Source organism: Streptomyces sp. NPDC002602, from assembly GCF_042889445.1.
Lineage (GTDB): Bacteria > Actinomycetota > Actinomycetes > Streptomycetales > Streptomycetaceae > Streptomyces.
The window spans coordinates 73096-127480 of sequence record NZ_JBIAQX010000019.1 but is presented as its reverse complement, the minus strand read 5'-3'; the positions used below and the strand labels follow the sequence as shown (position 1 = coordinate 127480).

General features: G+C 71.6%; 57 protein-coding genes (1 of these 57 cut by a window edge). 25 read left to right on the top strand and 32 right to left on the bottom strand.

The window, feature by feature from the left end:
• Together ACFYW3_RS33890 and ACFYW3_RS33885 are read right to left on the bottom strand one after the other, a co-directional pair.
• On the bottom strand, window positions 1-919 hold the start of the coding sequence (locus tag ACFYW3_RS33890; RefSeq protein WP_389388339.1) for a HEAT repeat domain-containing protein. It extends 3875 nt beyond the left edge of the window; the window shows 919 of its 4794 coding nt (coding positions 1-919); it begins with the start codon at window positions 917-919; the stop codon falls past the left edge of the window.
• Between the two features lie 152 nt (window positions 920-1071).
• Entirely contained in the window at window positions 1072-2067 is a 996-nt protein-coding gene (locus tag ACFYW3_RS33885) for a magnesium and cobalt transport protein CorA (protein ID WP_351755802.1), read from the bottom strand.
• 576 nt (window positions 2068-2643) lie between these two features.
• Between ACFYW3_RS33885 and ACFYW3_RS33880 the strand changes: the two genes are divergently transcribed.
• Both ACFYW3_RS33880 and ACFYW3_RS33875 read left to right on the top strand, forming a co-directional pair.
• Window positions 2644-3225 (top strand): TMEM165/GDT1 family protein, encoded by a 582-nt coding sequence (locus ACFYW3_RS33880; RefSeq protein ID WP_351755804.1) that lies wholly within the window; start codon window positions 2644-2646, stop codon window positions 3223-3225.
• Window positions 3226-3456: 231 nt separating this feature from the next.
• Window positions 3457-3918, top strand: a complete 462-nt coding sequence (locus ACFYW3_RS33875) for a hypothetical protein (RefSeq protein WP_351755807.1) — start codon at window positions 3457-3459, stop codon at window positions 3916-3918.
• Window positions 3919-3976: 58 nt separating this feature from the next.
• Here ACFYW3_RS33875 and ACFYW3_RS33870 read toward each other — a convergent pair whose 3' ends face one another.
• Window positions 3977-4561 carry a hypothetical protein gene (locus ACFYW3_RS33870; protein WP_389388338.1) on the bottom strand — a complete coding sequence of 195 codons (585 nt, stop codon included), beginning with the start codon at window positions 4559-4561 and terminating at the stop codon, window positions 3977-3979.
• Window positions 4562-4800: 239 nt separating this feature from the next.
• Here ACFYW3_RS33870 and ACFYW3_RS33865 point away from each other — a divergent pair, with 239 nt between their 5' ends.
• From ACFYW3_RS33865 to ACFYW3_RS33850, 4 genes are all read left to right on the top strand, one after another.
• Window positions 4801-5604 (top strand): class I SAM-dependent methyltransferase, encoded by an 804-nt coding sequence (locus ACFYW3_RS33865; protein ID WP_389388337.1) that lies wholly within the window; start codon window positions 4801-4803, stop codon window positions 5602-5604.
• Between the two features lie 326 nt (window positions 5605-5930).
• Complete coding sequence (locus tag ACFYW3_RS33860; protein WP_389388336.1) at window positions 5931-6608, top strand: response regulator transcription factor; 678 nt, start codon at window positions 5931-5933, stop codon at window positions 6606-6608.
• Window positions 6605-8083: a sensor histidine kinase gene (locus ACFYW3_RS33855; protein WP_389388335.1), complete on the top strand. Its 1479-nt coding sequence runs from the start codon at window positions 6605-6607 to the stop codon at window positions 8081-8083. Before ACFYW3_RS33860 ends, ACFYW3_RS33855 begins: the two co-directional genes overlap by 4 nt.
• Before the next feature lie 61 nt (window positions 8084-8144).
• A complete protein-coding gene (locus tag ACFYW3_RS33850; protein ID WP_389388334.1) occupies window positions 8145-8990 on the top strand; it encodes an endo alpha-1,4 polygalactosaminidase in 846 nt (281 codons plus the stop codon).
• Between the two features lie 412 nt (window positions 8991-9402).
• On the opposite strand, the gene ACFYW3_RS33845 is transcribed toward ACFYW3_RS33850, so the two are convergent.
• Genes ACFYW3_RS33845 through ACFYW3_RS33835 form a run of 3 tightly spaced genes read right to left on the bottom strand, consistent with a single transcriptional unit; the run spans window position 9403 to window position 10793 of the window.
• Window positions 9403-10008, bottom strand: a complete 606-nt coding sequence (locus tag ACFYW3_RS33845; RefSeq protein WP_351755823.1) for a hypothetical protein — start codon at window positions 10006-10008, stop codon at window positions 9403-9405.
• Window positions 10005-10283 (bottom strand): hypothetical protein, encoded by a 279-nt coding sequence (locus ACFYW3_RS33840; RefSeq protein WP_389388333.1) that lies wholly within the window; start codon window positions 10281-10283, stop codon window positions 10005-10007. Before ACFYW3_RS33840 ends, ACFYW3_RS33845 begins: the two co-directional genes overlap by 4 nt.
• A gap of 48 nt (window positions 10284-10331) precedes the next feature.
• Complete coding sequence (locus tag ACFYW3_RS33835) at window positions 10332-10793, bottom strand: MarR family winged helix-turn-helix transcriptional regulator (protein WP_389388332.1); 462 nt, start codon at window positions 10791-10793, stop codon at window positions 10332-10334.
• Window positions 10794-10896: 103 nt separating this feature from the next.
• On the opposite strand from ACFYW3_RS33835, the gene ACFYW3_RS33830 reads away from it, so the two are divergent.
• Window positions 10897-11289, top strand: coding sequence for a nuclear transport factor 2 family protein (locus ACFYW3_RS33830; RefSeq protein ID WP_389388331.1), 393 nt, complete (start codon window positions 10897-10899; stop codon window positions 11287-11289).
• 91 nt (window positions 11290-11380) lie between these two features.
• On the opposite strand, the gene ACFYW3_RS33825 is transcribed toward ACFYW3_RS33830, so the two are convergent.
• Complete coding sequence (locus ACFYW3_RS33825; protein ID WP_389388330.1) at window positions 11381-11557, bottom strand: hypothetical protein; 177 nt, start codon at window positions 11555-11557, stop codon at window positions 11381-11383.
• Between the two features lie 36 nt (window positions 11558-11593).
• Here ACFYW3_RS33825 and ACFYW3_RS33820 point away from each other — a divergent pair, with 36 nt between their 5' ends.
• Window positions 11594-11923 (top strand): SCO4225 family membrane protein, encoded by a 330-nt coding sequence (locus ACFYW3_RS33820; protein WP_351755833.1) that lies wholly within the window; start codon window positions 11594-11596, stop codon window positions 11921-11923.
• Window positions 11924-11981: 58 nt separating this feature from the next.
• Here ACFYW3_RS33820 and ACFYW3_RS33815 read toward each other — a convergent pair whose 3' ends face one another.
• Window positions 11982-13559: a helix-turn-helix domain-containing protein gene (locus tag ACFYW3_RS33815; RefSeq protein ID WP_389388329.1), complete on the bottom strand. Its 1578-nt coding sequence runs from the start codon at window positions 13557-13559 to the stop codon at window positions 11982-11984.
• Window positions 13560-13879: 320 nt separating this feature from the next.
• On the opposite strand from ACFYW3_RS33815, the gene ACFYW3_RS33810 reads away from it, so the two are divergent.
• Complete coding sequence (locus ACFYW3_RS33810; RefSeq protein ID WP_351763179.1) at window positions 13880-14587, top strand: DUF4232 domain-containing protein; 708 nt, start codon at window positions 13880-13882, stop codon at window positions 14585-14587.
• Between the two features lie 112 nt (window positions 14588-14699).
• On the opposite strand, the gene ACFYW3_RS33805 is transcribed toward ACFYW3_RS33810, so the two are convergent.
• Window positions 14700-14954, bottom strand: a complete 255-nt coding sequence (locus ACFYW3_RS33805; RefSeq protein ID WP_351763177.1) for a DUF4404 family protein — start codon at window positions 14952-14954, stop codon at window positions 14700-14702.
• Window positions 14955-15176: 222 nt separating this feature from the next.
• Here ACFYW3_RS33805 and ACFYW3_RS33800 point away from each other — a divergent pair, with 222 nt between their 5' ends.
• Complete coding sequence (locus tag ACFYW3_RS33800; RefSeq protein ID WP_389388328.1) at window positions 15177-16205, top strand: hypothetical protein; 1029 nt, start codon at window positions 15177-15179, stop codon at window positions 16203-16205.
• A gap of 134 nt (window positions 16206-16339) precedes the next feature.
• Here the strand turns inward: ACFYW3_RS33800 and ACFYW3_RS33795 are convergent, their stop codons facing one another.
• The 3 genes from ACFYW3_RS33795 to ACFYW3_RS33785 form a co-directional block, all read right to left on the bottom strand.
• Window positions 16340-16891, bottom strand: a complete 552-nt coding sequence (locus ACFYW3_RS33795) for a DUF1990 family protein (protein ID WP_389388327.1) — start codon at window positions 16889-16891, stop codon at window positions 16340-16342.
• Complete coding sequence (locus tag ACFYW3_RS33790; protein ID WP_389388326.1) at window positions 16888-17727, bottom strand: YndJ family protein; 840 nt, start codon at window positions 17725-17727, stop codon at window positions 16888-16890. Before ACFYW3_RS33790 ends, ACFYW3_RS33795 begins: the two co-directional genes overlap by 4 nt.
• 122 nt (window positions 17728-17849) lie before the next feature.
• Window positions 17850-18734, bottom strand: coding sequence for an aminoglycoside phosphotransferase family protein (locus ACFYW3_RS33785; protein WP_389388344.1), 885 nt, complete (start codon window positions 18732-18734; stop codon window positions 17850-17852).
• 462 nt (window positions 18735-19196) lie between these two features.
• Here ACFYW3_RS33785 and ACFYW3_RS33780 point away from each other — a divergent pair, with 462 nt between their 5' ends.
• On the top strand, window positions 19197-21887 hold the full coding sequence (locus ACFYW3_RS33780; RefSeq protein WP_351763169.1) for an ABC transporter substrate-binding protein: 2691 nt from the start codon (window positions 19197-19199) through the stop codon (window positions 21885-21887).
• Between the two features lie 146 nt (window positions 21888-22033).
• Window positions 22034-22384, top strand: coding sequence for a hypothetical protein (locus tag ACFYW3_RS33775; RefSeq protein ID WP_351763167.1), 351 nt, complete (start codon window positions 22034-22036; stop codon window positions 22382-22384).
• Between the two features lie 101 nt (window positions 22385-22485).
• Here the strand turns inward: ACFYW3_RS33775 and ACFYW3_RS33770 are convergent, their stop codons facing one another.
• Entirely contained in the window at window positions 22486-22959 is a 474-nt protein-coding gene (locus tag ACFYW3_RS33770; protein WP_389388325.1) for an ATP-binding protein, read from the bottom strand.
• Between the two features lie 412 nt (window positions 22960-23371).
• Here ACFYW3_RS33770 and ACFYW3_RS33765 point away from each other — a divergent pair, with 412 nt between their 5' ends.
• From ACFYW3_RS33765 to ACFYW3_RS33755, 3 genes are all read left to right on the top strand, one after another.
• Window positions 23372-24091 (top strand): intradiol ring-cleavage dioxygenase, encoded by a 720-nt coding sequence (locus ACFYW3_RS33765; RefSeq protein WP_389388324.1) that lies wholly within the window; start codon window positions 23372-23374, stop codon window positions 24089-24091.
• 169 nt (window positions 24092-24260) lie between these two features.
• Window positions 24261-24635 (top strand): hypothetical protein, encoded by a 375-nt coding sequence (locus ACFYW3_RS33760; protein ID WP_053683000.1) that lies wholly within the window; start codon window positions 24261-24263, stop codon window positions 24633-24635.
• Window positions 24636-24810: 175 nt separating this feature from the next.
• Window positions 24811-25185: a helix-turn-helix transcriptional regulator gene (locus tag ACFYW3_RS33755; RefSeq protein ID WP_267797750.1), complete on the top strand. Its 375-nt coding sequence runs from the start codon at window positions 24811-24813 to the stop codon at window positions 25183-25185.
• Window positions 25186-25303: 118 nt separating this feature from the next.
• On the opposite strand, the gene ACFYW3_RS33750 is transcribed toward ACFYW3_RS33755, so the two are convergent.
• The 5 genes from ACFYW3_RS33750 to ACFYW3_RS33730 all read right to left on the bottom strand — a co-directional run bounded on the left by ACFYW3_RS33750 (window position 25304) and on the right by ACFYW3_RS33730 (window position 29815).
• Window positions 25304-27190 (bottom strand): ATP-binding cassette domain-containing protein, encoded by a 1887-nt coding sequence (locus tag ACFYW3_RS33750; RefSeq protein WP_389388323.1) that lies wholly within the window; start codon window positions 27188-27190, stop codon window positions 25304-25306.
• 454 nt (window positions 27191-27644) lie between these two features.
• On the bottom strand, window positions 27645-27875 hold the full coding sequence (locus tag ACFYW3_RS33745) for a hypothetical protein (RefSeq protein WP_351763159.1): 231 nt from the start codon (window positions 27873-27875) through the stop codon (window positions 27645-27647).
• A gap of 325 nt (window positions 27876-28200) precedes the next feature.
• Entirely contained in the window at window positions 28201-28458 is a 258-nt protein-coding gene (locus ACFYW3_RS33740) for a hypothetical protein (protein ID WP_389388322.1), read from the bottom strand.
• Window positions 28459-28711: 253 nt separating this feature from the next.
• On the bottom strand, window positions 28712-29131 hold the full coding sequence (locus ACFYW3_RS33735; RefSeq protein ID WP_351752688.1) for an SRPBCC family protein: 420 nt from the start codon (window positions 29129-29131) through the stop codon (window positions 28712-28714).
• Between the two features lie 114 nt (window positions 29132-29245).
• Complete coding sequence (locus tag ACFYW3_RS33730; protein ID WP_389388321.1) at window positions 29246-29815, bottom strand: DM13 domain-containing protein; 570 nt, start codon at window positions 29813-29815, stop codon at window positions 29246-29248.
• Between the two features lie 192 nt (window positions 29816-30007).
• On the opposite strand from ACFYW3_RS33730, the gene ACFYW3_RS33725 reads away from it, so the two are divergent.
• Both ACFYW3_RS33725 and ACFYW3_RS33720 read left to right on the top strand, forming a co-directional pair.
• Window positions 30008-30703 (top strand): GNAT family N-acetyltransferase, encoded by a 696-nt coding sequence (locus ACFYW3_RS33725; protein ID WP_389388320.1) that lies wholly within the window; start codon window positions 30008-30010, stop codon window positions 30701-30703.
• A gap of 140 nt (window positions 30704-30843) precedes the next feature.
• Entirely contained in the window at window positions 30844-31212 is a 369-nt protein-coding gene (locus ACFYW3_RS33720) for a PRC-barrel domain-containing protein (RefSeq protein ID WP_351752696.1), read from the top strand.
• Window positions 31213-31296: 84 nt separating this feature from the next.
• Here the strand turns inward: ACFYW3_RS33720 and ACFYW3_RS33715 are convergent, their stop codons facing one another.
• The 8 genes from ACFYW3_RS33715 to ACFYW3_RS33680 form a co-directional block, all read right to left on the bottom strand.
• Window positions 31297-33396: a xanthine dehydrogenase family protein molybdopterin-binding subunit gene (locus ACFYW3_RS33715; protein WP_351752699.1), complete on the bottom strand. Its 2100-nt coding sequence runs from the start codon at window positions 33394-33396 to the stop codon at window positions 31297-31299.
• Window positions 33397-33428: 32 nt separating this feature from the next.
• Window positions 33429-34448, bottom strand: a complete 1020-nt coding sequence (locus tag ACFYW3_RS33710) for an FAD binding domain-containing protein (protein WP_389388319.1) — start codon at window positions 34446-34448, stop codon at window positions 33429-33431.
• Window positions 34445-35086: a 2Fe-2S iron-sulfur cluster-binding protein gene (locus tag ACFYW3_RS33705; RefSeq protein ID WP_389388343.1), complete on the bottom strand. Its 642-nt coding sequence runs from the start codon at window positions 35084-35086 to the stop codon at window positions 34445-34447. Before ACFYW3_RS33705 ends, ACFYW3_RS33710 begins: the two co-directional genes overlap by 4 nt.
• Before the next feature lie 183 nt (window positions 35087-35269).
• Window positions 35270-35734 (bottom strand): hypothetical protein, encoded by a 465-nt coding sequence (locus tag ACFYW3_RS33700; RefSeq protein ID WP_351752704.1) that lies wholly within the window; start codon window positions 35732-35734, stop codon window positions 35270-35272.
• Between the two features lie 167 nt (window positions 35735-35901).
• Window positions 35902-36870 (bottom strand): polyphosphate kinase 2, encoded by a 969-nt coding sequence (gene ppk2, locus ACFYW3_RS33695; RefSeq protein WP_351752707.1) that lies wholly within the window; start codon window positions 36868-36870, stop codon window positions 35902-35904.
• 211 nt (window positions 36871-37081) lie between these two features.
• Window positions 37082-37963: a geranyl diphosphate 2-C-methyltransferase gene (locus ACFYW3_RS33690; protein ID WP_351752710.1), complete on the bottom strand. Its 882-nt coding sequence runs from the start codon at window positions 37961-37963 to the stop codon at window positions 37082-37084.
• A gap of 14 nt (window positions 37964-37977) precedes the next feature.
• On the bottom strand, window positions 37978-39342 hold the full coding sequence (locus ACFYW3_RS33685) for a family 2 encapsulin nanocompartment cargo protein terpene cyclase (protein ID WP_389388318.1): 1365 nt from the start codon (window positions 39340-39342) through the stop codon (window positions 37978-37980).
• 63 nt (window positions 39343-39405) lie between these two features.
• Window positions 39406-40815, bottom strand: a complete 1410-nt coding sequence (locus ACFYW3_RS33680; RefSeq protein WP_389388317.1) for a family 2B encapsulin nanocompartment shell protein — start codon at window positions 40813-40815, stop codon at window positions 39406-39408.
• 586 nt (window positions 40816-41401) lie between these two features.
• Between ACFYW3_RS33680 and ACFYW3_RS33675 the strand changes: the two genes are divergently transcribed.
• The 3 genes from ACFYW3_RS33675 to ACFYW3_RS33665 are packed head-to-tail and all read left to right on the top strand — an operon-like array spanning window position 41402 to window position 44948.
• The gene (locus ACFYW3_RS33675; RefSeq protein WP_351752718.1) at window positions 41402-43078 is read left to right on the top strand and encodes an FAD-dependent oxidoreductase; all 1677 of its coding nucleotides are present in this window, start codon (window positions 41402-41404) and stop codon (window positions 43076-43078) included.
• Window positions 43075-44589, top strand: coding sequence for an ATP-binding protein (locus ACFYW3_RS33670; RefSeq protein WP_389388316.1), 1515 nt, complete (start codon window positions 43075-43077; stop codon window positions 44587-44589). Before ACFYW3_RS33675 ends, ACFYW3_RS33670 begins: the two co-directional genes overlap by 4 nt.
• Window positions 44586-44948: a UBP-type zinc finger domain-containing protein gene (locus ACFYW3_RS33665; protein ID WP_351752724.1), complete on the top strand. Its 363-nt coding sequence runs from the start codon at window positions 44586-44588 to the stop codon at window positions 44946-44948. Before ACFYW3_RS33670 ends, ACFYW3_RS33665 begins: the two co-directional genes overlap by 4 nt.
• A 127-nt stretch (window positions 44949-45075) precedes the next feature.
• Here the strand turns inward: ACFYW3_RS33665 and ACFYW3_RS33660 are convergent, their stop codons facing one another.
• From ACFYW3_RS33660 to ACFYW3_RS33650, 3 genes are all read right to left on the bottom strand, one after another.
• Window positions 45076-45348, bottom strand: a complete 273-nt coding sequence (locus tag ACFYW3_RS33660) for a hypothetical protein (protein WP_351752727.1) — start codon at window positions 45346-45348, stop codon at window positions 45076-45078.
• A gap of 220 nt (window positions 45349-45568) precedes the next feature.
• Window positions 45569-46189: a TOPRIM nucleotidyl transferase/hydrolase domain-containing protein gene (locus tag ACFYW3_RS33655; RefSeq protein WP_351752729.1), complete on the bottom strand. Its 621-nt coding sequence runs from the start codon at window positions 46187-46189 to the stop codon at window positions 45569-45571.
• 60 nt (window positions 46190-46249) lie between these two features.
• Window positions 46250-47059, bottom strand: a complete 810-nt coding sequence (locus ACFYW3_RS33650) for a GNAT family N-acetyltransferase (RefSeq protein WP_389388315.1) — start codon at window positions 47057-47059, stop codon at window positions 46250-46252.
• A gap of 454 nt (window positions 47060-47513) precedes the next feature.
• Here ACFYW3_RS33650 and ACFYW3_RS33645 point away from each other — a divergent pair, with 454 nt between their 5' ends.
• Window positions 47514-48641: a glutamate--cysteine ligase gene (locus ACFYW3_RS33645; protein WP_389388314.1), complete on the top strand. Its 1128-nt coding sequence runs from the start codon at window positions 47514-47516 to the stop codon at window positions 48639-48641.
• 237 nt (window positions 48642-48878) lie between these two features.
• Window positions 48879-49097, top strand: a complete 219-nt coding sequence (locus ACFYW3_RS33640; protein WP_389388313.1) for a hypothetical protein — start codon at window positions 48879-48881, stop codon at window positions 49095-49097.
• 233 nt (window positions 49098-49330) lie between these two features.
• Here ACFYW3_RS33640 and ACFYW3_RS33635 read toward each other — a convergent pair whose 3' ends face one another.
• The 3 genes from ACFYW3_RS33635 to ACFYW3_RS33625 all read right to left on the bottom strand — a co-directional run bounded on the left by ACFYW3_RS33635 (window position 49331) and on the right by ACFYW3_RS33625 (window position 51222).
• Window positions 49331-49570, bottom strand: coding sequence for a hypothetical protein (locus ACFYW3_RS33635; RefSeq protein WP_329447589.1), 240 nt, complete (start codon window positions 49568-49570; stop codon window positions 49331-49333).
• A 364-nt stretch (window positions 49571-49934) separates the two neighbouring features.
• Complete coding sequence (locus ACFYW3_RS33630) at window positions 49935-50570, bottom strand: hypothetical protein (RefSeq protein ID WP_389388312.1); 636 nt, start codon at window positions 50568-50570, stop codon at window positions 49935-49937.
• A gap of 115 nt (window positions 50571-50685) precedes the next feature.
• Window positions 50686-51222, bottom strand: coding sequence for an NUDIX hydrolase family protein (locus ACFYW3_RS33625; RefSeq protein ID WP_351752739.1), 537 nt, complete (start codon window positions 51220-51222; stop codon window positions 50686-50688).
• Window positions 51223-51675: 453 nt separating this feature from the next.
• Between ACFYW3_RS33625 and ACFYW3_RS33620 the strand changes: the two genes are divergently transcribed.
• The 3 genes from ACFYW3_RS33620 (at window position 51676) to ACFYW3_RS33610 (ending at window position 54253) form a co-directional block, all read left to right on the top strand.
• Window positions 51676-52251, top strand: coding sequence for a ribosome-inactivating family protein (locus ACFYW3_RS33620; RefSeq protein ID WP_351752741.1), 576 nt, complete (start codon window positions 51676-51678; stop codon window positions 52249-52251).
• A gap of 422 nt (window positions 52252-52673) precedes the next feature.
• Window positions 52674-53498, top strand: a complete 825-nt coding sequence (locus tag ACFYW3_RS33615) for a hypothetical protein (protein WP_351374478.1) — start codon at window positions 52674-52676, stop codon at window positions 53496-53498.
• Window positions 53495-54253, top strand: coding sequence for a class F sortase (locus ACFYW3_RS33610; protein WP_389388311.1), 759 nt, complete (start codon window positions 53495-53497; stop codon window positions 54251-54253). The genes ACFYW3_RS33615 and ACFYW3_RS33610 overlap by 4 nt, the downstream gene beginning before the upstream one ends.
• Window positions 54254-54385: the final 132 nt, after the last annotated feature.

Genomic DNA, 54385 nt, shown 5'->3' with positions numbered 1-54385 from the left:
GGCGGCGAAGCGCGGCCGGCCGGCCGGGATCGGCGGCGACGCGCCGCACCAGGTCCCGGTGGCCGTGGCGAGCGGCAGCCGTGAGCGCGGCATCGGCGATCTCGACCGGGGTGGTTCCCGGATCGGTGGTGAGGAAGACGGACAGTCGGCCTTCCGGCAGCGGCTCCAGGGCCGCCCACGGCTCGGCGAGCTCGCGCAGCGCGGCGACCACGACAGCGCCGCGCAAGCCGTCCGCCGAACCTGCACCCGCCGAGCCGGAGCCCTGCGCTCCGATGTCCTGCGCACCGACGCCCCGCACCCCGGTGTCCAGCACGGCGAGTACGTGTTCCCGCACGCGTGCGGGAGCCAGCAGCCCCGCATGCAGGCCCTCGCGGGCGAGCCGCAAGGCCTCGGCGCGCAACACCTGATCCCCGCTGCCCGCGAGCTCGGACACCAGCCGCTCCGGCCGGTGCGCGGCGGTCACACTCGTCTCCCGGAGCGCCTGGTAGAGGAGTTCACCCCGCGCTTCGTGTCGAAGCACGGTCGGGTCGTCGAGAAGTTCGGCGCGCAGCCACGCGATCCGTACCCGTACCGGCAGGTCGGCCGTACGCCACGAAGGCCGGGGCCGATCCCGGAGATACGGTCCCAGGTGTGCGTGGAGGTTCGCCTGGAGCAGTGCCGCCTCGGGCGGCTCCACCACGAAGTCGGGCAGCAGCGACGCCAGTTCGGCCGTCTCCCGCACGTCCGCCGCCGATCGGGTCGCGGTGACCCGTCCGCTCAGCAGCAGCAGGCCCAGATGGCGCAGGCGCGGGTCCGCGTGCCGAACGAGACGTGCCAGGACGGCCGGCGGGCAGGACCGGGCGTCGAGGTGCTCGGACAGCCAACCCACATCGGACCGGTGCAGCGCGTCGTCGATCAGGTGGTCCGTCGAGATCGTCATCGTCGGATGGTAGGTCGGCCGCCGGCCGGCCCACCAGCGGGTTTGGCCGCTCGACCGGGTCGCCCGCGGGCGAGGGCATCGCGTGGGACGGCGCTGTACGCGTAGCAACCCGCGCCGGGCGACCGCGCCCGACGCGGGATCGGTGAGGTGGCCTACAGCCAGCCGTTGCGACGGAAAGCCCGGTACAGCGCCCCCGACGCCAGTGCCATCAGCCCCACGGCGAGGGGATAGCCGTAGGTCCAACCGAGTTCCGGCATGTGCTCGAAGTTCATTCCGTAGACGCCCGCGACCATGGTGGGGATGGCGAAGATCGCCGCCCACGCCGAGATGCGCCGCATGTCGTCGTTCTGCCAGGTGCCCACCCGGGCCTGTTGGGCGTCGAGCACCGAGTTCAGCAGCTCGTCGAGGGTGCGCACCTCGGTGTCGGTGCGGTGCAGGTGGTCGGCCACGTCACGGAAGTAGGGTTCGGCCTTCGGCGCGTGCCGCTCCTCGCCCGGCCCGCTCAGGAGACCGTTCAGGACCGGCACCAGTGGCTGCACGGCGTCACGGAACTCGCGCACCTCCCGCTTGAGCGAGTAGATGCCCTCGGTGTGATCGATCCGAGCGGAGGAGAACACCTGGTCCTCCAACCGGTTGAGCGCGCTGCGAACCTTGACGGCGGCGTCACTGTACGCGTCGACGACGACGTCCAACACCGCGTGCAGGACCGACAGCGGACCGAAGCGGAGCATGGTCGCGTCGGCGTCGAGGCGGCGGGCCGCCTCGGCCGTCGGATCGACCGCGCCGTGGCGGACGGTGAGGACGTAGCGGGGGCCCACGAACATCATCATCTCGCCGGTCTCCACCGCGGTCTCGTCCTCGACGTACCACAGCGTCTTGATCGCCACCGCCAGCACGTCGTCGAACCGCTCGCGCTTCGGACGCTGGTGCGCCTGCACCGCGTCCTCGACGGCGAGCGGGTGCAGGCCCAGCTCCTCGGCCAACTGCACCAGCTCGGACTCGTCGGGATCGACGAGCCGGATCCACCCGAACTCGCCGTCGTCCAAACCGTGCAGCCGCTTCAGGGCGGTGCGGCACGCCTCGTCGTCAAGACCGCACTCGACCGTCTCCGACCTGCCCGACCGCTCCTCGTACACCACGCATTCCATCCCCCGCGCATGCTTCGGACAGCCGATTTCATGCGCCGCCGAACAGTCGACTCCGCCGCTCCGCCCGCTCGAACCATGTCGAGGGACGAGTATCGCCGCCCCCTCGGCGTCCCGGCCGGAAGGCCGGTGCTGTGACCGGAAAGGTTCACCGTGTCACGGCGCCCGGCACGGCACCTCGCCGGCTCAGCCCCATCCGCCGGGCGATCATCCGGTACGTGTCACCCCGCGCGAGGCGGGCGAGGACCTTGCGCTCCCGGGAGTCGGGCCGGGAACGTCCCGTGCGGGGGCGGCGAGCGCGGGCCGGCGCGGGGCGCGCCCCTGGAGTCGCCTGTTAGGCTCTGTGTCAGCGAAGGGGAGTAGTCCTGAAAACCGCTGGTCGACATACTGGACGTCTACGGACGCCCCGGCCATCGGACCGCCGCACATCGTGCGGGGTGGACGAGACCTTCGGCCAAGGCATGACGCGACCCGCGCTCTCTGTGCGGGTCGCCCCGTCGTGCCGGGCCGAGTGGTTCTTCCCGTCGCCTTCTGGGTGTCGTACGAGCTGACGGCCCGGCCCCAGCAGAAAGCAAGGGAATGACCTTCGACCCCCTGGCGATCATCACCGCCTTCGGGCTGATCTTCCTCGCGGAACTCCCCGACAAGACCATGTTCGCCTCGCTGGCCATGGGTACTCGGATGCGGCCGCTCTACGTGTGGTTCGGCACCTCCACCGCCTTCATCGTGCACGTGGCCATCGCGGTCGGCGCCGGAAGCCTGCTCGGGCTGCTGCCGGACATCGCCGTCAAGCTCGTCTCCGCCGCCCTGTTCGCGTTCGGCGCCTTCGTCCTGCTGCGCAGCGGCGACGATGACGACGAGGACGGAGCCGCCAAGACCGTCACGGGGTTCTGGCCCGTCTACACCACCGCGTTCATGGCCGTCTTCATCAGCGAATGGGGCGACCTCACCCAGATCACCACGGCGAATCTGGCCGCCACCAACGGCTGGCTGTCCACCGCCATCGGCTCCGCCCTCGCGCTGATGTCGGTCTCCGCCCTCGCCCTGCTGGTGGGTCGGTTCATCGCCCAACGTGTTCCCCTCAAGACCGTCCAGCGCATCGGCGCGGCGTGCATGGGCGCACTCGCCGTCTGGACCCTCGTCGAGGCCTTCACCGGCTGAGGTCTTCGCGACGGCACGGCGGGCGCCGCGAGGCTCGGGGCGCGGGGTGCGCCCCGGATCCGTCCCCGGTCGCGGTCGTCGTCGCCCGCGAGGGCGGCTTCGGCGACCGGGGAGCGGCCCTGAGGTCTTCCGGGGCGCGGGAGTCGAGAGCCAATCAGGTCGGCAGGCTCCGTCGGGGAACCGTCGGGCTCCGCTCGCCCTCTGACAGGGCGTACCCCGAAGGAGGCTGTGATGACGACCGGTACGACAGGCGCCCGCTCCGGGCGACCGAGTCAGATCGAGGCCGCGTGGAGACTCACTCTGGCGGCGGTCGCCGCGGAAGTGCTCGTCTGGTTCCTCGGTGCGTTCGTGGCGCCGCCCACCAGCCTGGACGAGCTGACCGAGTACGCCGGCCGGGAAGCGGCGATCGTCCGGATCGCCGCGGGGGCGGGCGCACTCGCCGTTCTCCTCGTCGCCTGGCTGGTCGTGGCGGGACGGATGCGCGCCGGCCGGGGTTGGGCCCGGGCGGTACTGACGGTCGTCGGAGTGGGGTTCCTGATGTTCCGCGTCGGCGGGCTCGGCACGGTGGAGGGACCCGTGTGGTGGTCCGCCCTCAACGCCCTGCCCGACCTGCTGGCCGCGGCGGCGGTGGTGCCGATGTACCTTCCCGAGGCCCGCACCCACTTCCTCGCCCGGCCGAGCCCGACCGTCTGATCCGCGCCCGGCCGGCGCGACAGACGCAGATGCGCCCGGACCTCCGGGGCGCGGCCGGTCAGGGTTTGCCGGGCGCCGTGGGGGGACCGACGTTCGGTGAGGTGCGAACGAGGCGGTAGGCGTAGGGCTTCGAGCGGCGTGGGGCCGGTTTGCGGGCGATGCTCTGCGCGGCGGTGACGAGGGCGGCCACCCGGGGGCGGGCGCGCAGTTTCTGCAGACGATGGCGGGGGATCCCGATCTGCTCCGCGGCGGCGAGGATGCCCGTCCCGCCCTGTATGGCCCTCAGCAGGAGACGAAGGGCGAACGGGCTGGTCGGGGCGGCCGAGCCGGTCAGCTCGTGAGCGTGGGCGAGGGCCTGTGCGCTTGCCATGGCGGCGTTGAAGTGCGGGTCGGTGTTCTGCCAGACGGTGAGCATGCGCTCGGAGATCCCGGCGGCGAGGGCGCAGGCGGCGGGCGGTAGGCCCATGGCCGCGGCGCGAACCGCCTCCGCGCGACGCTGGGCGTTCTCCGCGCGGAGGTCGCCGGTGGTGTCGAGTGCTTCGCCCAGTGATCTGTGCGCCTCGTGGCCCGCGTTGAGGTCGTCGACAGCGCGCTTGGCCCACGCCAGATGGTGGCTCGTGACATCTCCGTGCTGGGTGTTCACTCGTATGACTTTCGATTCGAGGCTGCGCGGCGGCCGGACGAGGACCGTATGCGCTGATGGTGCCCGGAATGGTTGCATCCGGCAACAGTCAGTGTGCCTGGTCGGGGGCGTTCGCGGGGCGGCGAGCCATGGGCGATCCGGGGTCTGTCGAGATCACCCCGCGGCCGGGGAGCCATCGCGAGTGCGCTCTGTGATATTCGAATGACAGTGGGTTGCGCACGGCCATACCGTCATGGGGCATGACACTCATCGATCCACTCATCGCGTCGTACTACACGGAGTACGACGAGGCCTCCCGACTCCACTCGACGGCCGTGGGGCGTCTGGAGTTCGAACGGACCCGCGAGCTGCTGCGCCGGTCCCTGCCCCCGCCCCCCGCGCGTGTGCTGGACGTGGGCGGAGGCCCGGGAACCCACGCGCGGTGGCTCGTCGAGGACGGGTACGAGGTGCTGTTGGTGGACCCCGTACCCAAACACGTGGAACAGGCGCGGGAGTACGCGCCCGGTTGTTCGGCGGAGCCGGGTGACGCGCGGGAGTTGGCCTTCCCCGCGGACGGCTTCGACGCGGTGCTGCTCCTGGGACCCCTGTACCACCTGTCCGAACGAGGGGAGCGGCTCGCGGCGCTGCGGGAAGCGCGCAGGGTCGCGGTACCGGGCGGCCTCGTGGCGGTGGCGGGGATCTCGCGCCACTCCCTGCTCCAGGACTACACCGTCAGTGCGGGACTGACCCCCGAACTCCTGGCCGGCGAGGTCTCCCAGGTGGTGCGCACCGGGTCCTACGACGGAAGCCGGGGCTTCACGGTCGCGCACTTCCACACCGCCGAGGAACTCGCCGGGGAGGCGCGGCAGGCGGGGCTCGCCGACGTGCGCGCGCACGGGGTCGAGGGCCCGGGGTGGGCATACGTGGTGGCGGCGGGCCGTTGCGCCGGCCAGGAGACGGCGGGAGCGCTGGTGGCCGACGCCGTGGCGACGGCCCGCCTGGCGGACGAGCACGGTGTGCTCACCGACGCCTCGGCCCACATCCTCGTACTCGGCACGGCGTGACCCGCCGCTCCCGGCCGGGGTGGCGCGTCGTGCGTCGGCCACCCGGGGGGTGGGCGTAGGCCCCGCCGTCCGTCGTGACCTGCTCCACGCGCCCCGCCGAGAAGTTCGTGCGCGAGGGGCGGGAGCGGGTTCCGCCACGGGCCGCGACGGTCACCGGGGGAGAGGGAAGCGGAACACCATCCTCCACTCCCTCTGGGGGAGGAGAAACGTTTCTGTTCCGGACTGCTTAGTATGTGTTTCCGGCCGCGCCCCCCACCGCGTGGCGGCGCGGCGCGACCCCTCCCGGCTGCCCCGCGGCCGACGCGAATGCCAAGGGCGAACAGCACATGCGCGTACTTCTGGTCGAGGACGAACCGGATCTCAGGGAGCTCGTGGTGGCGGGCCTCAAGTCCGCCGGGTACGCCGTGGACGCCGCCGGCGACTGGCCGGACGCCGATGTCCTGCTCGACCTCGCCGACTACGACTGCGTCGTCCTCGACCGGATGCTGCCCTCCGGGGACTCCCTGCACCGCCTGGAGCGGCGCCGCCGCACGGGGTGGTCCGCGCCCGTGCTGTGTCTCACCGCGCTCCACGCCCTTCCCGACCGGGTGGACGGCTTCCGCTCCGGCGCCGACGACTACCTCGCGAAGCCCTTCGCCATGGAGGAACTCGTGGTGCGGGTCGGCAGCCTCGCCCGCCGGGCGGTCCATCGGCTCCCCGTCCACCTGGCCCACGCGGACATCGAGATGGACGCGGCCCGCCGCGAGGTCCGCCGCGACGGCATCCTGCTCACGCTCACCCACAAGGAATACGCCGTCCTGCGCCACCTGCTGGTCCACCGCGAAACCGTGGTCACCCGCACCGCACTCGTCGAGCACTGCTGGGACGAGATGGCCGACCCGGTCTCCAATGTCGTCGACGCGGTCATGGCGGGGCTGCGCCGCAAACTCGGGCCGCCCTCGCCGATCCGGACCGTACGCGGCCACGGGTTCATCCTCGGATCCGCGGACCCGGACCTGCCGTGACGGCCGCCGATCCGAACCGGCCCGCACGAAGCCGGCGCGCTCCCGAACGAGGTCGCGAGGGCCGTCGCGAGGGAGCCGGCAAGGCGGCGGGCGCGCGTCGCGGCACGGTCACCACCGAGGCCAAGGCCACGGCCCGGGGCGCCGGCGAGCGCGCCCGCCGCTCGCCCGCCCGGCTGAGGCTGCGCCGCCTCCAGTTCCGGCTGACCCTCGCCTACACCCTCGTCACCCTGGCCGGTGTGAGCGTGCTGTCCTGGATGGTGATCCGTACCGACGAGCGTTCCTGGCGCGCCGCGGAGTACGACGAGATGGGTCGACGGGCCGCGGTCAGCACCTCGCTGATCTACTACACGGACGCCGGAATCCAGTTGGACGGCCTCTACGACGACGAGGCCACGGAGGGCGGCCCTCAGGTGACCGTGTTGCGCCGAGCGCCGGGCGGCACGCTGAAACGTATCTTCACCTCTCGGGGCGAGGCCGAGCCCGTCGCCGAGGCCCGGCTCACCGCACTCGCCCGATCGGCCATGGAGCGGGACGACACGGTGCGGGCGGAGGTGTCCGACGCGCACGGAGATCCCGCGTACCTGCTCGGCCGTCCCTTCCACCACGACGAGTCGGGAGCCGTGGAGGGCGCGGTCGTGGTCGTCGGCGACCCGGCCCACCGCGTCGCCGAGCACGGCCGGCTGATCGTCTCCGTGCTGACCGGAGCGGGGCTGCTCACCGGCCTGGCCGCCGTCACCGGACACCTGCTCTCCGGCAGGAGCCTGCGCCCGGCCTGGCAGGCACTGGAGGCGCAGGAGCGGATGCTCGCGGACACGGCGCACGAACTCCGCACCCCGGTCGCCGTCATGCGCAGCTCCGTGGACGTGGCCGGGATGGACCCGCGCGGTCTGGACCCGCACCTGCCACGCATCCGGCGCGCCACCGAACGGCTCACCGACGTGGTCGACAACGTCCTCACCCGGGGACGCCTCCAAGGCGCGACCGACACCCTGCGCCCGGTCCCGCTGCGCCTGGACCAACTGGTCGAGCAGGTCTGCGAGGAGCTGACGGCCGGCCCGCACACCCTGACCGCCTCGCTGGAACCCTCGGTGGTCACCGCCGACCCGGCCCTCGTACGGATCGCCGTACGCAACCTGCTCGACAACGCCCTGCGGCACGGCCGCACCCCGGGTGACCCCGCGGGGCGCGCGCAGGTACACGTCACCGTCCGCGGCCCCGTCGTGGCCGTCTCCGATCGGGGTCCCGGAGTCGCGGCGGCGGACCTGCCGGCCCTGGCGTCACGGTTCCGTTCCCCCGGCGGCGGCTCGGGGATCGGGCTGTCCCTGGTGGCGGAGGTGGCCACCGCCCACGGCGGCGCCCTCACCGCGGACACCCGTCCGGGCGGCGGAGCGGTGTTCCGCCTCCTTCTCGGACCGCGCGAGGCACGGCGCGCCCGAGGACGGAGCACGGTGCCCGGGAACAGCCCCGCCTCATGAAATCCTCATGACCCCCCGCACAGGATACGAACACCAGACCGCACCTCGTACTGGAGAACGTGTGCCGAAACACTCCGCAACCCCCTTCCTGCGCCGCAAGCGCACCCTCGCCGCCGGCGCGGTCGGCGTCACGGCCGCCCTCGGCGCGGGCCTGATGCTCTTCCAGGCGTCCGCGGGCCAGACGGCCGCCCCCCGGCTCCCCACGGCGAACATGGCCTTCGACTACCAGATCGGACAGGCCTACACGCCGCCCAAGGGCGTGAAGGCGGTCTCCCGCGACCGCTCCGCGAAGCCCGCCGCCGGCCTGTACAACGTCTGCTACGTCAACGCCTTCCAGACCCAGCCCGACGCCTTCGACTGGTGGCAGAAGAACCACCCGGACCTGGTGCTGCGCGACGGCAACAAGAAGCCCGTCATGGACGAGAACTGGGGCGAGGCGCTCCTGGACACCTCGACGGCCGACAAGCGCACCCGCCTCGCGAAGATCGTCGGAGACTGGATCGGCGGCTGCGCCCGCAGCGGCTACCAGGCCGTCGAACCGGACAACCTCGACTCCTTCAGCCGCTCCAAGGGACGCCTGACGAAGGCCCACAACGTGGCCTTCGCCAAGCTCCTGGCCGACCGCGCGCACGCCGACGGTCTCGCCGTCGGCCAGAAGAACACCGCCGAGATGCTTCCCGACCGCGCGAAGGTCGGCTTCGACTTCGCCGTGGCCGAGGAGTGCGGCCAGTACGACGAATGCGGTGACTTCGCGAAGGCGTACGCGAACCGCGTGTTCGTCATCGAGTACGAGTCCTCCGGCTACAACCGGGCCTGCTCCGCCTGGGGCGCGAAGCTCTCCATCGTCCAGCGCGACCTGGACGTCTCCGCCCCCGGATCGGGCGACTACCGCTACCGGTCCTGCTGACCGACGGGCCCCGCCACCCCTCCACGTGCGGGGCCCGTCACCCGCGTCCGGCCCCGCGCCGGTGCCCGCCGCCCGACCCGCCCAGGCGATGTCGGGGGGCCGCACCGGCGCGGGGCCGTCCCGCGTGGGGCACGGCCCGGCGCGACGCTCCCGTGGGGGGCGCGACACGCGCCAGGGCCGTTTCGCTCCGTGGGGCGGCGGTTCGGCCACGACACCTACCGAGCCGGGCCAGGGGGGCGACTTCCTCGCACTGGAGGAGCCGGAGGCTTTTGTGAACGATGTCCGCGCCTTCTTCGGCACACTCGATGCCTGATGCCTGACGCATGACGTGGGGGTTGGCGCTGCGGGCGTGCTCCGTCCGCAGCCGAGCGGATCGACCCGTGATCGGCCGTCAGCGTTGGCCGTTGGCCGTTCAGCGTTTGTCGTTGGTCCCGGCGGGAGGCAGCGGGCGCTTGTAGTAGCGCCAGGGGAACCAGCCCTCGCCGACCGCGATCCATCCCTCGGCTTCCAGCCGTCGGTGGCGTCCGCCGGACACCACCGGCACCCGGCAGTGCTCCCAGGCGTGGTCGGAGGCCTCGACCTCGTGGAAGAAGGCGCCGTAGCCGACCAGGTGCCACCCCTCGCGCCCGGCGTCGGCGAGTGCGGCCATCTCGTTGAACGCGGTCAGGGGGGTGAGGATCCGCCGCTCCGGAGCGTCGGGGTCGCCGGACGCGCCGGAAGGGGTGGCGTTCTTGTCCTTGTTCGCGAACCGCTGTTGCGCGGCTTGGCGGCTCACCCCCAGGACCCGGCCCACGGTGTCCCAGCTGTGGCCTGCCGCCCTGGCGCCCTGGACGGCCTCGCGCAGCAGCCGGCCGGCCTCCTCGGCGCCGACGCGCGAGGCGTCGACCAGTCGCAGGTAGCCCGCGGCATCGTGTTCGAGGGAATCGGCCAGGTCGTCGGAGACGCCCAGCACGGCCGCCGCGATGCCCTCACGGATCCTGGCGGCCTCCTGCGGGCCGAGCAACTGCTCGCCGCTCAAGGCCGGTTCCCGGGACGGTGGTCGAGCGCGTCCAGCACGTCCTCGTCGCGGCGTGCGCGCTCGGCCGCGGCTCGGGCCGCCGCCGAGCGGGCGAAGAATCCGGCCGTGACGGCGACCAGGGCCAGGTCCAGCACGATCAGGACCACGGTCGCCGGGGTGCTGAGGCGATCGGCGAACATCGCGGTGAGCGCGGGTACGACCGTGACGAGCGGCAAGAGGACGGTCAGCGCCGAAGTGGCGCGGTCGGGTGCGGTGTTCGTCTTCACGTTCGGCATGCGTCAAGGAAACCTTGACACGAATTTCTTGTCAAGGATTCATTGACGTCATCGTTGGTCGGCGGGGTCCTTGAAGGGGCCTTCGTCGACGAACCGGCACAGGTTGACGGCGAACGAGCGAGCTTCCTCCGGTGGCCAGGAGCTCAAGGACGCCTCGATGCGCGAGGCCAGGCGCTGCCGCATGATCTCCACCGTGCGTGCGCCCCGGGTGGTGAGCGTCAGCAGGACGGCCCGCCGGTCGGTCGGGTCCTGTTCGCGTCCCACGAGCCCCGCGGCCTCCAGTCGCGAGGCTCGTCGGCTCACGCCGGAACGGTCCAGGCCCACATCCGCGGCCAGGTCCGCGGCGCTCCGGGGGCCCGTTCTGGCCAGCCCGCTGAGTACCGGATAGGTGACCTCGTCGACGGCCTCTCCCAGGCCCTCGGTGAGGGTCCGGTGCAGGTCGGCCCGGAGGGTGCGCTTGAGCAGGTCGCCCAGGGCGTCGGCGACCTCGTGTCCCGTCTCGTTGTTCACGGTCCAAGAATAGCGTGCGCCGCGCACGCAGTCCGTGTATGCTCAAAAGCGTGCGCAGCGCACGCATTATCTGGTCGTAGTCACCCCGTATCGAAGGACAACCATGAGCCACACCAACATCGTCGCCGCCCTCAACGACCTCCTGTTCACCCCGGAGCTCGACTTGGGGGAAGCCGTCGACCGGCACTTCGCCCCCGACTACCGTCAGCGCACGAACGGCACGTGGGACGAGCGCGACGGGTTCATCGCCCACATCGCCCACCTGCGCACGGTGGTCGCGGCGGGCAGTGTCGAGGTCCATGAGGAACTGACCGACGGAAAGCTGTACGCCGATCGTCACACCGTCGACGTCGTCAAGAAGGACGGCTCCGGCGTCCGCACCGAGGTCTACCTCTTCGGCGAGTTCGCCGCCGACGGCCGATTCCGCCGCATAGAGGAGACCACGCTCATGCTGTCCGGCAGCGAGGCGGACCGGAACCTCGGAAGCGCACGCTGAGTACGCGGGGCCAACCGTCCGCGCGGTCCGCGTCCGCGTCCGGTTCCGCGCCGCCCGCCGACGCACGCGCGTCGGCGGGCCGCGGGTGCGGTCAGCCGTCAGCCGTCGCGAGCAGCTCACCCATGTCGATCGGGCCGTCCCCGTTGGTGTCCCCGACCTCCAGCAGCGCCGCCCACCACCCCATCAGCAGGGTTTCCACCCGCGCGCGGATCTCGGCCCGACCTGGGTACGCGTACTCACGACAGACCCCCGGTCCCTCCCGAAACATGAGGGGAAAGAGAAACCACCTCCCAGGGGGCACACCGTGAACGCCCGAACCTTCATGCGCCTGACCGTCGCCAATCGCGCGTCGGCGATCTACCTCGGTCTGATCGCCTGCCTGGCCGCGATGGCCACGATCGTGACCCTGTTCGCCGACGACCCCGGATTCGTCTGGGTGTGGCCGGTCTTCCTCGCCCTGCCCACGTTCTTCCTCGTGGGCACGCTCGGCGAAGCCGTGTGGGGCGGGACGCCGATGCCCGACTGGTTCTTCTTCGGAGGCATCCTCCTCTCCGTCCTGATCCAGTCCTTCGCCCTGGGAGCGCTCCTGGAGGGCCTGCGCCGCCGTACCCGCACCGGCCCGCGCCGTAGCTGAAGCCCGCCCCGGCACCTCCGCGCCCGTACACGCGAGGACTCCGACTCGGCGCGGGGGATCACAGGACAACCCACTCGCCGCGGTCCGGCCACCAGCCGTACCTCGGTCGGCCCTCCAGCGCGCTCGTGCGGAAGGGCCGACCTCCGTCGTCCACGCGCACCGTTCCGCGCCGGTCACCGCTGCTCCAACCGACCTCCAGGTACCAGCTCGCCAGATGTCCCTCGGTGTGGACGTCGAGGTTGAACACCTGCGGGTCATGCGACGAGACCTTGAACGGGAAGCCCTTGGCGGGGACGGTGGATCCGCCGTCCTGACCGTCCTTCGCCCTGGTCACGGGCCGGGCGTCGTCCAGGTCGATGTCGAAGGTCTGCGGGGTGATGCCGCTGCCGCAGCCGTCGCCCATGGAGAAGGCCCGCCACGCGAGTGGCGCGCCGCGCTCGACCACGCGCACGTCGATCCCGGTGATGACCACCGCCTCCTCCGCGCGGCCCTTCGCGGTCAGTTGGAGCTGCATCGCTCCGGCATTGACGGCCCCGAGCGCCCTGGCCCAACCCCGGGTGTCCTGCGGGGCACTGGGCGGCGGAACCTGCCCCTCCGGCTGATTGAGCAGGTAGTTCTCCCCGCAGGGCGAGTCCCAGTTGTACGAGCTGACCCCGACGCTCGGTGGCTGTACGGCCGCGCCGGCGCCGGAAGGCGATGTCTCCCCAGCCGTGTCCGACCCTTGCCGGCCGGGCGCGGGCGCGGGCGAGCTCGCGCCGGTGCCGGGGGAGGCGCTGCCGCTCGCTGCGGCGGAGCCGCTCGCCGTGGGAGTGGTCGAGGCGGAGGCGCTCGTACCTGGCCGGGGGGCGGACGGCGCGGTCCGGCTCGACGGCGGTGTCACGGGAGCCGAGGGCGCCGAGGGGGTCGGCTCGTCCGCGGCATAGCGGGTCACGGCGTACGCGGCCGGCACGGCGAGCACGGCGACGGTTCCGGCCGCCAGGGCGATCCGTACGCCACGGCGCCGCGCCGGGAAGCCCGTGGAGGCGGACCGCGAGGCGTCGCGGCCGCGACGGAGCCGGCGCGTGGTGGGCGCGACGGCTCCGGCCTCCGGTGCCGCGCCGGCCTCCGGATCCGGGCCGTCATCGGATTCCGTTTGCGGGATCGGCGTCGGCGTCGGCGTTGGCTGTGGCGGCTCGGCGCCCTTCGGGGCGTTCTGGGCTGCGGACGCCGAGGACGGCGAGGACGGCGAGGACGCCGAGGACGGCGAGGACGCCGGGGAGTGCGGACCGCCCGCGCCGGCCGCTTCGCCCGGCGCCGCGTCCGCGGTGGCCGCCGCCTTCGCGAGGGTCGCCGAACCGGTCCCCCCGGCCGCCGCTTCCGTCACGGCGGTCGTCGTCGCCGGCCGCGGACGCCGCCGCGCGTCGTCGGCGATGATCCAGCGGCGGTGTGCCTCCACCAACTCGTCCCGGGTGGCCCCGCACTGCTTTGCGAACCGTTCGACCGTCCCGAACTCGGTGGGAACGGCGTCTCCGTTGCAGTACCGGTGCACCGTCGACGTGCTCACGTGCAGCCGCCCGGCGAGCGCTCCATAGCTCAGCCCCGAACGCTTCTTGAGCCCGCTCAACAGTCCGGCCAGGCCATCCGATCCCGTGGTCACTCGGGTCCCCCGCTCCATCCGTCTTTCCAGCCAGGCGTTCCAGGGACAGGTCATCGGACCAGCTCACAGGCTGTTCCACGTCCCAGCGTCCCCCATTGTCCCGTGTATCTGGCACATGATCGGCACAGCCCCGCAACCTTGGGACAGCGCCACCGAAACCGGAGCCGCCATGCCAAGACGTTTCGGCGCGACCGATGTGGTCGCCGTCGCCGTACTGATCGCCTGCATCTCGGTCCTGACCGCCCTCCTGGGCCGTCACTGAATCCGCGTCACATCCCACATCAGCGCGTCACATCCCACACCAGAAGGACGACCGCATCATGCGCACCACCCGTACCCGTCGCACCGCCCTGACCGCCTGCACCGCCGCGCTGCTCGCAGCCACGACCCTGACCGCGTGTCAAGGCAACGACGCGCTGACCAAGGATCCGTCGCCCGCCGGCGCGGCCTCCGCCGTGCAGCCCTCCGGCGGCACCAACGACAGCGGCGACGCGCAGCCCGTCGGCCACACCCCCCACGGGGGCACCGCCGCCCCGACCGCCAAGGGCGGCGCCGGGGACGGCAACAGCAAGGCGAGCGGGGGCAAGGGCGGCGCCGAGGCCGGTTTCGTGGCCTGCGCGGCCGGTTCCACGAGGGTCGTGGCCACCAAGGTGGAACGCCCCGTCAACCACATGCTGCTCACCGTCACCAACACCGGCAAGCGTGCCTGCGACGTCTACTTCGCGCCCCTGCTGCGCTTCGACGACGAACAGGCCGCGACGCAGATCGTGGAGGACAGCAAGCCGCAGGCCGTCGCGACGCTCGCCCCGGGCGAGTCCGCGTACGCCGGGGTGAACCTCAGCAGCGCGACCGGTGAGGCGGCCCACGGCTACAAGCCCAAGAAGCTTGGGCTCCACTTCGCTGCCCGCAGCGGTTCCGGTTCGGTCGGCGCCCCGGCCAAGGTGACCCTCCCGGCGAACACCTACAAGGACGACAGCGCGGCCGTCACGTACTGGCTCACCTCGATGCAGGACGCGCTGACGTACTGAACGCCCGTCCCCTCACGCCTCGTCGTCCCGGCCGGCCTCGCCCGCCCGCCTCGCCCCGCTCCGGCAGCGCGAACACCGCCCCGGGGCCCGGGGCGGTGCGGGGTGCGGTGACTCAGATGCCGATGTTGGCCAGGTTGACGCCGATGTTGCGCAGGGTCGCGGCCAGAGAGGGGTGCTTCACCTCGAACCGTTCCGCTGCCAGGTGCAAGGAGTCGGACACGCCCGGATCCTCGTCCGCCTCGTCCGCCTCCAGCCGGTCGAGCAACGCCTCCAGGTGCTCGCGCTCGTGTGTCGGGAGACCGGCTCCCGTCGTCCGGAGCTCCGCACGCAGTGCCTCCAGGTGTTCCCTCGTCGCGTGGTTCGGCACCGTGTCTCCTCCGTCGCTCGCCGCCTGGTCCGGGGTCCGTCCCCCGACAGCGGATACCGACCGTCTGCCCGCCCCCGCGCCCCGCACGCTTCCACGAGCCGGCAAGGCGCGTGGCCGGCGCTCCGGAACTACCATGGACGAATACCGCTGAAACAGCCCGGTTGGCCCGGATATCGTCTCTCGGCCGCGTGCGCCCACGCACGCACACCCAGGGTGATGACGATGAAGCGAACCGCTCCATGGCGCGTCGGCGACAGGATCCCGGCACTCGCCGCCGCTGCCGCCGTCGCCGCGTGCCTGTTGCCCGGAGGTGTGGCCGCCGCCGGCGAGGCCGACAAGGCGGGCTCTTCCGCGGCCGATCCGGTGGCCGCCGCGGCCGAGACCTGCGCCACCTCCCTGCCGGACAGTTTCTGGCGGGCCCGCGTGGACAAGCTCCCCGTGCACCCGAACTCCGCCCGGTACGTCTCCTCGATCGGCTCCTCCGTAGCGCTGCACCCGGACTTCGGGTCGGGCCTCAGCGACGGCGAACCCTTCGGCATCCCCGTCACGGTCTCGGACGAGAAGCTGCCGGAAACGAAGGTCACCCTGGACTACGCCGACGAGAGCGACAAGGTCGGGTACCGCATCCCGCGGAACGCCAGGATCGAGAACGGTCCGGCAAGCGAGGGGGACCGCCATGTCGTCGTGTGGGACCGCGACTCGTGCAAGTCCTACGAGCTCTGGAACGCCGAACGGGAGGGCGGGAACGCCTGGCACGCCGGAGGTGGCGCCGTCTTCGACCTGACGACCAACACGCTCCGGCCCGACGGGTGGACGTCCGCCGACGCCGCCGGCCTCGCCATCCTCCCCGGGCTGGCACGCTACGAGGAGGCGGAGTCCGGGCACATCGACCACGCGATCCGTGTCACCGTGCCGCGCTCGGACCAGAGTTACGTCTGGCCCGCGAGGCACCAGGCGGGCTCGGCCGCGGACCCGTCGCTGCCTCCCATGGGGTTGCGACTGCGGCTGAAGGACTCGGTGGACACCTCGACGATGGGCCCGCAGGCCAAGGCCGTCGCCGAGGCGCTCAAGAAGTACGGCGCCATCGTCGCGGACAACGGCTCGGCCTGGTTCATCACCGGTGAGGAGAACCCCGGTTGGGACAACGCCCAGCTCGACGCGCTCAAGGCCGTCAAGGGATCGGACTTCGAGGCGGTCGACGCATCGGGACTCCGGCAGTCGCCGGACTCGGGAGCCGTGGAGACCAAGTGATCCACCGGCCGAGGCGAGCCGGACCCGGCCTTCATCCGGTAGCCGTGGCGTCCGAGGGCGACGGTGAAGGACCGTCGCATCAGGTCGTCGTCCTCCACCGGCGACACGCGGGCGAGGCGCACGTCTGGGACGGTTCACCGCTCCGGCGTCGGCCGGGCCCGTACCAACCTGCGCAGGGTGTGACCCAGCAGCCGGGCGTAGGCACGTTGAAGGACCGGTACCGCCGGGCCCGCGAGGCGGGTGTACCAGCAGCCGGGCCGGCTGAAGGCGGTCACCGTGAACCACACGCCGCCGTCGGCGTCCATGTCCACGACGAAGGACTCCTCGCCGCACTCGGGGTGGCCCTTCAGCGTCCCGTACGCGAAACCGACGCGGTCGGGCTCGTACGCCGTCCAGATCACCTGGCACGGAGCGGTGACACGAAGCGGTCCGACGCCGATGGCGACCTCCACCCGCCGGCCGGGAAGGAGGGGACCCTCCCGGTCCGTGGCCACACGCATCCCCGAGGCGCGGTGCGCCCGGAGGGTGGTGACCGCGGCGCCGGCCGTTTCCAGGTCGGGCCTGCCGTGCCCGATCCGGACGCGGTACTCCAGGTGGTTGTATCCGGCCGGCAGCGGGCGCCGGGCCGTGGCTCCCGACTCGGGGTAGTTGACGGTGTCGCGATCGGCGCTGAAGAGTCGGGTCATGGGGTCTTCTCCGTCAGGTCGGGGCCCAGCCGGTGCCAGGCGAGCATCGAGCAGAGGGCGAATCCGAGGGCGTTCCCGAGGCCGTGGGTGGCGGCCATCCAGGTCAGGGTGGGGTGGGCGATGCCGGTGGCCTCGCCGAGGGCCCACCACAGGGCGAGCAGCATGGTGGCCACCAGGACCGCGGCCGACGTCGACAGCAGCGCGCCCGTGACGCGTCCGCGGGCCCGCGGTCGGATCTCCCGCCAGGTCAGCAGGGCCACCGCCCACATCCCCCCGGTGAGGACCACAGCCCCCACCAGCTCGGCCCAGTCGTCGAGGAAGTAGCCGAGGAGCACGAGGAGCGTGCCGGCCGGGACGCTGTACGCCGCCGCGCGCGAGAGGCCGCCGGCCGTGGACGGGGCGGCCCGGCACACCAGCCCGGCGACCAGGGCGGCGACGAAGCCGGCGAAGTGGAAGTGCGGGACGGTCAGCGCCAGGATGTCGAGGTCGAAGCCGAGGAGCCGGTGTCCGCCGCGTTCGGCGACCAGGGCCGTCGCGGCCACCGATGGCGCGACGAGCGCGGTCAGCACGGCGATCTCGGCCGGGGCGAGCGAGCGCGTCCGCAGCAGCCGGGCCGGTGCCCTTGCCGCGAGGGCCAGGGTGGCGGCCGCGTAGAGTCCGGCGAGCACGGTGGCGACGGCGCCGCGCGGAAGCCACAGGCACAGCGCCCCGGGAACGGCGAGGAGCGGCCACAGTCGGGCGATCCGGTGCAGCCCGACCGGGTCGATCAGACGCAGGCCTGCGGGAACGATCCCCAGCATGCCCAGCATGACGATCAGATTCACCAGCACCGTCATCGCGGACCCCCTCCGGCTGCGCCGAACGCGCGGAGCACTGAACGCTTGAACGCGTTCAACTCATGAGCGTGACCCTACGGGGTTCGTTGAACATGTTCAAGACGGGTGGTGTCGCTCGGCTCTCACCCGCGGCTCGCGAGGACCTCTCGGATGACGTGTCGGGCGTTGGCCGAGATGATCGGGTTGCTCTTCCGGTAGTACGGCAGCTGGATGACCGCCATGGACAGCGCCCAGCCCCGGCCGCGGGCCCAGGTCGCGTCGTCCACCTCCACCGCGTCGCGGTACACCCCTCGAGCCGAGGCGGGCAGCAGGTTCCAGGCGGGGATGAGGTCGGTGGCCGGCTCTCCCATGCCCACGGTGCCGAAGTCGATGACGGCCGAGACGCGGTCACCGTCCAGCAGCAGATTGCTCGGCATGAGGTCGGAGTGCGTCCAGCGGGCCGGCCCCGTCCACAACGGTGCCGCGAGGGCCTCCTCCCAGGCCGCGGAGATCTCCTCGACGTCGAAGGGTTCGTCGGTACGGCGCAGCGCCTCGATCGCTTCCCGCACGTCCCGGTCCTCGCTGACCAGCGGCGCGCCGCGGTGCGCGGGCGGGCCGTCGGGGAGGTCGACCCCGCGGAACGCGACCGCGAACCGGGCGAGTTCCCGGGCCACGGACTCGGGCTCCACCAGGTCACCCTCGACAGGGCTGCGGCCCTCGATCCACCGGTACACCGCCCAGTTCAGGGGGTAGCCCTCACCCGGGGCGCCGGTCGCGACCACCTCCGGGATCGGCAACGGCAGCAGCGGCGCCAGCCGGGGGAGCAACCATGCCTCCGTCGCGATGGCCTCGGCGCCGCCGGGCCGCAGCGGCAGCCGGACGGTCAGGTCATCACCCAGCCGGTAGATCGCGTTGACCGTGCCTCCCGACGCGAGCCGGGTGATCGGCAGGTCCGCCCACCGGGGGAACCGGGCGCGCAGCAGACCCCGTACCAGATCGGCGTCGATCTCCAGTTCGTCCGCGTGCATCCTGCCCATGTCCCCGTCCTGTTCTCTTGATTCCCACCCGGATCGTCGCACGGCCCGGCCGTGCCACACAGCCGATGCCGCAAGCCTCCGACCAGGCCGAAGCGACGCACCCGGTCGAGTCGGCGGCGGGGTGGTCGGCGGCGTTGCCCGTCCCACATCACGCACCATGTCCACGCACCATGTCCACGGACCCGGACCCGGACCCGGCTCACGTACATTTCGGCCATCACCGTGTCAGAAGGTGCCCAACACCGGCCCTACAGGCCTCCGGGCAACCCGCGCGTTTCCCGGCGGGGGAGCGCTTCGCGCCGCTAACGTGGCGTAACTCACTGCCGTCGGGGGGCAGACGGTCGATCGCGATCGTCAGGGCGTGTTCTCTCCCGGCCGAGCTCTGTCTCGCGGCGGTGTGTCCGCAGGATGGCGGGCGATGCCGCCCGTCGCCTCGACGCGCAGAGGAGCAGTGTGCAACGGCCGCTTCCGCAGGGGATCGAGTACCTGATCGAGCAGTTCGACACGTTCGCGGCCGACCGGGGAGAAAGCCGCCGCTTACCCGTGGTGCTGTTGAAACGGGACCCCGGCGCTCCCGGCCCCGTACAGGAATCCACGGCGCGCACGGTGATCATGGGATACCGGGACCGGCTGTACGAACGGGACCTCGACCGCACCGTCGACCTCGTCCCCCACGCACTCCTCGAGGACGCCGACGCCACCGCTCCCGAGACACCGCCCGGCGAGATCCCCGGCGCCGAGATCGACCCACACGTGGCCCTGCTGGACGCCTTCGTGGACCAGTTGGAGAACTCCATGCCCCACGACGCGGGGGAACTGCGGCTCCCGCGCTTCCACACCTGCCGCGCCGTCCTGGAGGTCTCCGTCGGCGCCGGTTCGGCGGCCGGCAAACGGCGCCGACTGCGCGACGAGCTCTACACCGAACTCCTGTCCCGCAGACCGCTCCTGGGGACACTGGCCAGGGTCGCCGGCGCCACCGGCGGCAGCTTCCTGGTGAACATCTGGCTCTCCCTGTTCCAACTCCTCGTCGTCGGACTGCCCCGACGCCTCTACGGCCTGTGGCTCAGCAGACGCCGCTCCCTGCGCTGGGTCGGCTCCCGCAGACCCAAGGGCGCCAACTTCCTGCGCATGGCGTTGACCATCACCCGGGCCGGCACCTCACGGCACAACCACGCACTGATCCAGCGCATGCTCCTCATGGCCCTGCTCAACGACCTGTCCCGGGCCGCCAAGCCCTCTCGGCTCTGGATCTACCGCGGCCGCCGACGCTGGCCCTTCGTCCTGCTCCTCCCGGAGGTCGGCGAGGAAGGCACACCCGTACGCGAACTGCTCGACACCTACGCGGACATCGTCCGTACCGAACCGCCCGCGCCGCTCATGGTGCTGGGAGCCCTGGCCGGCGGAGCGCCCTCGTACGCGCAAACCGTCCCCGCCGACCCCCGCAGCGTCACCGGTCTCGCCGACCGCGTCCACGCCCTGTACACCCGGCGCTCCGCGTCGGCGGTCTACCTGGTCCCGCTGTCCGCGAGAGACGACGACGGACCGGCCGACCGCTGGCTGGAGACCAATCCGAAGGTGGAGGTACGGGCGAACGGCCGGGGCGACTATGTACGCGCCGTGGCCGCCCCCGTCCTGGTGCTCGCCCTCGTGGCCGGGGGCCTGATCGTCCTCACGCACCGGACCGGGGCCGAGCCCTCCTGCCACCAGGTGAGTTCGGGGGAGATCGTCGGTGTCACCGACGGAAGCGAGTGCCACCTGGGCATCGCCGGACGAGACGACGAACTCCTGTCCCTGGAAGCCGTCGCCGCGCGGCAGAACGACGACGCGGTGCGCAGCGGACGCCCGTACCGGACCGTGGTGTTCTTCGCTCCGCTCACGGCGGAGCCCGGGGACTCGACCCCGGTGAGCATCCAGAGCCTGCGGGGCGCCCTCACCGCCCAGAACCAAGTGAACAGCCGCGAGGGCGACGTGGTCCAGATCCGTCTGCTCATCGCGAACTCCGGAAAGTACTTCGCCTACGGATCACAGAACGCCCAGGGCCCGGACATCGCGCAGGAGATCGTCCGGAGGAAGGACCGGGACAAGATCGCGGCCGTGGTCGGCATCACGCAGAGCAGGCCCGCCTCGTTCGCGGCGGTCGCGGAGCTCTCCGCCGCCAGCATCCCCGTCATAGGCAACTCGGTCACCGGCAGCAAGATGGTGGACGAGCGGGCCTCCGCCTACTACTTCCAGGTGTCGCCCTCGGACGACCGCATCGCCGAGGTGATGGCCGAGTTCGCGTCGTACTCCGAGCAGATCGGCGAGCTGACGACGGCCAAGGACGGCAACCGGACGGCGGTGGTGGTCTACGACCCGGAGGACGAGTTCTTCAGCTCCGACCTCCAGACGAGGTTCACCCGGTACTACACCGGCGGCAAGGTGGTCACCGTCCCCTACTACGAGCACCGCAACGGGCAGATCGTGTCGGAAGTGGCGCGCGACATCTGCGCGGAGGTGCGGGCCACGGGCGGATTCATCGTCTACGCCGGCCGCTCGGGCGAGATGCCGGGACTCTTCGACGCCATCCAGGGCACCGCCGACTGCCGCAAGGCGGACGGCAAGCAGGTCGCCGTCCTCTCCGAGAGCACGGCCGCCAAGTACCTCCAGGACCCGGAGGACATGCTCAGGAAGCACTCGGTCCTGAGGCCCTACTACGTGATGTTCAACAACTCCAACGGCAACGAAAGCGCCGACAGCCCCTACTCGGAGTTCACCTCCCGCTTCCGGAACGTCTTCAAGGACGGATCGGTGCCGGAGGGAAACGCGGCCGGTGCCTACGACGCCCTCCGCGTCGCCTCGGAGGTCATCAACTCGGTCTACGCCCAGTACAAGACGGCCGAGAACAGCAACGCGCCGTTCCAACCGACGGACGTGTACGCCCGCCTCTCCAACCCGGGGGTACAGAACTTCTCGGGTGCCTCCGGTCTCCTCTCCCTGGACAGCCGCCACAAGTACCCGCCGAACAAGGCCGTCTACGTGCTCGAATCGCACCTCGACAAGAGCGTGACCACCTGGATGGCGTGCGGCCTGCTGCCCGACCAGCCGCCGGGACTGAACAACCCCGCGACCTGGGGGAGGCCCGGGAAGACACGCCCCTGCCCGTGACCCTCTCGCCGTCCGGCGGACACCGGGCAGACCCCCAGGTCGGAAGGGCGGTCCGGGCTGCGGGATAGTGATCGCCGGGGCGGGCCCACCCGCTCGCCCCGCACCGGCGACACGACACCCCAGGACGACCCGAGATGGAGCCCACGATGGACGTACGTTACTTCGAGCGGATCACCGCATTCATCGAGGCGCGGCTCACCCCGCTCTTCGCCGAGGAGACGGGCAGCGAGAACGGCTTCGCCATGGACGACACCTCCCGCGCCCTGCGCGCGCTGCGCAACGCGGCACTGGAGGCGTCCGTGGCCAAGACGCTCATCGGGCAGCGGGACGCGGCGGACCCGGCGGTCCGCCGGGTCATCGACCAGGCGGTCGAGCACCACTGGGACGTGCTGCGCGGCATCGCCCGACAGTGGGAGGACCACGCCGACTTCGCGCGCGAGTTCAAGCGCCACGCCTGGGAACTGGACGAAGCCCCCGCGGTGGCCGTCGCCCCGTAGCCGTCCACCGACCGCCGGCCGCCCGGTCGCGGTCCGCACGGGCACTCGCCCCGGTCACGACGAGGGCGACCGTCGCCGTGGGAGGGGCTCGGCGGGCGGCCTCAGAGGAGGCGCAGCACCGCGGTGATGGTCTTGCCGTGCACGTGGGTGTGGACGTCGACCCGCTCGGACAGGCGTTGAACGAGCGGCCATCCGTACCCGCCCGTCTGACCCGGCTCGCCGGTCCTGGGCCGGGTGGCGGGCGGGTGGGGACTCGTGTCCGCGACGGAGAGCCGCAGTCCGTGATCGGTGAGCTCGCCGTGGAAGGCGGTGAGGCCGCCGCCGTGGCGGATCGCGTTGGTGACGAGCTCGGAGGCCACCAGGAGTGCGTCCGCGGCCGTGACGCTGTCCAGGTTGATTCCCGCGTACCCGAGCAGGTCGCGGACGACGGCGCGGGCCGCCGCAGCGGTGGCGGGGACCGGGGGCGCGGTGCCGGACGCGGAGAGGAGGGGCGCGAGGCCGGTGGTGGCCACGTGACCGTCTTCCCCGCAGGGCGTGGAGCCGTGGGGTCCTTCGGCTGTCGTGGGCGGGTTCATGCCGTCATCATCTGCCCGTCGGCTCGCGTCTCATGTCCCGATACGCGTGTTCGGACAATCGGCGCGGACGTGGTGTTCACCACGTGATCGCCGCCTCCGGGCTGTCGGCCATGCGCAACGACGGCCCCGTTCCGGTGACTTCGACAGGTGGCGGGGCCGGCACGTGCAGAGGGCCGACCAGGACGACTGTCGGAGCACCACTCACCGCGGCAGGCCGAGCAGACGCACCCCGGTGCGAGCACCGCACCCGCCGGTCCCCGGCACCGGGGTCGGCCGTAGGGATGTCACCCGCACGGTGGAGTGCCGCCCAGGCCGGCGGAGCGTACGGGTGGCTCTTCGAGTGCGGCGGGCGGCATCGAGTCCCGGGGTGGGGCAGGGTGAAGCCGTCCACGAGCCTTCCCGGGGGTGTCCCATGGCCGATCCCGATCCTTCCTCCACGAGCCGTCGCGCGGTCCTGCGAGCCGCCGGTTCGGCCGGCGTCGCGGCCCTCGCTTCGGGCTGCGCGGGCAGTACGTCGAAGGCCGGGTCGCCCGATCGGGTCGCGACCGTACCGGTCACCGCTTCGGCGGGCACGGCGACCGGGCCCGCGACCGTTCCCACCTGCGTCCTGTCACCGGAGTCCGGCGAAGGCCCCTACTACGTGGCCGACGCGCAGGTCCGCTCGGACATCGTGGAGGACCGCGGTGGGGTGCCGTTGCACCTGGACCTGACGGTGGTGCGGGCCGCGCGGGGATGCCGGCCCCTGGCCGGCATCGCCGTGGACGTCTGGCAGGCGGACGCCCTCGGGAAGTACTCGGCCGACGGGGCGACGTTCCTGCGCGGCACCCAACGCACGGACGGCTCCGGGAAGGTGTCCTTCCGGACGATCGTGCCCGGCTGGTACGCGCACATCGCCCCGCACGTCCACGTCAAGGTGCACCCCGACCAGCGCACCGAAGCCGCCACCCAACTCTTCCTGCCCGAGGGCCTGTTGCGGCAGGTGTACCGCCACGACCCGTACTCCCGCCGCAAGGCCCCGGCCCACCCCAACACCCGCGACGACCGCTTCGCGGCGAAGGGGAAGCTCCTGACGCTCGGCCCGGTCGCCGACGGCGCCGGCTACCGGGCCTCGTTCACCATCGGCCTGCGCTGAACCGCAGACCCGAGGGAAGGGGGAAATCGAGCCAAACGCTCCGTTCCGCTCCCGTCGCCACGAACGATCACTAGCGTGGTGAGCGCAAACAGCCCGGATCGTCGGTGAACAACCGCGCGACCTCCGGGCGTCGACGCATCGGCGAAGAGCAGTGAGGGAGTGGGCGACGATGGCGAATGTGGAAGTCTCCTTGAAGGAGACGATGACCTCGATCGAGGGCGCGCTGGGTGTCGCGCTGGTCGACTACACCAGCGGCATGGCCCTGGGAACCCTGGGCGGCGGCAAGGACCTTGACCTGTTGGTCGCCGCCGCCGGCAACACGGACGTCATCCGTGCGAAGAACCGCACCATGGAGATGCTGGGTTTACAGGACGACATCGAGGACCTGCTCATCACCCTCGGCAGCCAGTACCACCTGATCCGGCTGCTCAAGGGCCGCGGGACCAACGGGCTGTTCCTGTACGTGGTCCTCGACAAGCGCAACTCCAACCTCGCCATGGCCCGCCACCAGCTCAAGCGCATCGAGGAAGCACTGGAGCTCTAAACAGCGGTGTTCAAGGGCCCACGCATGCCCACGAGTTGAAGAAATCTTCAACTCGGCACATCCGAAACCGTTCATAGGTGGCGCGCGTGGGCCCGACGGGCGGAAGGCTGGAGACCGGCGGGGCCGCACCGCCTGCCGCCCCCATGTCCCCTCGACAGCAGGAGCATTCGTGGGAATGCAGGTCCCTCTGTACCAGGCGAAGGCCGAGTTCTTCCGGATGCTCGGGCACCCCGTCCGTATCCGCGTCCTCGAACTCCTGCAGAGCGGACCGATGCCCGTACGCGAACTCCTGGCCGAGATCGACATAGAGGCCTCCAACCTCTCCCAACAACTCGGCGTCCTGCGCCGCTCGGGCATCGTCGTCTCCATTCGCGACGGCTCGACCGTCAGCTACGCCCTGGCCGGCGGCGACGTCGCCGAGCTCCTTCGCGCGGCCCGCCGCATCCTGACCGAACTGCTGGTGGGCCAGAGCGAACTCCTCGCCGAACTGCGGCAGTCGACCCCCGAACCCAGCCGAGCGGGAGCGGTCGCGGACACCGGTCGCCCCTGACCGGCACGGCGGCGCGGTGGAGGGGCGCCGCCCGTGCTCCGTCCGCCGTCGTGGCGGCTCGGAACACGGGCGGCGTCAGGCTCCCGCTCCGCGGAACCCGGAGCGACACCGCAAGGTGTCAGCGGTCCAGGGAGAGTGCGTACAACTCGTGGAACCGGCCCCCGTCCAGGTGCGCGAGCTCTTCGAAGGAACCCTGCTCCACGATCCGGCCGCCGTCCAGGACGACGATGCGGTCGGCCAGACGGCAGTTCTCCAACCGGTGCGTGACGATCACCGTGATCCGGTCCTGCTTCATGTCCCGCAGGCCCGAGAACACCATGTGCTCCCCGCGCGGATCCATCGCGCTCGTCGGCTCGTCCATGACCAGCAGGCCCGGCTTCCTGTGGAACGCGCGCCCACACGCCAGGCGTTGCCACTGACCGCCGGAGGGCTCGTGCCCGCCCCAGAACGAGCGCGCCAGGAGGGTGTCCAGGCCGTTCGGGAACTCCTCGACGGCCGTCCGCATGCCCACGGCGTCCAGGGCCTCCCACACGGCTTCCTCACCGCGCGGATCGGGCCGGCCGAGCGTGATGTTCTCCCGCGCGGAGAACGGCCAGTACCCGTACGACTGGGTGACGAGGCCGACGTGTCGCCAGGCGCTGCGCTGGTCGGCATCGGAGGTCGGGACACCGTCCCAGGCGACGGTGCCGCAGGTCGGGGCCGTCAGCGAGGTCAGCAGACGGATCAGGGTGGACTTGCCCGCACCGTTCTCCCCGATGACGGCGACGACCTCGCCCCGCGAGAGGGTGAGGGAGATGGGTCCGAGCGCCGGGGTGTCCTTGCCGGGGTAGGTGTAGCCGGCCTCCTCCAGCCGGATCTTCTCCGGAGCGGCCTCCATCACCTGGGGGCCGCGCGGGCCGGACTTCTCGGCGGCCTCCTCGACGAAGGCGGTGTAGTCACCGAGGTAGAGCGCGTGCTGGAACATGGCCGCCCCGTAGACGACGAGCTGTGAGAGGGCCGCGGTGGACGTCCGCATCGCCACGATCGCCGTGCCGGCCGCCGCGAGGGCCATGTACCCGCCGGCGGCGAGCCCGGCCAGCGCACCGTAGGTCGCCACGACGAAGACACCGGAGGCGGTGGCTGCGATCAGGTGAACCAGGAGGTAGCGGGGCGCGGAGGCGACCATCCTGGAGTCGATCCGCTCACAGACGGCCGCGTACCAGTGGTGGGCGTACGGCCGCATGCCGTTGCCGCGCAGCTCGTCGGCGAGCTTCGGGGTGGTCAGGTGCCAGCGCATCATGTGCTTGATGTTGCGCGAGGCGATCGTCTGGTTGTGGATACGGTGGTCGAGCCGTGCGGCGTACACCGATCCGAGCCCGCGGGGCACCACCGACAGCAGGAGCAGCGGCAGCAGGACGGGGTGGACCAAGGCGAGCACCGAAGCCACGGCGATCATGTCGATGAGGCCACCGGTGAACCCGAGGGCGTCCTGCAGGAGCATGGCGGAGCGGGCGGATCCGGTCTCGGCGGCCTCCGACCGCTCGGTGAAGTCGGGCGCGTCGTACGCGGCGAGCTCGACGTCCATGTGGGCGTCGACCATGGCGAGGTCGGCGAGGGTCGCCATGCCGGGATTGAGGCGCCGCGCCGCGCTGCCGCAGGCGAGGGAGGCCAGCGCGCCGAGCGCGGTCATCGCCGCGGCGATGACCAGCGGCCAGGCCGCGTCCGCGATCCGTTCCCGGACTCCGTCGCCGGCCAGGAGCGGCACCATCGCGCGGGAGACCGCCGCGAGGGCGGCCGCCGTGCAGATCCCGCCCAGGATCTGGGCGCCGATCAACACGTGGAAGGCGGTGCGGTTCACGGCGAGGGCGAGCCGAGCGGTCTGCCGGAGGGCGGAGGGGACGCGGCGGGCCATCTGCCCGAGCGACAGCGCCTCCATGGTCTCGTTGTGCCGGCCCCAGGTGTACGTGAACTCCGGAGGGGCCGGTGGCGCGGCGGTTTTCTCTGTCTCGACCTGCGGCTCGGACATCTCGATTCCCCTTCAACCAGGTTGCCTTGGAGGCCGGTTCGCCCGAGTCCGCGCAGGCAAGGCCGACCCGTCCGCGCTGTGTGCGGCGGGGCGGTCGCGTGGTCGCGGGGAACCGGAGGGAGTGAGTAGAGCGCAGGCCGGCGGCCGGAGCAGCGGGATCTGGCCGACCTCTCGGGGGCGGCCCCCTTGGCACGGCAGCTGATCGTGTTCGGGTGCCGTCGGGCTCCCGGGCGTCGGCACGGGAGAGGTTGGCCGGAATCGGCGGGTACGGGGGTCGCGTCGTCGGAAATGGCTTGCGGCCCCGAAGAGCCCGCGTGGTACGGGACGATCCGGCCGCCGAGGCGCACGTGCTCGCGCACCTCGGGAGCGGTGGCCTCGCGCAGGTCAGGGGCGGTGGCCCGCGCGGCGGCCTCGGGCGGGCCGTGAACGTGGCGCTGATGGGGATGTGGGGTTCTCAGTGGCGCCCCTGGTGTCCGCCCCATTCCGCGGGGCCGCCACCCTGCCATTCGATGAGGCCCGCCCCGTAGGGGGCGATCTCGTCGGGGTCGAGTCCGGCCCGGCGCAGCAATTCGAGCACATCGGCGGGCCCCAGGGCGGTACCGAGGACCTTCCCGTCGATGAGGACCCGACGCCCGCCGTGCTCGTCGGGCGGGTCCACGATCACGCGCAGTCCGTCTGTAGCCATGTCTCCAGGGTGCGGGGGAGCGCTCGCCCCGGCACGCCGGGACTCTTCCGCCTGCTGCCGGCGGAGGCGTTCGGACGCCCGTCGGGCCCGGTGACAGCGGTGCGCGCGGCCCGGGTATCCGCCCGTACGCGACAGTGACCGCGATGTCACCCACGGTGGTTACGTCTGTCGGTGTGGCCGCGACACATGGGCCGCGTCGCCGACCGGCACGCCCCCGGGGCCCCGCCCGGACCGGCTCGCCCGCTGGGACCGCCACCCACCCGATGCGCAAGGGTGAACAAGTCGGGGGCCCCGCCGTCGGCGGGGCCCCCGGAGTCCTCGTGGGTCAGTGACCGAAGCCGGTGAAGTGGCCGAACTCGGCGTGCTCGCGCTCGGCCTCGACCGCACACGCCTGGGTGAAGACCGGTCCGACACGCGCCGGGATCGCCGCGGCCGAAGAGCAGTCGGACTGGAACCGCGACGCGCCTCCGGAGAAGTACTCTCCCTCGATGCTGCCCCCGCCGTTCGCCAGGGCGGCCCCGGCACCACCCAACAGAACGCCGGCGGCGAGAACGGTCGCGGTCAGAGCGGAACGCATACGCATGATGACTCCCATGGATATCGGAACGACGCGTCACGAACGGTGCCGCGTCCGAGCCGAGAACGCTCCAAGAGCCCTACAGGGAACGGGAGATCACCCCGATGGCCCGACGCCCGACCTGAAGTATCGGTACTCCTCTACTCCGGACGGGCACATCCGAACCACGGCCGGGCGTCCGCCACGTTGCCGGGGACGCCCTCGCCCGGTCACGTTCAAGCCCCTCGCCCGGTCAGCTCAGGCCCCTCGCCCGGTCAGCTCAGGCCCCTTGCTCGGCCATTCGCTGGAACTCGCCCAAGTCGTAGTTGGCCAGGGTCGAGTCGAGGTTGGTGAGCGCGCCCAGGCGCTCCACGAAACCCTTCGGGTCGTACTCGATCTGAAGCGTCACCCGGCTCTCCGTGTCGCTGAGCCGATGGAAGGTGACCACACCCGCGTGGTGGACGCCCTCGGTCGTACGCCAGGCGATGCGCTCCTGCGGAATCACCTCCGTGAGTTCCGCCACGAAGCTCTTGTCCGCGCCCGGCAGGGACACCTGCCAGGCGAACGTGCGCGAGTCGATGCGCTCGACGTGCTTGACGTGACTGAGGAACGACGGCCAGCGCTCGACGTCCTTCCAGAGCGCCCAACTCACCTCGACGGGTGCCTTGATGTCGACAGCTTCGAGCAATGAAGACGCCATGGTTCTCTTCTCCTCCGTGCGTTGCCACTGGTCTCCCCTCCGCTACCCGGAAGACCGGGTTTCACCGCGGAGGGCGCGCCTTGCGCGGAGCGCGGCGCCCGAACGCAACGCCGGTCAGGTGCCGGGCAGCTCGGCCGCCCCGAAGGAGACGTCGAAGCGGTCGCACCAGATGGTGACACTGCTGTAGTCGGAGAGGTTCAGCCCCGCGGGGATCGCGTAGTTCTGGTCGCCCTTGTTGCCCTTGAGCTTGCCCAGGCTGACGTACTTGCCGTCATCGAACACGCGCCAGCCGCCCACCCCCTCCTTGACCGGGGCATCGGTCAGCAAGACCCGCAGGTCGGGACCGTTGCTGGTGTCGAGGTTCTCCAGGCGGAGCGTGCGGGAGCCGTCGGGGAGGCCGATGAGCTTCACCGTGCCCGTGGTGGTGTGCTCGTGGCTGATCAGCGAGCCCTGGGCGAGGGTTCGTGGACCGGTACCGCCACCGCCACCGGCGTCGAAGGAGTTCGTGGGGCCGGCCGTCGGGAGCGCCTCGCTGACGGTCTCGTTCTGCCAGAGCTTCCACGGCTGGAGCCAGTACAGCCCGATCCCCAGCACCGCCCCGGCCACGATCAGCGCCCCGGCGATCAGCCGTCCGCGCCGCTTCCTGTCTCCCACTGCCGCTCCCTCGTCGTGCTCACTGTTCATCTGTCTCACCGCATTCAATGCGATCAAGGGCTCGGACGGCGCGTCCGCGGTGATGACGAATTCCTTACGTGCGGACCGCCGCCCCGACCCTCGGCCCGCCGGTCGACCGGCTGTGGGGCCGTCCGGCAGCGTGTCCGGCGTGTCCGTCGAAGCGCGGCGGGGTGGCCCCGTCGCACTGCCTACCGTGGCCCCATGAACGTACGTACAGTGCTGCCGTCCGCCGGGTATGGGATCCGGTGCGCGCGCCCCACCGAATCGGGCGCGGTCGCCGCGCTCCTGGCCCGGTCCTTCGCCGACGACCCGGTCATGGTCTGGATGTTCCCCGAACCGGCCCGTCGGGCGCGCGGGACCGCCCGCTTCTTCAAGCTGATCTCGCGGCAGCAGCGCCCGCGCGCCGGCGCCGTCCGAGTGGCCGCGACCCGCGGGGGAGAACTGCTGGCCGCCGCGCTCTGGTCGGGCCCGGGCCGCTGGCAGCCCTCCGCGGCGCGGGAACTCGCGGCCCTTCCCGGCTACGCGCGCACGTTCGGCGTACGAGGGCTGCGGCGAGCGGCCGAGGTGGAGAACGCCCTGCACGAAAGCCACCCCGAGGGACCCCACTGGTACCTGCCCTCCCTGGGAACCGACCCGGCGTTCCAGGGCACGGGAGTCGGCTCGGCCCTCGTGCGCGAGCAGTTGGCCCACTGCGACCGACTCGGGGAACCCGTCTACCTGGAGTCCAGCAAGGCCTCGAACGTCCCCTTCTACGAGAGGTTCGGCTTCCGCGTCACCGGCGAGATCCGGCTGCCGGGCGGAGGCCCGCCCCTCTGGCCGATGTGGCGCGTTCCCGGCTCCGGGCCCGATCACGGACGCGCCGAAGCCGCGGCCGTCCAGAGCGATCGTCGAGGGTGACGAACGACCACCATCCGTGTGGATCGGATCTTTGAGGGCAGGCGCCCTTTCGACGGACTCGCGCCGCTCCGGTTCCCGTGGTTCGCGGGCTCCGGGAGGAAGCGGCCGTCGCCACCGACGAGTGTGAAGGAGTTGTTCTCATGTCCGACGACGTGTGGGGTTACCGCGAGACGTCCGGCCGAACGGCCGGTGCCGATCTGACGGGTTACAAGGTCGAGGCCGAGGACGGTTCCATCGGCAAGGTGGACAAGCACTCCGACGAGGTCGGTTCCTCGTACCTCGTGGTCGACACGGGTCCCTGGATCTTCGGCAAGGAGGTCCTCCTGCCGGCCGGGACGATCAGGCGGATCGACGTGGAGGAACGGAAGATCCACGTCGACCGGACCAAGGAGCAGATCAAGAACGCTCCCGAGTTCCACCGGGACAAGCACCTCGGCGACGCGGGCTACAACGAGGAACTGGGCACGTACTACGGCACCGGCGCCCCGTTCGGCGGCCGGCCCGCCTGAACCGGCCCGGTCCGCGAGGCACGTGTGGGGGGTGTCCACCCCGTGGAGGGTGGACACCCCCCACACGTGCGCCGGGAGACCGGCTCAGTCCCGGCGGTCGAGCGCGGACAGGACGCGGTCCGGCGTCAGGGGGAGTTCGCGCAGGCGCCGACCCGTGGCGCGACTCACGGCGTTCCCGATCGCGGCCGCGGTCCCGACGATTCCGATCTCGCCGATCCCCTTGCTGCCCATCGGGTTGAGGTGCTTGTCGTGTTCGTCGATCCAATGCGCTTCGAGGACCGGCACGTCGGCGTGCGCCGGCACGTGGTAACCGGCCAGGTCGTTCTCGGTGAAGTCGCCGAACACCGGGTCCACGGTGCTGTGTTCGGTCAGCGCCATGCCGATCCCCATCACCATGCCGCCCTTGAACTGGGAGCGCGCGGTGCGCGGGTTGAGGATGTGCCCCGCGGCGAAGACACCCAGCAGGCGGCTCACCCGGACCTCCCCGGTGACCGTGTCCACCCGCACCTCGGCGAAGTGCGCGCCGAAGGCGTGTCGGGCGTAGGGGGACTTCTGCTTGGCCGATTGCGTGGTGTCCGCCGACGCGGACAACCCCTCGTCCGGCAGGGGGCCCCGATGGCGTTCCAGTCGCGCGGTCAGGGCGGCGCAGGCGTCGTGCACGGCCCACCCCCAGGAGGCGGTGCCCGAGGAACCGCCGGCGAGCGAGGCGGCGGGCAGGCCGGTGTGTCCGATGGCGATCGACACGGAGTCGAGCGGTACCCGCAGGGCGTCGGCGGCCACCTGTGCCAGTACCGTGCGGGCGCCCGTTCCGATGTCGGTGGCGTTGATCTCGACGAGGTAGCCGCCGTCCGGCCGGGCGTGCGCGCGGGCGGTCGAGGGCGCGATGAGCACGGGATAGGTGGCCGCGGCCATGCCCGTCCCGACGAGGAACGGCCCGTCCCGGTACGGATCGCGGCGGCCGGCCCAGCCGAACCGTTCGACGCCCTCGCGCAGGCATTCCACCAGGTGGCGGCTGCTGAAGGGGCGCCCGCTGTCGGGCTCGGTCGGGGGCTCGTTGCGCAGACGCAGCTCCACCGGGTCGATGCCGAGCGCGTCGGCCAGTTCGTCCATGGCCGACTCCAGGGCGTACATGCCCGGGGCCTCCCCGGGGGCCCGCATCCATGACGGGGTGGGCACGTCCAGGGCGACGGCGCGGTGGGTGGTGCGAACATCCGGTACCGCGTACATGACACGAGCCGGCACGGCCGCCTGTTCCACGAACTCGCGGACGCGGGACGTGTGGGTGGTGACCTCGTGCGTCAGCGCGGTGAGCGTTCCGTCCGCGCGGGCACCCAGCCGGACGCGGTGCAGGGTCGGCGCGCGGTGACCGACCGTCGCGGGCAGGTGCCCGCGCGGCAGGGACAGCTTGACGGGCCGGTCGCAGTGGCGCGCGGCCATCGCGGCCAGGACCACGTGCGGGCGCGGGGTGCCCTTGGAACCGAACCCGCCGCCCACGTGCTCGGAGACGACGGTGACGTCCTCCTCGGGCAGCCCGAACAAGCCGGCCAGCGCCGTCCGCACCGCACCGCCCCCCTGACAGGAGTCGTGGACGGTCAGGTGTCCGCGCCCGGCGTCCCAGTCGGCGGTCGCCGCGTGCGGCTCCATGGGGTGGTTGTGCAGCGGCGCCACGGCGTAGGCGCAATCGACCTGTACGGGGGCCGCCGACAGCGCCGCGTCCGGATCGCCCTGCTCCCGGTGGGCGGGATGGCCGCCGTTGGCCTCCTCGGGGGTGTAGGCGTCCGGGTGGTCGGCGGTGAGGGTGACGTCGTGCGGATCGCTCTCGTAGGTGACCCGGACCGCGGACGCGGCCGCCCGCGCGCTCTCCGGCGTCTCGGCGATCGCGACGGCCACGTACCAACCGCGGTGGGGGACCCGGACGTCCTGGAGCAGCAGCAGGGTCGGGTCGTCCGACGGACCCAGACGGGGCGCGTTGTACGGGGACAGCACACCGATCACGCCCGGCAGGGACAGGGCGACCTCGTCGTCGACGGCCGTCACGCGGCCGCGCACGATGGTGGCGGGCACCGGCCAGGCGTAGGCGCAGCGGGGCGGTGTGTGCTCGGCCGCGTAGCGGGCGGCTCCCGTGACCTTCTCGCGCCCCTCCCGCCGGGGGGCGGGGCTGCCGAGGGCGGTGGTGGGGCGCATGGCGGCTCCCTCTCCTGATCGGTGCGGGCGGGTCAAGGCGTTCGGGGGAGGGGAGGCTGTCCGCCGGCTGACCGGATCAGGGTGCCGAGCGCGTCGCAGGCGAGACGGTGGGCCAGATCCACCTTGAACGCGTTGTCGCGCAGGGGCCGGGCCCGGGCCAGCTCGGCCCCGACGGCTTCCCGTACGACGGCGTCCGTGGGCTCGGCGCCGATCAGTCGCTCCTCGGCCGTTGTGGCACGCCAGGGCCGGTGGGCCAGACCTCCGAAGGCGAGCGCGACGTGCCGGACGCGGCCTCCGTCGAGTTCGAGCACGGCGGCCACCGAGGCCAGGGCGAAGGCGTACGAGGCCCGGTCGCGGGCCTTGCGGTAGAGGGAGACCGCTCCGGCGGGCGCGGGAGGCAGCACCACGGCGGTGATGATCTCTCCAAGGCGGATGACGGTGTCCCGCTCGGGCTCCTCGCCGGGCAGCCGGTGGAACTCCGTCACCGCCACCCTCCGCGTGGCCCCCTCGCCCCCGTACAGCTCGATCTCGGCGTCCAGGGCGGCGAGGGCCACCGCCATGTCGGAGGGGTGCGTGGCGATGCACTGCTCCGAATGGCCCAGCACGGCGTGATCGCGGTGCACGCCCTCGCGGGCACCGCAGCCGGTGCCGGGCTCGCGCTTGTTGCAGGGCTTGGACACGTCCTGGAAGTACGGGCACCGGGTGCGCTGGAGCAGGTTCCCGCCGGTGGTGGCGACATTGCGCAACTGTCCCGACGCGCCGGCCAGCAGGGCCTGGGAGAGCGCGGGGTAGCGGGATCGGACGAGGGGATGCGCGGCCAGGTCGCTGTTGGGCACGAGGGCTCCGACGCGGACCGCTCCCGCGGGCTGCTCCTCGACCTCGTGGAGGGGCAACCGGGTGAGGTCGATGAGGGTGCCGGGCGTCTCGACGTCGTGCTTCATGAGGTCGACGAGGTTGGTGCCGCCGCCGAGGTAGCGGGAGCCGGGGTGGCTTGCGTAGGCGGCCGCGGCTTCCCGGAGGCTGCCGGCCCGCACGTAGGCGAAGGGCTTCACACGATCACGTCCGGGCGCGGGGCGGTGCCCGGGGCGGGGCTTCCCGCCGGGTCGGGAACAGGGGCGGGGCTCTTCGGCGGGGTCGGTCGGGCCCAGACGTCCGATACGGCGTCGACGATCCCGTTGTACGCCCCGCAGCGGCAGAGGTTGCCGCTGAGTCGTTCCCTGACCTCTTCGGGGGTGAGGAGGACAGGGCCGGTCGACGCCGTCGCGGCCGGCTCGGTCACGTGCGAGGGATGGCCGGCGGCGGCCTCCCGCAGCACTCCGAGCGCGGAACAGAGCTGGCCGGGGGTGCAGTAGCCGCACTGGAAGGCGTCGTGCTCCAGGAAGGCTTCCTGGAGCGGGTGCAGTGCGCCGTCGTCGTCGGCGAGTCCCTCGACGGTGGTGACCTCGGCTCCGTCCCGCGCCACGGCGAGCAGCAGGCAACTGTTGGCACGCCGACCCTCCACCAGGACGGTGCAGGCACCGCACTGGCCGTGGTCGCAGCCCTTCTTGGACCCGGTGAGGTCGAGCCGCTCGCGCAGGACGTCGAGCAGGGTGGCGCGGTGGTCCACGTCGAGGACGTGATCCGAACCGTTGACCCGCAGCGTGATACGCGAGTGATGGGCATCGGCCGGATGGGTACCGGTCGGTGGGATGCGGGAAGCGACCTGGTGCGGTGGGTTGGTTCCGTGCGCAGCCACGACTGCCCTCCATGTCCGTTCACGAGCGGTATGTCCCGTCGACTTCCAGCCTCGGTCATCCCACTCGCCCCGGCATCCGCGACATTCACGACAACCGTGGCGCCCCGTGGCCGGCTCCGACCACGGGAACGACACCGCTCAGTCGGTCTCCGTGCCCTTCGGACCCGAGGTGTGGGCCGGATGGCCCGTCGTGCGGCGCCGCGCCTTCAGCTCGGCCTCGAAGAGGTGGTCCCGGCCCTGCGCGAGATCGCGCACGATCTGCTGTTCGAGCTCGACGAAGGGGCGGTGGTACGTCGCGTCGTACGCCTCGATGATCTGGAAGGTCCAGTGACCGGGGATGACGTTGCGCCCGACGATCTCGCGCCGGACCGCTTCCGCCTCGCGGTGGTGGCCCGCGAGATGCAGGAGACGGACGGCGTCGTCGAGTTCGAAGTCGGCCGTTCCGGTGAGCTGGTGGAAGCCGTAGAGGTGGCCGCGGGCCCGTTCCGTCGTCTCCAACGCCTTGGACAGGGCCCCCAGCGCCTCCACCGTCTCGTCGCTCACCCCGCTCGGGCGGTCGTGGCCGGAGTCGGGTGCGGCGCGGTCGTCATCGTGTTCACTCATCCCGGGCGGCCCTTCGCGTCGGCGGCGGTGCGCGCGGAGACGTACCTCTCCGCCTCTCCCCTTCCTGCCGACAGTAGGCACACACGGCGCTCCTCGCCGTTCACGACATGCGAGGGCACCGGGTCCGAGGGTCGACAGGCCTGCCGCCCACCAGGGGCGGCCCGGGTTCAGTCGTCCGGGTGATCGCCCCTGCGGCCACCCGGACGGGACAGCGGGGTCGGCGAGAGGTCGACGTCCTCCTCGCCCGGCTCCAGCAGGGTCCCCGCCGCTCCCACGATGAGGGGATCGGGCTCCCCGATCGCGTCCGGGTCACGGCTGTCGTAGTCGAACCGCGACAGCAGGCTCCGCATGGCCTCCAGCCTGCCGCGCCGCTTGTCGTTGCTCTTCACCACGGTCCACGGCGCGTGGGTGGTGTCGGTGGCCCGGAACATGTCGACCTTCGCGGTCGTGTAGTCGTGCCACCGGTCCAGCGACTGGAGGTCGACGGGGGAGAGCTTCCACTGGCGCACGGGATCGACCTGGCGGATCGCGAAACGCGTGCGCTGCTCGGCCCGGGAGACCGAGAACCAGAACTTGACCAACAGCAGCCCGTCCTCCACCAGCATCCGCTCGAAGTCGGGGCACTGGCGGAGGAACAACCGGTACTGATCCTTCTCGCAGAAACCCATGACCCTCTCGACGCCGGCCCGGTTGTACCAGGACCGGTCGAAGAAGACGATCTCCCCGGCCGCTGGAAGGTGGGCGACATAGCGCTGGAAGTACCACTGGCTCGCCTCGGTCTCGGTGGGCGTGCCGAGAGCGACCACCCGTGCGCCACGGGGGTTGAGCCGCTCGGTGAACCGTTTTATCGTGCCGCCCTTGCCCGCCGCGTCCCTCCCCTCGCAGACCACCACCAGCCGCCGGCCGCTCTCGCGGACCCAACGCTGCAACTTCAGCATCTCGATCTGCAGCACCCGCTTGCGCCGCTCGTACTCCGCCCGGCCGATCCTGTGGTCGTACGGGTAGTTCTCGCGCCAGGTCTCGATCGGGTTGCCGGCGCCGTCGAGCAGCACGGGCTGCTCCGGCCTGGTCGCGTCCACCGTCAAACCCCGCAGCAGCCGCGGCGTCTCCTCGGGCCTGCTCTCCGTATCGTCCACACCCAGCCCGTGCCCACTTCTCGGACGTCCACCCGTTCGCGGAACCCGAATCCGAGCCGAGCGCCCCCTCACCCCAGCCCCGGGGCCGGTCTCCTCCCACGAGTCCCACGAGCGGGGGAGCGAACCGACCCCGGCACGAACCGGCCCCGGCGCGAACCGGCGACCCTCCCCGGCGCGCGGCGTCGATCAAAGCGGAGTCACCGCGTCGGCCTCAGACGCGGTCGGCCGCGATCAGGAGGTACTGGAACGAGCCGTCCTTGTAGGAGTTGATGAACGCCTCCTCGATACCTGTGACCAGTGAGGAGGTGGCCCGCGCCTCCCAGTACGGCAGGGTCGCGGCCGTCAGGTCGACGACGGCCTGCGGCACGAGACGGTTGTCGGCCATGGCGCGCATGTACTCCCGACGGGAGTGGATGTTGCACTCGAAGTGCGCGTTGATCTGCGAGACCCACTTCGAGGGCTGGCCGTAACGGGGGTTCCAGCACCCGGTGATCGTCACGTACCGGCCACCGACGGAGAGAACGCGGGAGTGCTCGGCGAAGAGGTCCTGCAGGTCGACGTACATGCTCGACTCGTTGTTCCACGAGGCCGCGGCCCGGCCCGTCTCGAAGGGCATGTCGAGCATGTTGCAGACGCGGGCCTGGACGGACTGCTCGATGCCCAGCTCGCGGGCGCGCCGGTTCGCGAACTCGGCCTGCTTCGCGGACAGGGTGACACCCTCGACGTCGCATCCGAACCGCTGGTGGGCCATGACCATCGAGCCGCCGCGACCACAGCCGGCGTCCACGAGCGTGTCGGTGTTCCCGATGGGACCGAGGTGGTCGAGGAGCACGTCGGTCTGTGCGGACTCCAGGCGGTGGAGTTCGGCGATCAGCCTCTTCTCGTACTCGCCGTCGTCGGTGTCACCGAGGGCCGCGTGGTCGACGTCCCCGATGCCGTAGTGGTGGTGGTAGAGCCCGTCCACATCGCCGAGGCGCAGGTTCACCGGCCGGGCCTCGTGGTCCCAGTAGCGGGCGATGTCACCCTGATAGGGCGTCGCCGGGCCGGGAATGAACGCGGAAGCGGGGGCGGTGCCGAGATCGATGCTGGTCACAGATGAATCCGTCCTTACCAGAAGTCGGGCAGGCTGTAGCGGTAGGTGTTGGTCTGGTGCCAGTGGTGGTTGCCGTCGACCCAGGCGGCCACGCCCCGCAGGAAGCGCAGCAGGCTCGGGTCGGGCAGTGCGGCCGCCAGGTCGGCGGCGGCGTCCTCGAAGGAGCGCATGAGGTCGTTGTGGACCTCGACCGCCTTCAGGTAGGCGTCGCGGGCCGAGAGGTCCTCGCGTTCGGCGATCACCACGGGCAGGTTCAGGTGGAGTCCCGGGGCGGAGAGCTCCTTGGTGTACGAGTACAAGTCGTTGACGATGGTGGTGGCGTTGCCGGCGAGCGCGATGACCCGTTGCACGGCCGGCTGCGCGTGCAGGTCCGCCGGAAGTTCGTAGCCGCCGACGGTGTCGGTGATCGTCGGGCAGGGGCGGAAGTTGTTGAACTGCCGCATCGCCAGGTACTCCCACACCTGCGGAACGTATTCCGTCTGCGCCCAGGCGGCCTCCGCGAGGTACCCCAGGTGCAGCCGGGCCATGTCGTGCCGGTACCGGTCGGCCTGGGAGGGGCTCGCCTCCCGCACGAAGTACTCCATGGCCGAGCGGTAGCCGCGCCGCGGGGCGTCGCAATGGAGCGACTCCGCCCACGCCGGCTGGTACTCGGCCGTCGTGTGGAGGGGGTCGAGGGCGGTGTGCGCCAGCAGGAGGCGTCCGCCGAGGCCGACGGGCGAGCCCCCGTGGTCCTCGCAGTAACAGTCGTCGAGGGCGTTCTCGGCGGCCATCAGCCGGGTCGCGATCATCACGTGGTCGACGGTCGGCGCGTCCGGATGACAGGCCACCATGTACCGGCCCAGGGAGAAGCCGTCGAACTGGTCCTCCCAGTCCGGGGGGAACAGCTCGACCTCGTCCACCGCCCATGCCTTGATCCGTCGACCGACCTCCTCGACCCGCACGGGGTCGGGTTCCGGCACCGGGTGGTAGAGCAGCCCGGGGATCGGATTGCCCGCGGCGGCCGGTACGGAAGGGGCGGGCGCGTCCTCGCGGCGGGTCGGATACAGCCCCGCCGTCCCCAGTCCGCTGGGACCGCCCAGGATCCGCCGCAGGGCGGGAGCGGGCGCTGTCGGTACGGCCACTTCGGCGGGTGCGGACATCGCAGACATCGCGGGCAGGGCGGGCAGGGCGGGCAGGGCAGGCAGGGCAGGCAGGGCGGGCGCCGAGAACGGGGCGGGTGCCGAGGGCAGCGGTAGGGCCGGAGGCGGCGCGGGCGCCGGGGGGAGGTCGGGCCGACCGCCGCCGAAGGCCTCGATGCCCCGGCCGTGGCCGTGGGTCGCGAAGTGGACCGCGGCTGCGGGCAGGCCGGACTGCCGAGGGGAAGGCCCGGGATCGGGCATCCGAGGCTCCTTGGTTCCTGGGTGCGGTGGCGGGCTGTTCCGGTACTCGGGCACGGTCGGGGCCTAGCCGTGCCTGCGGGCGATCTGCACGTTCTCCAGGACACCGAGGGCGTCGGGCACCAGGATGGCGGCGGAGTAGTAGGTGCTGACCAGGTAGGAGATGATCGACCGCTCGTCGATTCCCATGAAGCGCACCGACAGACCCGGCTCGTACTCCTCCGGTAGACCGGTCTGGTGCAGACCGATGACGCCCTGCTTGTCCTCACCGGTTCGCATCACGAGGATCGAGGTGGTGTTCTCCTCGCTGATGGGGATCTTGCTGCACGGCAGGATGGGGACCCCACGCCAGGCCGGTACCTGCTGTCCGCCGAGGTCGACGTGATCCGGATACAGCCCGCGCGCGTTGAACTCGCGCCCGAGCGCCGCGATCGCCTTGGGATGGGCGAGAAAGAACTTCGAGCCGCGGCGGCGGCAGAGCAACTCGTCGAGGTCGTCCGGGGTGGCGGGACCGGAATGCGTCTGGATCCGCTGCTTGAACGCGGCGTTGTGGAGCAGACCGAACTCCCGATTGTTGATCAACTCGTATTCCTGGCGCTCCCGCAGCGCCTCGATGACGAGCCGGAGCTGCTCCTCGGTCTGGTTCATCGGCTCGTTGTAGAGGTCGGCGACCCTCGTGTGGACCCTCAGTACGGTCTGGGCGATGGAGAGTTCGTACTCGCGCGGGTTCAGTTCGTAGTCGACGAAGGCGCCGGGCAGTTCGGCCTCACCGGTGTGGCCGGCCGACATCGCGATCTCGGCCTCGCCGTGCTTGTTCTGCCGTTGCAGCGGAAGGGAAGCGAACCGCTGGACGTGGGCCCGGAGCCGCGGTGCCGAGGCGAGCACGGCGTCGAAGTCCGTGCGCGACAGGGTGAGGAGGGTACCGGCGGTCTCGGCGGTGGCGGTGTGGTCCCACCTGGCGTCGTCGTCCAGCAGGGCGTGCTCGCCGAACCGGTCGCCGTCGGCCAGTACGGCGAGGGCGACCTCGTCACCGTACTTGCCCACGGAGGTCTGGCCGACCCGACCGTGGGCGATCAGGTGGATCTGGGCCGCCGGGGTGCCGCGCTCGACCAACACCTCTCCGGCGCGGAAGTCACGCTGGACACACCGGCCGGCGAGTGCGGTGAGCACGTCCACGTCGTCGTAGCCGCGCAGCAGGGCGAGTTCGCCGAGCTCGCGGGGGATCACCCGGACGTGAGCCCCGTCCTGGACGAACTCGATGCGCCCGTCGCCGACCGTGTAACTCAACCGACGGTTCACCCGATACGTGCCGCCCTTGGTCTCCACCCAGGGGAGCATCCGCAGCAGCCACCGGGAGGTGATCTCCTGCATCTGCGGGGCGGACTTGGTCGTGGTGGCAAGGTTGCGGGCAGCCGCCGTGCCCAGGCTGCTCTGCCGGGGTTGCGACTGCGCCTCGGGGCTCGTGTCCACGGTCATCGGGCGGGCTCTCCTTCGGAAGGGCGGTGCGTCGGCGCGCGTCCACGTCACCGGTGTAAAGAAGAAAGATCGGGGGGCCGAACGTGCGGGCAATCCGCCCGGATCCATGAGGACGTTAACCGTCGCCGGTCCCGATCGACCCGGGAAAACCAGGGGCGTTACCTCGATGCGGTGATCTGTGCCGCAGGGGCGTTTGCGGATCCCACCAGTGATGTTTCGGACCCGGCCGCCCAGGGCGCGACCACGTGGCACGGCCCGCGCGCCGGACGCGGAGTCGACCGCCCGGGCGGGACGAGGCGAGGTCAGCCGGGCGACACGCCGCCGACGGCGGAAGCCGCCGTGCCGGCCGGGGCGGTGCTGCCGGAGGCCCGGGGGAGCGCCGGGTTTTCGGCCGGCCGAGCACCTGACAGCGCCTGGCGGGCCTCGGGGCCCGTGGGTCGACTCTTGACCGCGTGCGACCCGATGTGTACCGGGAGTGCACAGTGCGCGGTGTCCCGGGGCGACCCCGGACGATCGAACATACGATGGGCGAGAACCGGCGCGGGCGGCTTGCCGTGCCCCTTGGACTCGGGGTGGGAGAGGACGTATGGCAGAGGTGGCCGACACAGCGCGGACCGTCATCCTGACCGTGGACGACGACCCGGGGGTGTCCCGCGCCATCGCCCGCGACCTGAGACGCCGCTACGGCGCCACCTACCGGATCGTGCGCGCCGAATCCGGTGAGTCCGCGCTGGAGGCCCTGCGCGAGCTGAAGCTGCGCGGCGACCTGGTGGCCGTGATCCTGGCCGACTACCGCATGCCGCAGATGAACGGCATCGAGTTCCTCGAACAGGCCCTGAACGTGTACCCGGGCGCGCGCCGCGTGCTGCTGACCGCGTACGCCGACACCAACGCGGCGATCGACGCGATCAACGTCGTCGACCTCGACCACTACCTGCTCAAGCCGTGGGACCCGCCCGAGGAGAAGCTCTACCCGGTCATCGACGACCTGCTGCTGGCCTGGCGCTCCAGTGACCACAAGCCGGTGCCCGCCACCAAGGTGATCGGGCACCGCTGGTCGGCGCGCTCCTCCGACGTACGCGAGTTCCTGGCCCGCAACCAGGTGCCGTACCGCTGGTACTCCTCCGACGAGCCCGAGGGGCGGCGGCTGCTGGAGGCGGCCGGGGCCGACGGGCAGCGGCTTCCGCTGGTGGTCACCCCGGACGGTGGTGTGCTGATCGAGCCGGAGGCGGCCGAGCTGGCCGCCCGGGTGGGGCTCGCGACGACCCCGGCCGCCGACTTCTACGACCTCGTCGTGATCGGCGGCGGCCCGGCCGGGCTGGGCTCGGCCGTGTACGGGGCCTCCGAGGGGCTGCGGACGGTACTGGTCGAGCGATCCGCGACCGGCGGGCAGGCCGGGCAGAGCTCCCGCATCGAGAACTACCTCGGCTTCCCGGACGGCGTGTCGGGCGCGCAGCTCACGGACCGCGCCCGCCGCCAGGCCGGCAGGTTCGGAGCCGAGATCCTCACGGCGCGCGAGGTCACGGGGCTGGAGGCCAACGGCTCGGCGCGCGTCGTCCGCTTCTCCGACGGTTCGACGGTCGCCGCGCACAGCGTCATCCTGGCGACCGGTGTGTCGTACCGGCAGCTCAGGGCACCGGGCTGCGACGACCTGACCGGCTGCGGGGTGTACTACGGCTCCTCGCTCACCGAGGCCGCCTCCTGCCTGGAGCAGGACGTGTACATCGTCGGCGGCGCCAACTCCGCCGGGCAGGCGGCGATGTACCTCGCGCGGGGTGCGAAGTCGGTGACCCTGCTGGTGCGCGGCGAGTCCCTGACCGCGTCGATGTCGTACTACCTGATCCAGCAGATCGAGGAAGCCCCGAACATCACGGTGCGCACCCGGACCGTCGTCGACGCCGCGCACGGCGACGGACACCTGGAGCAGCTGACGCTCCGGGACGTGGACAGCGGAGTGACCGAACTCGTCGACGCGCAGTGGATGTTCGTCTTCATCGGGGCGGCTCCGCTGACCGACTGGCTGGACGGCACGGTGCTGCGCGACGAGCACGGCTTCATCCTGGCCGGACCGGACCTGACGCCGGACGGGCGACCGCCGGCCGAATGGGAACTGGACAGGCCGCCCTACCACCTGGAAACCAACGTTCCCGGCGTCTTCGTGGCGGGCGACGCGCGCGCCCAGTCCGCGAAGCGCGTCGCGTCCGCCGTCGGAGAGGGAGCCATGGCCGTGATGCTCGTCCACCGGTACCTGGAGCAGTCATGAGCGGGCAGACGCTGCCCTGCAGCCCGCAGGAGATCGCGTCGCTGTTCCTGTTCGAGAAGCTCTCCCCGGAGCAGCTCGGGAAGCTGTGCGGCGAGGGGCGGGTGGAGCGGTTCGAGCCCGGCCCGGTGTACACCGAGGGCGACCCGGCCACCTGCTTCTACGTCATGGTCGAGGGCACCGTCGTGCTGTCCCGCCGGGTCGGCGGCGACGACGTCGAGGTGAGCCGCACCTCCCAGCGCGGCGTGTACTCGGGAGCCATGCAGGCATACCTGGGCGACCGGGTGCCGCAGACGTACAACAACTCGATGCGGGTGACCGAGCCGACGCGGTTCTTCGTGCTGCCCGCGCAGTCGTTCGCGGACGTCATGCAGGAATGGTTCCCGATGGCCGCCCACCTGTTGGAGGGGCTCTTCTTCGGTTCGAAGAACACCCAGCGGGCCATCGGGCAGCGCGAACGGCTGCTGGCGCTCGGTTCGTTGTCCGCCGGACTCACCCACGAGCTCAACAACCCGGCCGCGGCCGCCGTCCGGGCCACCGCGACGCTGCGCGAACGGGTGGGCAAGATGCGGCACAAGCTGGCGGTCATCGCCCAGGGCCCCTACTCCCGCGAGGCCCTGGCCGACCTCATCGAGATCCAGGACCGCACCGCCGAACGCGTCGCCAAGGCGCCGGTGTTGAGCCCCCTGGAGGCATCCGACCGCGAGGACGAACTCGCCGACTGGCTCGACGACCACGGCATCCCGGAGGGCTGGCGCATCGCACCCACCTTCGTGCAGGCCGGGCTCGACATCGACTGGCTGGAGCAGGTCGCCGCGACCGTCGCCGAGGACGTCCTGCCCGGGGCGATCGGCTGGCTCAACTACACGGTCGAGACCGAGCTGTTGATGGACGAGATCGACGACTCCACCACCCGCATCTCCCACCTCGTGGACGCCGCCAAGCAGTACTCCCAGCTCGACCGGGCCCCGCACCGGGTCGTCGACGTGCACGAACTCCTCGACAGCACCCTGCTGATGCTGTCCGGCAAGATCGGCCCCCGGGTGCGCGTCGTCAAGGAGTACGACCGCTCCGTGCCGGACGTGCCCGCCTATCCGGCGGAACTCAACCAGGTGTGGACCAACCTCATCGACAACGCCGTCTTCGCCATCGACAGCACCGGCCGCGACGGCACCCTGACGGTCCGCACGGCACGGGAAGGGGACCGGCTGCTCGTGGAGTTCCGCGACACCGGCCCCGGGATCCCCGCGGACATCCGCAGCCGCATCTTCGACCCCTTCTTCACCACCAAACCGGTCGGTGAAGGCACCGGGCTCGGCCTGGACATCTCCTGGCGCATCGTCGTGAGCAAGCACCACGGAAGCCTTCACGTCGAGTCCGAACCGGGTGACACCCGGTTCCAGGTGCTGCTGCCCCTGACCGCGGAAGCCGAGACCGAATCCGAGGCCGGAATCGAACCCGCGACCGAAACCGCGACTGAAACCGAGACCGAGACCACCGAGGAGCCCGCATGACAGGAACAGGCGGAATCGACGGAATCGACCCGAGTGCCGCGCCCTCCGGCACCGGCTGTGTCGACTGCGACGCGGCGGGCGGCTGGTGGGTTCACCTGCGGCGCTGCGCCCAGTGCGGCCACATCGGCTGCTGCGACTCCTCACCGGCCCAGCACGCCACCGCCCACTGGAAGTCCACCGGTCACCCCGTGGTGCAGAGCTTCGAGCCGGGCGAGGAGTGGTTCTGGGACTACGCCAAGAACGCGCTCTACGAGTCCGGGCCCGAGCTGACGCCACCCGGCGAGCACCCGTCGGATCAGCCGGCGCCGGGTCCGGCCGGGCGGGTCCCGCAGAACTGGCAGCAGCAACTGCACGACTGACCGGCTCCCTCCGCCCTACCGAGCCGCCTCCCGAAGACAGCCGCCTCCCCGAAGGCAGCGAGCGGCCCCGCACACACTCTCGTGTGCGGGGCCGGACAGGCCGCTTCGTACGGGGAGTCGCGGAGCCCTACTTGGGTGCCACCTTGCAGGCGGAGACCGCGGTCCCGTTGGTCACGCCGCCCGCGGTCAGGCCGGAGACGCACTGTGCGTGGTCGCCGGTCAAGCCGACGTAACACGCCATCCGGATCGAGTCCGGGGCTTCGCCGCCCTGGAGCTCCCGCTCGACCTGGTTGATGCAGGCCGTGACGTCCGCGTGGGCGGCGGGGGCGATGAGGCCCGCTCCGCCGAGCGCGAGGGTCAGGCCGGCGAGGACACCTGCGAATCGGGTCGACGCGCGCATGGGACGCACCTGCTCTCCGGGATGATCGCGCGGCCCGGGACCTGGATGCCCCGGATCCGCTTGGGAACGGTGCCGAGCGCGTGCGGCCGACGTACGGCCACCGGGTCCGGGCTCCCGCACCGGACCGGCCCGGCAGGGCCTTCCCTCCCCTTTCGACGCTAGAGCAGCCCTCTGGGACGCGCATCCGCTGGGGTTCGGCAACCCGGCCGACGCGCGTCGGTCACAGGCATGTCAGTAGGTCGTCGAGCGGGGCCGGCACCTGCCCGGGGTCGAGGGCTTCCACGAGGAGGCGACCGTATCGGATCTTGCGGCCCTTCCTCGTGCCGAGGAAGCGCCTCAACTGTCGGTGCCGAGGTCGATCGTGTTGGGCGGGCTGGCGCAGGAAGGTCTGCCAGGCGCGGAGGTCGTCGTCTTCGGCCCGTACGATCTCCTCGACCCCGGCCGCGCCCAGCGCGCGAATGAGCTCCTCCTCAAGGTCCGCCACGCACACGAAGATGTCCCGGCACGGCGCCCCCGCGCGTTCCAAGCCGCGCTCGTAGAAGGGCCGTTCGCGCTCGTCGCACAATCCCGTCAGGCGCAGGCCGAGGCCGGGTGGTCCGAGGAGGCCGGCGTAGCGGCCGACGCTCATCGCCCCGCCCATCGACACGACGCACACCCCCTCGGCGGCAAGGTCCCGACCACGGCGTACGGTCAGTGCCTCCACGGCCGCGAGGTCGCTCGGGCCTTCGAGGAGTACCGCGGTGCGTAGCCCCAGCAGCCTCGCCAGTTCGCCGGCCGGCCCGCCCGGGCCGCCGCTCGCCCAGTCGTCGACCGCGTTCCGGAACGCCTGTATGTCCGCCATGGAACGAGTCTGCTCTGTCGCCGACGCCAGAGCACGCGATATTCCAGGGCCCCGCCCGCGTCAGTCAGTCAGTCGGCCGGTCGCCGCCCGCGCGGTGAAGGTGGCCTCGGCGAACTCGGTGACCTCGGTGAAGCCGAGCCTGCGGTAGAGCCCGACGGCCGTGGCGTTGTCCGCACGGACGTTGAGCCCGATGTGGTCCACGCTCTGCCCCAGCCGCCGACACAGCGCGGCGACGCACGCCCCGCCCGCGCCCTGCCCGCGTACCTCGGGATGCGTGGTGACGTTCCCGATCGCGGCGACCCGGTAGGTGGCCGAGTGGACGTGAACGCCCGCGACCGCCACCAGCCGCCCGTCCAGCCGGGCACCCAGGTACTGGCCGGTGTCGAGCATCCGGTGGTCGAACCAGTTGCCCGGGTAGGCCTGCTCGAACAGCGCGAGCAGCTCCGGCAGGTCGCTCCGGTCCAGCGGGGCCGGTCGCCACGGACCGGCCGGGTGCCGAGCGGCACGGTCGGGGTCCGTGAGCGCCATGCGCAGCAGGGTGCTGTGGGGCCGCGCCTCGTAAGCGGCTTCCAGCACCTTGCCCGCGGCTCCCGTGAGGTGCCCGAAGAAGCGTCGGGGCAGGACCGGCGCCAAGGCCCCGGCGAGTTCCTCCAGCCTGGCGGCCTCCTCGGGTCGGGCGAAGGCGAGCACGGTCGGGATGGAGCCGACCGAGTACACCAAGGCGACCGGGCCGTCCTGCGACACCGTGTACCAACTGGTGCCCGGCCACAACAGGTCGTCCAGGTCGCCGAGTTCCATCAGGTGCATCGCCGGGTCGCGCCGGAAGCGGTCGGCCAGGGCGGCTCGGTCGTGAAGACTGCGCAAGGTCACCCGCCCAGCCTACGGCGACGTTCCGACCCTGCCCCGCCAGGGCCGTGCCGAGCCCGGGCGCGGGGTCCGCGGCCCCCTCCAGGCCGCGACGGGGGTGTCGAGGGCCTCCGCGTCCGCGTGTCCGGGTGCGTCCGGGTGCGTCCGGGTGCCCGGGCCCCGGCCCGGGTGTGTTGGAGTGCGCTCAAACTGCTCCATGACGGTGAACGTGGGGGGCGGCGGACGGGACATCCGGGTGGGTGTCCGTCCCGCGCCGCGCGCCGGCGAGACAACACCGGGTCGCGGTGCTTTCGTGTCCGGGACCAGGGTCGGCTCGACGCCCCTGCTCGGCCGGTTCTCGGCCCTCTTCCCCTGTGGGCCCGGCGGGCTCCGCAGCACCGCTCGGGGCGGCCCGCATGGCCGGGGGCGGTCTGGGGAAGACGGGGCGCATCTGATCGGCGATGTGATGGGTGAAGGCATGCGAAGTGTGGGCGTGGAAGAGGAACTGCTTCTGGTGGACGCCACCAGCGGTGTTCCGCTGGCCCTGTCGGGACACGTCCTGGAGGCGGCGGACCGGTCCACCGGGCAGCGTCCGAAGGACGACTGGGAGCAGGGCCACACCTTCGAGAGGGAGCTCGCCAAGGAGCAGGTCGAGTTCGCCACCAAGCCCGTCACGGACATGGGCGACCTGGCGCGCGAGATCGGTCGGTGGCGCAGGGAGGCCGCACGGCACGCGGAAGGCGTCGGCGCGGTCGTGGCCGCCCTGGGCACCTCGCCGCTGCCGGTGGAGCCCTCGTTGAACACCGGCCGCCGCTACCAGTGGGTGGCCGAGCAGTTCGGGCTGACGGCGCAGGAGCAGCTGACCTGCGGCTGCCACATCCACGTGTCGGTGGAATCCGACGAAGAGGGCGTCGCGGTACTCGACCGGATGCGGCCCTGGCTCGCCGTCCTGACCGCGCTCAGTGCGAACTCGCCCTTCTGGCAGGGCCAGGACACCGGGTACGGGAGCTATCGGAGCCGGGTGTGGAACCGGCTGCCGTCCGCCGGCCCCGTGGACCTCTTCGGGTCCGCCGACGGCTACCGACGCCAGGTCCGGGCCATGGTCGACAGCGGTGTGCTCCACGACGAGGGGATGATCTGGTTCGACGCCCGACTGTCGGCGGCCTATCCCACCGTCGAGGTGAGGGCCGCGGACGTCTGTCTCGACGGGTCGACCCCGGTCCTGCTGGCCGCTCTCGTACGAGGCCTCGTCGAGACGGCGTCCCGGTCCTGGCGCGCCGGGGAACCGCCGGCCCCGGTCAGTACGAGCCTGCTGCGGCTGGCGGCCTGGCAGGCGGGGCGCTCGGGTCTGGAAGGCTTCCTGCTGCATCCCGAGACGATGCGGCAGACCTCGCCCGAGGAGGCGGTCGACGCCCTCTACCGGCACGTGCGCGAGGCGCTCCGCGATCACGGGGACGACGCACTGGTCAGTGAGGGCCTCGGTGTCCTGCTCCGGGAAGGCAACGGCGCCCGTGTGCAGCGCGAGCTCCTGCGCTCCGGAGGCGATCTCGCCGCGGTCGTCACCCGCTGTGCGGAGATCACCGTCGAGACCGCGGCCAAGGCCTGAGCGGTCCCGTACCCGCTGAGGCGCGCGGCGCGTGCGAAAGCGCCGGCGGCGGTGCCCGGACGCCCACCGGACGGCGTCGGGCCGACCGACCCGGCGACCCCGGCTCGGCGCGCGTCGTGCGCCACACGGGTGCGTGCCTGAGGTCGCGCCGGGTGTTCGTGAGATCAGCGTGCTAGAGATGTGGAGGAATCAGTGGAAAACAGGAGGTATGTGATGATGCGTGCTCGTCTTCTTCGCATGGCGGCTGTCGCGGGTACCGCTGCGGTCCTGACCCTCGGCGGAGCCGCCGTGGCCGCCGCCGACGGAGGTGTCGGCAACGCGGGCATCGGCAACTCGGGTGTGGGCAACGCCGGTATCGGCAACTGGGGCATCGGCAACGCCGGTATCGACAACTCGGGCATCGGCAGCGCGGGCATCGGCAACTCGGGTATCGGCAGCGCCGGCATCGGCAACTAGGCCCGGACCACCTGGGCCCCCGGTGCCTCGGGTCGCCGTCTCGGACGGACGGACCGGGGTACGGGGGCGCCGAGCCGACCTCCACGTGCTGCGGGTCGGCGGCGGCAGGCTCCCGCACCGGCTCAGTCGACGGGCCGGTGCGGGAACCCTGTGTGCTGGGGCTGATCGACCAGGCCGACCGATGCCGCGGAGCGGGGCTCCTCGAACCGGCGGACCGGGTCTGTCATGCCAGTTCAGCAGTCGTCGCCGTAACCTCCGCCCCAGCCACCCCAGTCGTCATCGTCGTCGTACCAGCCGTGGTTGTAGCCGTGGTCGTCGTCGTCATCCCAGCCGCCACCGTGGCTCACAGAGGTGACGGAGTGGGTGGGGGCTGCCGCCGAGGCCGTGCCGGCTGCACCGAGGGCGGCGCCCCCGGCCATCAGAACACCGGCGGCCGAAATGGCGAAGAGCCGCTTCACTCTCAGTCCTTGCATGGTTGTTCCCCTTCTCTTGTGTGCCACTCACGGCGACACGGGAGCCGATGCCGTCGCGCGCGGGGGATGCGCGCGGCTCGCGCAGATGGCCACATCAATGCGATGGCGTCCCCACTGTCAACGCGTCCTCGTCGGGTCGCGGATCTTTTGGACCGGGGCGCTCGATCAAGCCTCGCGCTGTGGCGCATCACCGGGGGTCGAGAATGCTCCCCGCAGTTGCGGCTCTCATCAACAAAGGCTAGTCACACACCGACGACTCGGCATCTTGTCGGCGCCCCGAGCCACGTCTTCGCAGCTCGACGGCATGTAGGGGCTCCACGGCAAGCGCGGACGCACCGGTCCGGGCCCGGCAAACCCTTCCGGCCTAGGAGACGAAGCCCGCGATCCCGGACCCGGGGCGCGCCTGGCCAGCGCGCAGCCGGGCCGTCTGTGCCCCGCGCAGCCAGCCGACGACTTCCTCGATGGCGCCGAGGACGGAGGGGTCCAGGGGCGGGGCATGGCCCTCCCGCCGGGTCTCCTCGAACTGTGCCAAAGCCTCCAGGCACTGGTCGTGCGTCCACTCGCCGCAGCGCGGAAGGTCGTACGAAGCGACGGTGGCGGGAAGCCCGCCGTGCCGCCCGAACTCCGCGAGCGATATCGCGGTGACCCGCAGAGCCCGGAGCCCCTCGTCGACGAGCTCCAGCCAGTCGCCCCGGAACGGGCAGAACCAGGAATTGTCGAGGCGAGAGCCGGTGAGGGCGCACAGACGCTTGTACGCGTAGCCGTACTGGAAGGCGTGCTGCGGGTTCTCGTCGAACGGCCCGCCGTACACCAACGCGTGCAGCGCCTCGGCGGAGGTCGGGGCGCCGCTCGCGATGGCGGAGGAGAACCAGTCGTCGTCCCGGGCCATCTCGTCGCGAAACTCGGCGCGGACGGCCTGGATCAACTCGTCGTCACGGGAGCCGGCGAAGCCGCGGGTGAACTCGGGGTCCAACAGGAAGACGGTCAGTGAGGAACTCATGAGGTCACGCTAGTGCCGTGACCGGCGCCGACAGCTTTCCGTGGCCGAGGACTTGTCGCGCCCCCCGGTGGGCCGGGGGGCGCGCAGCGGCAGGACGGGCGGACCGATCCCTCAGTCAGTAGACCAGGCCCACGTGTGCGAGTGCCTGCTTCAGCAGCACCTCGTGCCCGCCCGGCATCTCGCTCTGCACGGCCTGCGAAGCCGCCTCCCGCGGGCTGAACCAGACCAGGTCCAGCGCGTCCTGTCGGGGCCGGCAGTCCCCGGCCACCGGCACGATGTAGGCGAGGGACACCGCGTGCTGGCGCGGGTCGTGGTAGGAGGTGACACCGGCCGTGGGGAAGTACTCGGCGACGGTGAAGGGCTGGGGCGAGGCGGGAACGCGGGGCAGGGCCACCGGACCGAGATCCTTCTCCAGATGGCGCAGCAACGCGTCACGCACCCGTTCGTGGTGCAGAACGCGACCGGACACCAGCGTCCGGCTGACCGTTCCGTCCGGACCGATGCGCAGCAGCAGTCCGATGCTGGTGACTTCGCCGCTGTCGTCCACGCGCACGGGCACCGCGTCCACGTAGAGGATCGGCATGCGCGCGCGAGCCGTCTCCAGTTCGTCCGCGGTCAGCCAGCCGGGCGTGGTCTCGGTCGTGTCAGACATTGCTCGATCATACTTTGCGGGTGGGGCGTACAGGGCAAGTGGCCGGCTCCGGTTCGTCGAGCCCGCCGTCGCCGATGAAGACCGGCCCGAAGACCGGCCCGAAGACCGGCCCGAAGACCGCCCCGACCAGGGCCGTGTCCGGCACGGTTCGCGCCGCTCGGCGCGCCGGCGGGACCCGCTGTCGGGCCGTCCGGCGACACGGGATCACACGATGAGTTTTTGGCATCAGAGGCCAAGTATTGGCACCGCTGTTGTTGGAACGACTACAAAGGACCGGACCGAACCAGGCCCGGCGACGCGGATGATTCAACCCGTCGAAGATCGGGATTACATCGAAGGCGGTGGATGTGTCGTGCGTGAGTGCAGCAGGATCGAACCGATTGCGGTCGACTTCTCTCTGGGCAGTCCGAGTTCCGGATTCGCAACCTGATGTGTGCCGCCATGTTGAAACCCGTGTCGTTCTCCGTGGAGAGCGCATCGGTGGACGCCTACCGCCTCCTCGCTTTGACCATCCGATCGAGAGCGGCGAAGGCGCAGGGCTTTACCGGGCGGGCGGGACACGGTGAAGGTCGGATGCGCTACCTCCCCGTACGCATTCAGCTGAGAGGTTTGTTCATCGAGCTCTACATCGAGCTTCGGGCGCAGAACGCGGGTCTTCGCATCGTCGGATTCCGCAATACGTACGAGAACGGTCAGGCTCCGCCCGAGGGCTATTTCCGTCATGTGCGGGACTCGGTCGCGCCACCGGGAATCCGCCGAGCGGAAGCCCTGCCGTTCGGCGGAGGGTGTTCCGCCCTGGAGAGGGCGGCGGACGTGAGGCGGACGGGCCTCACCCTGGGGCGCCGCCCCATGAACAACGCGGTCGTCTGGCTGCACCGGAACAGGGAGCCGAGGCGCACCGCACACGGGATCCTCGTACTCTCGGAAATGCTCTGCGAGGCTGCCGGCTCCCCGGTCGTGGCGGACGAGATGTCACGCATCTGGATGACCGGCGGGCCGCTCTCCGCCACGACGAGGGCGGTCGCGTAACAGCGGACGACGCCTTTCCCGCCGTGGGTGACGAGATCCGGACGAGGGGCGACACCACGTCGAGCGAAGGCGCCAGGCATCTCAAGACGGCGCCCGGTATTCCCACACGCAGAGGCAAAGGCAGCCCTCGGCGATTCCCGTCCACATTCCTGCGCATGGCCGCGACATCTCCATGGAGACCTGCTCGCCCTGGCGGTCGGCCGGGTGACGCCGAAGCGACGGAGTGTCGCCGCGCCCGGCTTTTCCGGAACGTTTCCACTGGTCGGGACATGGATCGCCGAACTTTCGAAAAATTCTTCAACCAAGCACCAATCCAAGGGCGTTGGGGCCCCGAAGTACCAGCGAGAACCTTTCCGGGGGATCATCTCATCCCCGTACGATCTGCGATTCCCTTCCCGGGAATACACGGAGCAGGAGCGAATGTGATAGTCAAGCGAACTGGTCGCCTCGTGGTGCTCGCCACCGTGCCCGCCGCCGTCTTCCTGACCCTGGGGCTTTCCGGCCCAGCGCTCGCGCAGGCCGGGAAGGCATACCAGATCGACCTGGCACAGCTGAACGACTCCGGTTCCCGAGGTACCGTCATGCTCAGCCTCAAGGGCAACCAACTCACCGTGCAGATAGAGTCCGAGGGCATGGTGCCCGGACAGCCGTCGGCCCAGCACCTGCACGGATCGACCAAGGGGCACAACTTCCACTGCCCGGACGCGAGCGACGACACCGACGGCGACGGGATCCTCAGCAACACCGAGGCCACGGTCGACTACGGCGACATCAACATCTCCCTCACCACGTCCGGGGACACCAAGGCGACCAGTGGCCTCGCCGTGGAGCGCATGCCCGTCGCCGACAACACGGGCAAGCTCTCCTACAACCGGACGATCACCGTCGGGCAGGACGTGGTCGACCACATCAAGGACCTGCACATCGTGCAGCACGGCATCGACCGCAACAACGACGACAAGTACGACTTCGACGGGGCCGGCAAGAGCGAACTCGACCCGAAGCTGCCCCAGGAGGCGACGGCTCCGACCAACTGTGGAGAGGTCAAGGGAGCGTCCGTGGGATCCATTCCGGTCGGTGGCATCGAGACGGGCGGCGGTTCTCCGCGGCAGGCGTCGGTGTCGGCGACGACGATGACCGGGGCGGCGCTCGCCGCTGCCGCCGCGATGGCCGGTGCGGTGGCCATCAGGCGCCGGCGCGCCGCCCTGGTCCCCGTCCGTACGGAGAACACCGGGAAGGCCGCGTGAAGCCCGCCGAGGTCCACGTGCCCGCCGCGTCCGCCGCTCGGCCGCGCCGCCGCAGGACCGCGGTACCGCTGGCCGCCGCCGCCCTCGCCACCCTGCTCCTCGCGGGGTGCGGTGGCGAGGACACGGCGGCGCCCCCCGCCCCCGCCGGGCAGGCCCAGCAGGGTCAGGCCCCGCAGGGCGGGGCACCGGCCGCCGCCGCCGGAGGTACTCCGTCCGCGAAGCCCTCCACCGGCGGTCACCAGGCGGGGTCCGCCGGTGGGTCGCACACCGGTACGGAAGCGGCCGGGGCCAAGCCCGCCCTCGCCCGCTCGGAGCCGCAGAAGATCACGATCCCGTCCCTCGGCCTGTCCAGCTCCCTGGAGACGCTCCGTCAGAAGACGGACGGAACCATGGAGACGCCCAAGAACCCCGACCTCGCGGGCTGGTACGAACCGGGCCCGACCCCCGGCTCCCAAGGGCCCGCCGTGATCGCAGGCCATGTCACGTGGAACGGTGCGTCGGCCGTGTTCGAGAAGCTGAAGACCATGAAGGCCGGTGACACCATCAAGGTGGCCCGACGTGACAACAAGACCGTCACGTTCAAGGTGGACCGGGTCGCCGAGTACCCGAAGGCCAAGTTCCCCACGGTCGAGGTCTACAAGAACCTCGACCACGCGGGCCTTCGCCTGGTCACCTGCGGCGGCGACTTCGACCCGAAGAAGCACTACTACGACAGCAACGTGGTCGTGTTCGCCAGCATGGCGGGCACCGCGTAGCCGGTCACGGCCGGGCGACAGGGGGCGAGGTGTGGGGGGGCCCCGCGGGGGGCCCCCCCGCCGCGCGGCCCCCCCCAACCCGGGGGGCGCCGCGGGGGGGGATCGCGGGGGGGGGGGGGGCAAGGCGTGGGT

What these genes read in the sequence shown, in the direction of transcription:
- ACFYW3_RS33800 (WP_389388328.1), top strand. Translation starts at nt 15,177, where the DNA reads ATGAAGCGAACCGCTCCATGGCGCGTCGGCGACAGGATCCCGGCACTC.
- ACFYW3_RS33645 (WP_389388314.1), top strand. Translation starts at nt 47,514, where the DNA reads ATGCGAAGTGTGGGCGTGGAAGAGGAACTGCTTCTGGTGGACGCCACC.
- ACFYW3_RS33700 (WP_351752704.1), bottom strand. Translation starts at nt 35,734, where the DNA reads ATGAGTGAACACGATGACGACCGCGCCGCACCCGACTCCGGCCACGAC.
- ACFYW3_RS33775 (WP_351763167.1), top strand. Translation starts at nt 22,034, where the DNA reads ATGGACGTACGTTACTTCGAGCGGATCACCGCATTCATCGAGGCGCGG.
- ACFYW3_RS33625 (WP_351752739.1), bottom strand. Translation starts at nt 51,222, where the DNA reads ATGTCTGACACGACCGAGACCACGCCCGGCTGGCTGACCGCGGACGAA.
- ACFYW3_RS33760 (WP_053683000.1), top strand. Translation starts at nt 24,261, where the DNA reads ATGGCGAATGTGGAAGTCTCCTTGAAGGAGACGATGACCTCGATCGAG.
- ACFYW3_RS33755 (WP_267797750.1), top strand. Translation starts at nt 24,811, where the DNA reads ATGCAGGTCCCTCTGTACCAGGCGAAGGCCGAGTTCTTCCGGATGCTC.
- ACFYW3_RS33860 (WP_389388336.1), top strand. Translation starts at nt 5,931, where the DNA reads ATGCGCGTACTTCTGGTCGAGGACGAACCGGATCTCAGGGAGCTCGTG.
- ACFYW3_RS33875 (WP_351755807.1), top strand. Translation starts at nt 3,457, where the DNA reads ATGACGACCGGTACGACAGGCGCCCGCTCCGGGCGACCGAGTCAGATC.
- ACFYW3_RS33660 (WP_351752727.1), bottom strand. Translation starts at nt 45,348, where the DNA reads ATGCGCGCGTCGACCCGATTCGCAGGTGTCCTCGCCGGCCTGACCCTC.
- ACFYW3_RS33750 (WP_389388323.1), bottom strand. Translation starts at nt 27,190, where the DNA reads ATGTCCGAGCCGCAGGTCGAGACAGAGAAAACCGCCGCGCCACCGGCC.
- ACFYW3_RS33745 (WP_351763159.1), bottom strand. Translation starts at nt 27,875, where the DNA reads ATGGCTACAGACGGACTGCGCGTGATCGTGGACCCGCCCGACGAGCAC.
- ACFYW3_RS33770 (WP_389388325.1), bottom strand. Translation starts at nt 22,959, where the DNA reads ATGAACCCGCCCACGACAGCCGAAGGACCCCACGGCTCCACGCCCTGC.
- ACFYW3_RS33790 (WP_389388326.1), bottom strand. Translation starts at nt 17,727, where the DNA reads ATGACGGTGCTGGTGAATCTGATCGTCATGCTGGGCATGCTGGGGATC.
- ACFYW3_RS33795 (WP_389388327.1), bottom strand. Translation starts at nt 16,891, where the DNA reads ATGACCCGACTCTTCAGCGCCGATCGCGACACCGTCAACTACCCCGAG.
- ACFYW3_RS33885 (WP_351755802.1), bottom strand. Translation starts at nt 2,067, where the DNA reads ATGGAATGCGTGGTGTACGAGGAGCGGTCGGGCAGGTCGGAGACGGTC.
- ACFYW3_RS33865 (WP_389388337.1), top strand. Translation starts at nt 4,801, where the DNA reads ATGACACTCATCGATCCACTCATCGCGTCGTACTACACGGAGTACGAC.
- ACFYW3_RS33655 (WP_351752729.1), bottom strand. Translation starts at nt 46,189, where the DNA reads ATGGCGGACATACAGGCGTTCCGGAACGCGGTCGACGACTGGGCGAGC.
- ACFYW3_RS33725 (WP_389388320.1), top strand. Translation starts at nt 30,008, where the DNA reads ATGAACGTACGTACAGTGCTGCCGTCCGCCGGGTATGGGATCCGGTGC.
- ACFYW3_RS33635 (WP_329447589.1), bottom strand. Translation starts at nt 49,570, where the DNA reads ATGCAAGGACTGAGAGTGAAGCGGCTCTTCGCCATTTCGGCCGCCGGT.
- ACFYW3_RS33880 (WP_351755804.1), top strand. Translation starts at nt 2,644, where the DNA reads ATGACCTTCGACCCCCTGGCGATCATCACCGCCTTCGGGCTGATCTTC.
- ACFYW3_RS33680 (WP_389388317.1), bottom strand. Translation starts at nt 40,815, where the DNA reads ATGACCGTGGACACGAGCCCCGAGGCGCAGTCGCAACCCCGGCAGAGC.
- ACFYW3_RS33830 (WP_389388331.1), top strand. Translation starts at nt 10,897, where the DNA reads ATGAGCCACACCAACATCGTCGCCGCCCTCAACGACCTCCTGTTCACC.
- ACFYW3_RS33715 (WP_351752699.1), bottom strand. Translation starts at nt 33,396, where the DNA reads ATGCGCCCCACCACCGCCCTCGGCAGCCCCGCCCCCCGGCGGGAGGGG.
- ACFYW3_RS33720 (WP_351752696.1), top strand. Translation starts at nt 30,844, where the DNA reads ATGTCCGACGACGTGTGGGGTTACCGCGAGACGTCCGGCCGAACGGCC.
- ACFYW3_RS33730 (WP_389388321.1), bottom strand. Translation starts at nt 29,815, where the DNA reads ATGAACAGTGAGCACGACGAGGGAGCGGCAGTGGGAGACAGGAAGCGG.
- ACFYW3_RS33765 (WP_389388324.1), top strand. Translation starts at nt 23,372, where the DNA reads ATGGCCGATCCCGATCCTTCCTCCACGAGCCGTCGCGCGGTCCTGCGA.
- ACFYW3_RS33665 (WP_351752724.1), top strand. Translation starts at nt 44,586, where the DNA reads ATGACAGGAACAGGCGGAATCGACGGAATCGACCCGAGTGCCGCGCCC.
- ACFYW3_RS33740 (WP_389388322.1), bottom strand. Translation starts at nt 28,458, where the DNA reads ATGCGTATGCGTTCCGCTCTGACCGCGACCGTTCTCGCCGCCGGCGTT.
- ACFYW3_RS33630 (WP_389388312.1), bottom strand. Translation starts at nt 50,570, where the DNA reads ATGAGTTCCTCACTGACCGTCTTCCTGTTGGACCCCGAGTTCACCCGC.
- ACFYW3_RS33825 (WP_389388330.1), bottom strand. Translation starts at nt 11,557, where the DNA reads ATGTTTCGGGAGGGACCGGGGGTCTGTCGTGAGTACGCGTACCCAGGT.
- ACFYW3_RS33675 (WP_351752718.1), top strand. Translation starts at nt 41,402, where the DNA reads ATGGCAGAGGTGGCCGACACAGCGCGGACCGTCATCCTGACCGTGGAC.
- ACFYW3_RS33670 (WP_389388316.1), top strand. Translation starts at nt 43,075, where the DNA reads ATGAGCGGGCAGACGCTGCCCTGCAGCCCGCAGGAGATCGCGTCGCTG.
- ACFYW3_RS33735 (WP_351752688.1), bottom strand. Translation starts at nt 29,131, where the DNA reads ATGGCGTCTTCATTGCTCGAAGCTGTCGACATCAAGGCACCCGTCGAG.
- ACFYW3_RS33840 (WP_389388333.1), bottom strand. Translation starts at nt 10,283, where the DNA reads ATGCCGAACGTGAAGACGAACACCGCACCCGACCGCGCCACTTCGGCG.
- ACFYW3_RS33640 (WP_389388313.1), top strand. Translation starts at nt 48,879, where the DNA reads ATGGCGGCTGTCGCGGGTACCGCTGCGGTCCTGACCCTCGGCGGAGCC.
- ACFYW3_RS33685 (WP_389388318.1), bottom strand. Translation starts at nt 39,342, where the DNA reads ATGCCCGATCCCGGGCCTTCCCCTCGGCAGTCCGGCCTGCCCGCAGCC.
- ACFYW3_RS33810 (WP_351763179.1), top strand. Translation starts at nt 13,880, where the DNA reads ATGCGCACCACCCGTACCCGTCGCACCGCCCTGACCGCCTGCACCGCC.
- ACFYW3_RS33785 (WP_389388344.1), bottom strand. Translation starts at nt 18,734, where the DNA reads ATGCACGCGGACGAACTGGAGATCGACGCCGATCTGGTACGGGGTCTG.